The sequence below is a fragment of the Bacillus sp. SRB_8 genome (assembly GCF_003264205.1).
Lineage (GTDB): Bacteria > Bacillota > Bacilli > Bacillales > Bacillaceae_G > Bacillus_A > Bacillus_A mycoides.
In genome coordinates, this window is sequence record NZ_NADT01000038.1 from 1 (window position 1) to 57,671 (window position 57,671).

Below are 57,671 nucleotides of genomic sequence, written 5' to 3' on the forward strand. Positions count from 1 at the left end.
TACCTAAAGGGGATAATACCAGTCTCAACGTTGAGACTGACTCTTTTTTTATGATTCTTACATTCTTTCTTTCTCTTGAAAGTAACTAATATGATCCCGAAGCCATTTTCTCTCTGACATAAATAAGTTCCCTCGTTTTTTATATACTTTATCAAACGTCTTTAAAACCTCTTCTTGATCAGCAAACTTATGTAAGAAACGAAGAGCAATAACAATCTCTGATTCATCGGTAGGTACTACTTCATTTTTACGTCTTCTAGAAACAATCTTATTCACACGTTCACAAATTGGCTTAATCGCCCTTTCGTCTCCATATGCATAAAGAGCTCGAACAGCCTCGTATTTCACCATAATATTTCTATCCTTTAAAGCTTCAATATAAACTATTTGTAAGTCCGCTCCCCCTATTTTTGCTAACACTTCAATAACGGTTGAACGAACATAAGCACTATCGCAATGTAAAAGCTTTGTTAAAGGTAAGATTGATCGCTTTGTTCCAATCTCATATAAAGTGGCACATATATTTACAATATCATCTCGATTCTCTTCCACTGTAAGTAACTTCAATAAAGCATCTTCTGCTTCCAACGATTTACACAACTTTAAAGCGATGACAGCAGAATAACGAACTCCACTATTTATATGATATATGTAAGGAATAATTTTATGTGCATTGCTTGCTTCAGATAATTTACTTAAATCTATGAGCATGCTATCTAACACCATCCTGCTTTCTTCACTTTCTAACCGATCTATCAAATAATCTGCAATATACATCTCTTTAGTATTTATTGCAAGTCGTGTAATTAAAAAATAAAGATTTGTTTTTATATATACTTTTCGTGCTTCCATTACTTTCTCTTGGAAACAAGAAAAAAGCGATACATCATTTAACTGCCTCGCTTCTTCATACGCACATTGCCGAATACCTGCTTCTTCATCCGCCATCCGCCTTAATAAATCATCTATATACTCTTCCATCTCCTTCTCCCCCGTCCAAGTTAAATCTATCCCTTTGAATTCTATATACGATAGACTACTATTTCAACAGAAAAAAGAGGATGCTATAGCATCCTCTCTTACCTTCCCTATTCCACACAAGTAAACTGTGTCCAAGCTCCTACATAATCTAGTAAGAATAACTCTTCTTCTGCAATTGTACCGACAATATTTTTCCGTTCATCTATTGGCATTTCTTTCAGAATGATTTGTAGTTCACCTTTATACTTTCCAAATAGGTTATTACCAATTACAACTTGCCCTCTTTCCTGTCGTACACTTTCGCGCACTGGGAAGTCATAGTCTTTGTACTTTTTACGTACTTCTGTAGAACGTACCATATACTCTGTTATGTCACCTCGTCTTACGTGTAATTCTTGCAGTGTCGCTCTCTTCTCTACTTCAGTCGCTTCGTCTACAAATTGTACCTTTAGCTGTAACATGTAACGATTTAAGTTTCCTAGTTTCTCTAACTCTTCTTCATTCGCATAAGCATTTCCGATAATAACATCATCAATAAGCCCTGTTGCCCATAAATGTTTCGCTTGTACTTCAATTGGTAAGTTACGATGTTGTTCTAACGTACATAATCCATCATTAATATCCCATGGACCGATGTCAGCTGCATGCGATGTAATAAAGGCTGCACTGCGAATACCATGCTTTTTGAAGCGTTCACTACAGCGAATGAAATAATCATACGGAAGACCAGTGAATTTTTGCGGATAAAAATTGTGACAACCAATTAAAGCTGATTTATTCGCTTGATGCGAAAGGATATTTTCTAAATAGGCAATATCATTACTTACATTCAGCTCAATTTTTAAGCCATATGGATTATTCGTCATTTTCGCTTCTGTTAACCCGTCAAACCCTACATCTAAACGAATTCCATCTGCACCTAACTCTGCAAAGAATGATAGATCACTATAACTAATACCAAGTTGATCGAATACAGCCGGAGCTACATCTAAAATAACTTCCATATTATACTCTTTTGCATGCCCAATAATTTCTTTAAATTCAGCTACAATTTCCTCTTTTGGACGATTAACAGACAGTAAACAAGTGAATATTCTTGAAAAACCGTGGCGTGCCGCTGTCGAAATGTATGCCATATCTTGTTCTTTCGTTGAATGCTCTGGATAAAGTGAAATTCCTAATTTACGCTCCATGCTTTTGCATCTCCTTCACACGTTGTATTAATGCCATGCTCGTAAATCTATATTTTGCAGATAAACATGTTGCACATAAAATCGTTGGTACGATGATAAAGTACGGTGATTCTAAACTAAATGCCACATAAGCCCCCATTGAACATCCAATAAATAATATCGACACAAGTAGTAAAACTAATAGCGATTTACTTTGTACCCACTTTGAATAATGTGCAATACACTGCCCCGCCACGAATGTAATTAAGATGATAATTGCTCCGAGCATTCTGTTTTCTCCTCTCCTGCTAATTGTTGCTTCTCATACATTTTGAAGAATGGATAGTAAATAACGAATGAGATAACAAAGTTAACAAGTACAAGTACACCAGCCATAATTGTCCAGTCCGTACTAATAATCGCTGCAATTGGCGCTAACATCGTAAATGGCAGCTTCGCCATCATGAGCGGAATCATACCTGAAACAACTGCGAAATATGATACCGTCGTTGTAACTAACGGTGTAATAACGAACGGAATAATTAAGATTGGATTCATTACAATTGGTGCCCCGAAAATAATTGGCTCGTTAATATTGAATAAACCTGGTACGAATGATAATCTACCTAACTCTTTTAAGAACTTAGATTTAGAGAACATAAACATAATTACTAAAGCTAACGTTGAGCCTGATCCACCAATCCATACGAACCATTGAATAAATTGCTCTGTAAATAAGTTTGGTAACTGATGTGCATTTCCTGTAGCCGTGAATACTTCCATATTTTCAAGAATTGCTGAATCCCACATCGGACGGATGATTGGTCCTAAAATCGCTGGGCCATGTATACCGAACGACCAGAAGAACACGATTAAGAATACTGTTAATAAACCGCCGAATAAATTATTTCCTACTAATACTGATTTTAATGGTGCGATTAAATATGTGATTGTTGTGTTTACATCAAATTTCAAACCGTAACGAATACCCCAGAATAAAAGAATAACTACTAAAGTTGGAATTAATGCTGCAAACGAGTTTGCAACTGCTGGTGGTACACTATCTGGTAATTTAATCGAAATATTATGCTTAATCATAAAGTGATAAATTTCTACTGCAATTAATGCTGTCACAATAGCTCCAAATAAAGACGTAGCACTTAATGTCCCTACTGAAATATATCTTCCTGCATCAATAACACCTGGTACAGCTTTTGTTATTTGAATTGGTTCAACTGATGCTAGTAAAAAGGCGAGTACAGATAATAATCCTGCACTTAATTGATTGAGCTGATAAAAGTTCGCGAGTGAAGCCCCTACCCCAAACGCTGCATATAATGCCATTAATCCTACTGTAAATCGGAATGGAATATCTAAAATATGGCGAAACGGTGCAATCCACTCCATATATGCATCAATTGGTAAATTTAAAAAGATAACGAAAAATGATCCGACAATCGTTAACGGTAACGTAGAAATAACTCCGTTTCGAATTGCTAATAAATGTCGTTGCCCCGCAATCTTTTGCGTTGTCGGCATAATCTTCTGTTCCATAAAGCTCATAAAACCATTCATCGATAACCCTCCCTATGTTCAATGTGGCAAAACTTAAAAGTTATAACATTATAATGTTTATATTTAAAAAAATATAATTACGCTAAAATTAATTGTTCTGCTTGCTTAAGTACTTTCAAACCATCACACATGCCATAATCTCGTTGTTCTATAATTGCAACTGGTATATCGTATGATTTCGCAAGAAACTCTACCGCTGGAAACAAATACTTCACCTGTGGTCCAATTAAAACAACATCAGCATTTTTCATTTCCAGTTTCACAAGTTCTGAATCGACTGCTTTAATTTTATAATCCTTCCCTTGTTTCTTTGCCTCTTCTTGCATTTTTCTTACAACCATACTCGTTGACATACCTGCCGCGCAACATAATAAAATGTACATATTACACTGTCACTTTCTCTTCCACTCGTTTATGAAGAGTAATAAATTCTTCAGCAAGTTCTTTCACTGTAATGGCATTCATTAAATGATCTTGTGCATGCACTAATAATAAACTTATTTCTGCATGATTGCCTCTTGCTTCTTCTTGAATTAAATTCGTTTGAATACGATGAGCGGATGATATTTCCTCACTAGCAAGTGTCATCTTTTCACTCGCATTCTCAAAATCTCCTTGTCTTGCAAAAGCGATTGCTTCAAGTGCCGCGCTTCTCGCGTTGCCACCATGTAAAATTAACGCAAATGGAGTTTGCATATCAGTCATTTAAAATTCCCCCAAGTTATGTTTTTTCTATATTTTTATCTTATTATGAAAACGCATACAATTAAACATAAAAAACTTCCGTTGTGTAACGGAAGTTTTAATATACTTTTTCATAATGATAGTAAGATTTCTTGAAAATCATCAACAGCTTGAGCCTGATGCAATTTTTCTATTATAGTTTGACTAGACATAATATCATATAAAAAATCATAAAGCTTTTGTAAATCTTCATTATTATTGCGCTTCACACTAAATATAATAATAACTTGTACTTTTTTATCTCCCCAGTCAATCGCCTTATCGAGTGTACAAAACATCAAAAATGTCGTATCGCTTAATAATTGCATCGGATGTGGAATTGCCACTAAGTTTCCAACCGCTGTAGGAGATGTGTTCTCTCTCTCCATAACAGAAGCATAAAAGTTTGCGGGTACATAGTTTTTCTCAGCAGCTTTCTCACATAAAAACTGAATAACCTCCTCTTTCGTAGAAGCACTACGATTTAAGAAGATCAAATCTTCCTTAATATATTGCTGCATACTATCATTCACATGTGTAAATAACTGCTTACCAATTGATTTAATCTCTTTATCATCAAATATTGAGTTTACCTTTATAACCGGAACAGGCAAACCACTCGGTATATGAATCGTACTAATAATACAATCTATTTTATCTTTATAAAGATCTTCCACTTTCAATTGATAGTACCCTGTAATACCTACAATCTCTAGTTTATCTCGGAAATGTGATAGAATTTTATATTTCAGTAGTTGTGCACTCCCTTGACCAGTTGCACAAACTAATAAACATCTTTTCTTTTGATTATTTTCCTGCAAGCGGCTCATCGCCCCACCAAAGTGAATGGCAATATAACCAATCTCACTCTCTGGAATGGATTCACCCGTATATTCACCAATTATATCTCCAACGAGAACTGCAATTTCAAAGGCATATGGATAATTCTTTTTCACTTCTGCCAAAAGAGGATTTCTCGTATTTAACTTATATTTCAAACGATTTAATAACGTTTTTAAATGAACACCAAAACCAAATAATAATTCTTCATCGTAATAAAAAGTAAGATTCCGTTCTTCCGCTACTTTGAAAAGAATATGCTGCATGAATGCATATACGTCTTTCCCTAATAGCTCTTCCACATTTTCATAGCGATCTCTCGCTGTAACAGCAGTACTTAATAAATGCATCGTCACATATAAAATTTCTTCTTCTGGAAATTGAAGTTTTAGCTCTTCCCCTAAATTCCCTAAAATCTGTTTCGCAATTTTATATTCTTTCTTTATTATAAGTTCAGATTCCTCTACATGTAGTGCTTGAATGTAATGATCATTCCTGCATCTCTTTAAAGCAATCGCAATATGAATTGATAAATTATCAATTTCTATATCTGATAAATATATCGTTCCTCCCTCGATATACTTTAGTATAACTGAGCGGATGAGAGAAATATGGGGTAACGATAAATATGTGTCCGTCTGCTCATAGTTCTCATGAAACGGAGTATGGTCATAACGTGGCAAACCATATTGTGATAAACAAGAACGAATATTAAATTCTTCTCCTACAATACGTATACCATAATATGGTCTTTTTTCAATTTGTAACTCATAGCGACTACAAATATCCGTAACATCTTTCATAATTAAGTTTACAGTAGATTTACTCACATAAATCTCTTCCGCTAGCTGTGAAAGCTTCACATACCCATCTGTCGTTAAAATACGGTGTAAAATATAAGCTACTCTTTCTTCATAAGAAGTTGGAATCTTTTCTGTCTGTTTTTGAAATACATTTACGCAAAAATCTTCAAACTTCTTAGTTTGTATAATTTCTAGTTCGTACCCATTCCCTCTTTGTGATTCAATTTTCGCTCCGTGTTCTTCCAATATATCATTTAATAATTTTATATCCTTTTGAATCGTCTTCGTTGATACGTGTAAACGGCTCGCTAAAAAAGCTCGATTTAACATCGATTTCTCTTCTAAAAACTCCTCTAAAATGGAAATTAATCGCTGATGCACTTTTGTCATAGCTCTTCCTCTCGCTCTTTATATAAAAGGGAAAAAGCCACTGAAATTAGTAGTTTTTTCCCTTTTATCCCGCGTTCATTATTTCTTTAGCGTAAATCCAAACTTATCCCAAGCTTGTAAATAATCTAATAAGAAGATTTCTTCCTCTATAATTCGGCCAACTACATTTGTTTTTCCTGTATTCACCATATCTTTTAAAGCAATTTGCAATTCACCTTTATATTGGCCATATTGCTCATTATCAATTAAAAGATCGCCACGCTTAATTTCACGCGTATTATGCGGTTTAAACTCTTCTTTTTTATATTTCACACGACTTTGTGTAGAACGAATCATATATTCAGATACATCCCCGCGATAAAAATGAGGTTCTTCTAATACGATAATTCTTTCTAAATCTGTTGTTGTATCGTATAGTTCTATATCAAATGTTTGTTTCTCTTTATTTAACGCACCTAGTGCTTGTAATTCTTCTTCTGAAGCATAAGCATTCGCAATAATAACATCATCAATTAATTCTGTTGCAAACAAATGCTTCGCCTGTGTTGTCATCGGTAATTCGCGATGCTGCTCTAACGTACATAACCCTTCTGTTACTGGCCAAGGTCCATATGTTGCATCGAATGATGAAATAAAAGCAGCTGTTCTCATACCGTAATCTTTAAATTGTTTCGAGCATTTAATAAAATGATCGTATGATAATCCTGAATAACGATGCGGATAGAAATTATGACAGCCAATTAAATTTTCACGATTTGGTCTATGACTCATAATGTTATCTACATACTTCGTACCGTTACTCATATTAATCTCAATTTTTAAACCGTATGGATTGTACGTCATAATCGATTCTTCTAATCCTGAGAAACCAACATCTAAACGAATACCGTAAGCACCTAGTTCATGGAAAAATGATAAATCATTATAAGAAATACCTAGTTGCTCAAAAACAGACGGACTAATATCAACCAATACTTGGAACCCTAATGCATTCGCATGAGAAATTATTTCTTTAAACTCTTCTACAATCTTCTCTTTTTCGCCATCTACAGATAATAAACATGTGAATACACGTGTAAATCCGTATTTACTTGCTAATGTTACATACTCTTTATCTTTCTCTACTGTCGAATGTTCTGGATAAATAGAAATACCTAATCGTCTCATATGTACACGCCTCTTTCTTCATCATATTGTAAACCCTTTCAAATATATGTAGCGAAAAAGTATGTATCCCCTTCTCTTCCACTACAATTTGAATCCGCTTTCTTTAAAGAAAAAACAATTTCTATCATTCATAACAACTACTAGTCTATACATCTATACTTTACATCTTTTTTTCATAGTTGTGTAGTCTTTCCACAAATTTGTCAGTTTTTTTGCCTTGAAAATTGTTATACGTTTTCAAGGCACCTTCCTTGACTGTTACGTTGACCACTACATATACTCGAAAGAACAGAGATAAAGTGAAACTTTTATCAGTGGGGGTATTGTTCATCCCCCACTGATTATTAGTTGAACCAATCGGGCGTTTACGGACAGCAGGGCTCCCACCTAACTTCTTTGCTCCAACCAAAGTTTGAGGTGAGAGTCTTACTGCCCGTTAACGCGGGAAAACTTTTATATAGGGGATGAATATATGGGAGAGGCAGTACTCGTAAAACGAGAACCGTTATGGACAAAAGAGTTTATTGCGCTAATTCTAGCAAACTTATGTATGTTTTTAGGATTTCAAATGTTAATTCCAACTTTACCTGTTTATGTGAAAGAAATTGGGGGCACAAGTTCAAATATCGGATTCGTTGTCGGCATGTTTACCGTTGCAGCACTTTTTATTAGGCCGCTAACTGGAAATGCCTTGCAGAAATTCAACAAAAAAATCATTTTAATGATCGGTACCGCTATTTGTTTACTCGCTATGGGCAGTTATCTTTTCGCTTCAACCGTTTTCCTATTGCTTGCCGTTCGAATTTTACACGGAGCTGGTTTTGGTATTACAACGACTACATACGGAACTGTCGTTTCAGATTTAATTCCGCAAGCTCGCCGCGGTGAAGGCATGGGATATTTCGGTCTTTCTGGAACTATCGCCATGGCGCTCGGTCCGCTTATCGGACTTTGGCTTATGCAAGCATATGACTTCACGATTCTTTTTTTATGTGCACTTTCATGCACAATAGTTTCATTAATATTAACGAAACTACTTCAAATCAAAAAATCGCCGCAACCACCACAGCAAACATCTGGTACCTTTCTCGATGGATTTATTGAGCGTAAAGCTTTACTTCCTTCATTATTAATATTATGTATTACATTAATGTACGGGGGAATTGGGAGCTTTATCACATTATTTGCTACGGAAGTCGGGATTGCTGATATCAGTCTCTTCTTTTTATTTAACGCACTTGCAATCGCTGTAACTCGCCCGTTTTCTGGAAGATTATATGATACGAAAGGCCATACATTCGTCATCATTCCAGGAGTTATTATTACGTTTACAGGTATTATCTTGCTGTCGTATACAACTACAATTCCGAGTTTAATTATTGCCGCAGCGTGCTACGGCAGTGGTTTCGGAGCAATTCAACCGGCACTACAAGCATGGATGATTGACCGAGTAGCACCGCACCGGAGAGGAGTAGCAACAGCAACATTCTTCTCAGCATTTGATCTTGGAATTGGTGCTGGAGCGATTATTTTTGGATTCATTGCACACTTTACCAACTATGCAACTGTATATCGATATTCCTCTCTATTACTTATCGCTTTTCTTTTCATTTACATCACAAGCTTACGGAAGCAAAAACAGGGGGATAAAACAAAAGAAAAAGCCGTTGGGTAATGCTAATTGGTTCTTTTTCGAAGTACTTGGACCAAAAAATCATGTATACACATTTGTAAAAAGCAGTGGATTCCTAAAAAAATCACACTGCTTTTTGCATTGTATTGAAGAGTGAACCGCTGTTCTATTTATTCATGTTGTTCGTATGATATTAATATAGAACGAATTGGAGGAAATATTAATGAAAGCAATAGTGTACACAAAATACGGTCTCCCCGACGTTCTTCAACTGAAAGAGATAGAAAAACCTGCTCCTAAGGACAATGAAATACTAGTAAAAATAAAAGCGACAACCGTAACAGCAGGAGATATTCGCTCACGAAGTTTTACGGTTCCCTCTTCTGTTTGGCTACCCGCTCGAATCGCACTTGGCTTTAAGCAACCGAAAAAACAAATACTCGGAATGGAATTGGCTGGTGAAGTTGAATCGGTAGGAAAAGACGTCACACGATTTAAAAAAGGAGACCAAGTTTTTGCAGCTACCCAAGTAAAATTTGGTTCTTATGCTGAGTATATTTGTCTACCTGAAGGTGGAGCAGTGTGCATGAAGCCCTCCAATATATCCTATGAAGAAGCCGCAGCCATCCCAATTGGAGCACGTACAGCTTTGTTTTTCCTTAGGAAAGCTAACGTTCAAAGCGGTCAAAACATTCTTATTTACGGAGCTTCTGGAAGTGTCGGAAGTTATGCAGTACAAATTTCCAAGTATTTCGGCGCAACAGTTACAGGTGTGTGCAGTAGCTCCAATTTAGAATTGGTCAAATCTCTAGGAGCTGACGAAGTAATTGATTACACCACAAAAAATTTTTCTACTACAGACAAAACTTATGATGTTATCTTTGAAGCGGTAAACAGGAGCTCCTTTTCAGAGTGTATTAAAATGTTAAAGGAAGATGGTACCTATATAAATATCGTTGAACCGTTACCAAGTGCTCAAATGCTCTGGACTAAATTGACAAGTCGCGTGAAACTCATATTAAGTCAAAACGCACCTGAAACTTCCGAAGCATTAAATTTCCTTAAAGAACTTGTTGAGAACGGTAAAATAAAAGTGGTCATTGATAGGCAATACACTTTTGAGGAAATTATTGAAGCTCACATATATGTTGAAAAAGGACATAAGAAGGGCAATGTCGTCATAACTATGGAGCATAATGACGATTCTAAATAAAGAAAAAACACTTTGCATAATTGTTAAAATGCAAAGCACCGAAAGTTTTTAACATAAAAAAGCAGAGCAAATTCATATGCGAATTGCTCTTTTTTTATTGTTGCGAGCATCTCAAAAGAAAACAGTTTAAAATAATTTAATCGTTTTTTACTTTCATTAAATAAATCCGTTTCAAACCTCCCCCGTTTCCCTACATATTTTTCTAACTTTAATCAAAAAATATGCAAAGAACCATCATCATAACAAAATAAAATTCCAATCCGCATACCCAGTTGGGTAGTTTCCCTTCACCTATTTTTACTATCAATAAATAGTGTGACAAATGTGACTTCTTTACAAACCGATTAGATATATCATCTAAAAAACCAATTAAATCCAGGTGTTTCTTTAAAGGTTTGTAAACTTTTTATCACTTTGTAAATTTAGTGTAAATTTTACTGATAAACCGTTTACAGTGCCTCAAGGTTTAGTTAATAATTACATCGTACATGAAATTTAAGGAGTGGAATGCGTGGAATACAATATTCAAGATATGATCTTCCAGTTCATTGGTGGATTAGGTATTTTCTTATTCGGGATTAAATACATGGGCGATGGACTGCAACAAGCAGCTGGAGATCGTCTTCGCGATATTCTAGATCGTTTTACAACAAACCCTCTTATGGGTGTACTAGCAGGTATGTTAGTTACAGTATTAATTCAATCAAGTTCAGGAACAACCGCTTTAACAGTCGGACTTGTAAGTGCCGGATTTATGACATTAAGACAAGCAATTGGTGTTATTATGGGTGCGAACATCGGTACGACAGTTACTGCATTTATTATCGGGATTAAAATCGGAGAATACGCTCTCCCAATTATGGCAGTTGGAGCAATCTTACTATTCTTCTTTAAAAATAAAAAAGTACATTCTGTAGGTCAAGTTGTATTCGGTTTTGGTATGTTATTCTTCGGTTTAGAATTAATGAGCGCAGGTATGAAACCTCTTCGTTCTTTAGAGTCATTCCAAGAGTTAATGGTTAGCATGAGTGATAATCCAATTTTAGGAATTGTTGTTGGTACAGTCTTCACTTTAATTGTACAAAGTTCAAGTGCGACAATCGGTATTTTGCAAGAACTATTCGGTCAAGGTGCAATCGATTTACAAGCTGCTCTTCCTGTATTGTTCGGTGATAACATCGGTACGACAATTACAGCCGTATTAGCAGCAATCGGTACTTCAATTGCAGCAAGACGTGCAGCATTAGTTCACGTTATCTTTAATATTATCGGTACCATTATCTTTACGATTATATTAATACCATTTACAAGTTTAATTCAATATTTCCAAACGTCATTAAACTTAAATCCAGAAATGACAATTGCATTTGCACACGGGACGTTTAACGTAACGAATACAATCATTCAGTTCCCATTCATTGCAGTATTAGCCTGGATTGTAACAAAAATTATTCGTGGTGAAGATGCATCTATTAACTTCAAACCGCAACATTTAAATCCAATCTTTATTGAGCAATCTCCAGCTATCGCTTTAACAGAAGCTCAAAAAGAAATCATTCGTATGGCTGAGTTTTCATTACATGGATTAAAAGAAGCAAACCAATTTTTAAATACACAAGATAAAAAACATGCTGACATGGCTACTCAATTAGAAGGAGCTATTAACAATTTAGATAAAAAAATTATTGAGTATTTAGTTTTACTATCAGAAAAACCACTTTCACCAACAGACTCTGAGAAACATTCTGTTCTAGCAGGTGTTGTTGGTGATATTGAACGTGTCGGTGATCATGTAGAAAACCTTGTAGAACTTGTAGATTTCCAAATTTCAAACCGCGTTTCACTATCAGACGACGCACTAGCTGAATTAAATGAAATGCTTGAATTAACAATTTCAACATTACAAGATGCAATCAATGCTTTAACAAACTTTGACACTGAACTAGCTCAAACTGTTATTGCAAAAGAACGTAAAATTGACCAAATGGAACGTGTTTTACGTAAACGCCATGTGTTACGTCTGAACGAACGTAGCTGTTCAGGTGATGCAAGCATCATCTACGTTGATATGGTAAGTAACTTAGAGCGTATCGGTGATCACGCTGTAAATATCGCTGATGGTGTTTTAGGTGAACAAGGAAAAGTAAATTTAAAACAATCATTATAATAGGAAAGAGACGCTAATTTAAGCGTCTCTTTTTTCATTTCATCTTTACAACCGTTCTTCCTTTTAACTTTCCTTGCAGTATAAGTGTAAACTTCTCATCTAATTCTTTTAATGTACATTCTTCTGTATAAGATAATAGCTCTGAATTTTTCCACTCACCTGCTAGCAATGCCCACACGTCTCTTCTCACATCTACTGGACATTGAACTGAATCTATTCCTAAAAGGCTAATCCCTCGTAATATGAATGGGTATACAGTTGTATTTAATTCATGCCCTGCTACGTTACCACACGTTGTTACACAGCCTCCATACTTAACTACCTTTAAAGAACTTTCTAACATGCTTCCGCCTACGGTATCGACAACCCCAGCGTATATTCCTTTAAGCATCGGTCTTCCTGATTCATCACTCAACTCCGCGCGATGAATCATCTTTTTTGCACCTAAACGTAGCAGCATCTGTTCCTCTTCCATTTTCCCTGTTGCCCCTACTACGCTATATCCTAGCTTTCCTAAAATACTAACTGCTACACTGCCTACTCCGCCCGTAGCACCCGTTACTAAAACATCTCCCATACTAGGCGTAATTCCCGCTCTAATAAGCTTATATACCGATAGGGCAGCTGTAAAACCTGCTGTCCCGTACATCATACTTTCCTTCAAAGTCATTTCTTTTGGTAAAGGAACAACCCAAGATGATGGCACGCGAATATATTCCCCGAAACCACCAGAAGTATTCATACCTAAATCATATCCAGTTACAATAACTTGATCGCCTTCCTGAAAGGCGTTATTTTCACTATTAACTACCTCTCCTGCTGCATCGATACCTGGTGTATGAGGATATGTTCTCGTTACACCTTTATTACCAGTAGCTGAAAGGGCATCTTTATAATTTAATGAAGAATAATAAACACGTATTAATACGTCTCCTTCAGGTAAACTATTAATTTCTCTCTCAACAAGATTTCTTTCAAATTGATTATTTTCTTTTTCGTTCACGACAATTGCTCGGAATGATGTATGATTCATTATGCTCTCTCCTTCATCCGTAAAATCTTTCTTTATTATATAAGAAGTATATATACAGCTAATCACATCTTCTTGGCTATATTTCAACAAATCTTACTTCTCTATCACTTTCTCACATTACATATTTTCATTTCTACTAAAACAACTTATACTTATTCTACATCTCAAAAATAAAATATAGAAAATCTGACTTTTTATAAATAAATTGAATTTTTACGAAATGTAAATGATTTGTAATGTTTTTTTTCGCTAAATTTCATTATAATAAGTGGATATGAGTGTCGTATTTCAATTCAAATGAAGGAGTACAAGAAATGGAGCAAAACCCATCTTTGCAAGAAAATACACGCAATAAACCGAAAAAAAGTAAGAAAAAAACAAAAATTATTATAAGCGTCATTCTATTCTTTTTAATAGTAGGTGGCGGTTATACATGGTTTTTAGTAAATAAAGCATCTTCTGCTGTTCGAAATGCCGCTCACGATTTAGCGCGCGGTGATAAATCTGATTTACGTGATAAAGCTGTAAAACCTATTACAAATAACGTCTCTGTCTTAATAATGGGTGTTGATGAAAGCGATGTCCGTGGGAAAGAATATGGTGAAGCTATAAGAACGGATGCACTATTACTTGCAACGTTTAATAAAGATAGCAAAACTGTAAAACTATTAAGTATTCCACGAGACACATATACTTATATTCCAGTAGAAAAGAAAAAAGATAAAATTACACACGCTCATGCATTTGGTTCTACTAAAAACGGAAAAGATGGTGGACCACAAGCTAGTATTGATGCAGTTGAAAAATTAATGAATGTTCCCGTCGATTACTTTGTAAAATTCAACTTTAAATCATTCATGAAAATCGTTGATGATTTAGGCGGCATTGAAGTTGACGTACCAGTTGAATTTACTGAACAAGATAGTAATGATAACGCCGATGCAATTCACCTGAAAAAAGGTGTTCAAAAGTTAAATAGTGAAGAAGCTCTTGCTCTTGCTAGAACACGACACGTTGATAGTGATGCGATGCGTGGACAACGTCAGCAACTCGTTATTGAAGCAATTTTAAAGAAACTAACAAGCGTTGGATCCGTAACAAAAGTTGGTAACATCATTGATGATATTAACGGACAATTCGTTACAAACTTAACATTCGATGATATGCTTTCATTCTATAAATATGGAGCAGATTCTTCAATTGAGAAATTACAAATTGAAGGTGAAGATTGTTACATGGCAAAAGGTGATGATACATGTAGTAAGTCAGCTGGTGGTGGTCGAACTTACTACTACAATCCAGATAAAAAAGAATTAGCTAATGTTACAAACGAACTTCGTAGTCACCTTGGACTACCTGCCTATACAAAATCTGATTCTGATTCGAAAAAAACAAGCTCAGAGAAAACAAAAGAATCTACGTCTGAAAATACGAGTGAACGCCAATCAAGTAACGATGAAACTCAAAATAAGAATAACAGTGAAGATACAGAAACATCGTCTAATGACAATGAATAAAGTGAAGCAGTGCTCTATGGAGGTAGAGCATTGCTTCTTTTTAATGCTTTCAAAACAAAAAATCAGAACTTTCCAACTATCTTTTTTAATATTTTTAAATTATAATAAATAATAGTAATCTATTCCAATTATCAGGGGGCCCACGCATATGAAAGCTGCAGTAAAACATAACATTTCAGATTTTAAAGAGTACTTAAAATCAAACGATATATACATGGAAGAAAATATAGATGAAAATGATGGTTCGGTACATTTTTCAGTAGGATTAGAAACAGAAGCTGGCGCAAAAATTCAACTTATCGCTGCTTTCCAAAGCGAACATCCTGCTGTGGATATATACTGCTTCAATGTTGCTCTTGTACCTGATTCAACATCAACAAATGATATTTTACATGTCATCAATGAATTAAACACATCTTATCGATTTGCAAAATTCACGCTAAACAAACAAAATGCAATTGATATTTCAACATCTCTTGCATTCTCAGAACCAAACTTTAATCCCGCACTTGTCTTTGAACATACGAGAATGCTATATAAACTGGCAAACGATGAATATAAGAACTTAATGAAAGTTATTTGGGCGTAAATAAAAAGATGGTGCTACAAGAGCACCATCTTTTTATTTCGATATCATATCAACCCACATCTTTATCGCGGTTCCTACAATTAAAGTAGACAATACGTATTGCAAAACTTTTTGATTCACTCTCTTCCCTACTCTCACTCCAAGAGGAGCGGCAAATAAACTTGCTATCGCAACGATAAGAGCCGGAATAACAACTATTTGTCCAGTAATCACTTTCCCAGTAGTAATTCCTATCGAGGAAATAAAAGTAATAGCGATAGATGTTGCTATTGTTGTACGTATCGGTAGTTTTAAAACAACTAGCATAATCGGTACTAAAAGAAATGCACCACCAGCCCCAATAATGCCGGAAACACTTCCTACAATAAACGCTAGCAAACTAGCGAGCCACTTATTGTACGTAATTCCTTCTGTCCCCTTACGATTGCTTCGCTTCGGTATAAACATCATAATAGACGCAATAGTAGCTAGTAATGTGTAAACAACGTTTACAGCATGCTCATTTAATAGATTCGCACTAAAGCTACCTACAAAGCTTCCTATTAATATACTAGCTCCCATATACACAACTAAAGTTTTATCCATATCGTTACTTTTCCTATACGCCCACGCGCCTGCAAAAGTTGCAAAGAATACTTGAATCGCTGTAATACCACTCACTTCATGTGATGTATATCCAGCAAATCCTAGCAATACTGGAATGTATAAGATCATCGGATAATTAATAATTGCACCGCCAATCCCAACCATTCCTGAAATAAATGACCCTATAAAACCAATAATAAAAAGTAGTACTGTTAAACTCATATTGTATCCCCTGCCTTCTAAAAAGAAGGTGATTTAAATAAATAAATTCACATTCCCATCCGAAGCATCTGCTAAATATGCACCTACTCCTGCAAACTCTACCCCTTCCATAATCTCTTCCTCTTTTAACCCTAATAAATCTACTGTCATTTGACAAGCTACAAGTTTAACTCCCTGTTCTTTCGCCAAATCAATTAAATCTGGTAAAGGCATCGCATTATGTTTTTTCATAATACCTTTAATCATCTTTGGTCCCATACCGGCAAAATTCATTTTTGATAATCCCATCTTATCCGCACCACGCGGCATCATTTTTCCAAATACTTTTTCTATGAACGTTTTCTTTACTTTCACATGCTCCTCTTTCCTAAGGGCATTTAAACCCCAGAAAGTATGAAAAATAGTCACCTCATGATCGTACGCCGCTGCACCATTTGCAATAATATAAGCAGCCATCGCTTTATCATAATCTCCGCTAAATAAAACAATTGTTGTTTTCTTCTGTTGTTCCATGTTGTTCTCCTCCTAATTACCTATGGGGGTATTTAAAAAATTGTGAAATGGCTCAAATTATCTAGCTACACCCGATACTAATTTCCCCTTACAAAGCGTTCATACCGCCTGAAACATTTATAATGCGCTGAAACCCTAATTTTTTTAACCCTTTTGCTGCTTGCTTACTTCTCATCCCGCTCTGACAAATAACAATCACTTCCTTATTTTTATCTAATTGATTTGCTCTACTAGCTAACTCATTTAGTGGGATATTCTGAAATCCCTTCATATGATTTCCTCTATATTCACCTACTGTACGAACATCGACAAATTGTTTTCCCTGTTTTCCCACTATACTCTTTAATTCTTTTCCATTTATATTTTGAACACCTTTCACCGGTAAAAAACGCGAAATAACAAACCATGCAGCAAGTACAATGAAAAGCGTACTTAATATTGTATTCATATAACCAACCTCTCCGCCTTTACAAAACTAGTTCTTCACTACGCCTTCTTAATCCAAAACTTCAGTACATCGTCCTCTATATTATGCTTTACTATTTCATGACCGCCTGTTTTTGACCATGCTGGAATATCTTTTACTGATCCTTTATCTGTTACATGTACTTCTAACACTTCTCCAGTTTGTAAAGCATCCATCGCTCTCTTCGTTCTTACAATCGGCATTGGACATGCTAAACCTTTCGCATCTAATACTTGTTTTACATTCATCATCTATTCCTCCAGTTTGTTATTTTATAATGAATCATGAACTGCACAACGATTTGGGCCAATCTCCATTTCACGCTCTTCTTCCACACTCGGATAAATCTTACCCATATTCGTTTGACGAATTTCTTCATAAGCATTCGGCTGAGACGGTAAGTTCTCTGTCACATTTTTACGAAACTCTCCCTCATCAACAATATTTAACCCTACATTCTCCTTAAATAAATCTTGTAAATGCGCACTCACAATGCCTCTGTCGTCCATTTCACTTATTTTTGAATAATGAGCCGGTAAAACAATTAAATCTTGAGACAGTTCCTTATAAAGTTTATATAACGTATTTCGTAAATCACTCACCCAATCTTCAGCCTTCCCAGCAAGATCTGGACGGCCAATTGAATCTACAAATAAAATATCACCTGATAATAAATAGGAATCATCTACAATAAATGATGTACTTCCAATCGTATGCCCCGGTGAGTATAATGCGTCAATTTCAATTTTGGTACCCCCCACCGTAATAACAGATCCTTCAACAAGCGGTTTATATGAGAAAACGACTTCCTCCGCATCTTTTGGAGGTAACCAATACGTACCACCTACTTTTTCAGCTAACCTACGTCCTCCAGAAATATGGTCTGCATGTAAATGTGTATCCATGACATTCGTAATAGTAACACCATGCTCTTCCGCAAAATCTTCATATGCTTCAACCGTTCTGACTGCATCAATAACTGCTGCTTCACCGTTTGAGACGATCATATAAGATAAACAGCCTTTTCCAAGACGGTTAAATTGATATACACTTCCTCCGCCCTGTACATCTCCTACTTTTAACGGCTTTACATATTCACTCCAAGCTTTCATACCACCAGCTAAATAATAAACATCATTGAATCCGGCATGTAACAATTGCTCTGCGACAAACTGCGAAGAACCTTCTTTCGCACATACGACTAAAATTTCTTTCTCCCTCGGCAATTCATCTACAATATGATCTACACCATCTAATAAGTCAAAATACGGTTTATTTATAGAAGAAACTTGTTTCCCTTCAATTTTCCAATCTTCATAGTCCGTTTCATTACGAACATCTAAAATAAACAATTCTCCGAATAAAACTTTCTCTACGACATCTTTTGCTTGTAACAGTTTAACACTCATTCAATTACCCCCTGAGGTATATTTATATTTAAAAAATTTTATTTTTCTATATTTCCTTGCCACTCTAACATACCTGGAATGACATTTTTCACATTTGAAAAACCTCTCTCTTTCAACACTTGGCAAGCTACATCACTACGGTTACCAGTTCGGCAAACAACATAAATTGGTTTCGCACTGTCTAACATAGCACTATCTATTTCACCTAATGGAACCGAAATGGCAGATGGAATATGACCAAAGACGAATTCCGCTTCTTCACGAACATCTAATACAGTGCACTCTTCACCACTTAATAATATATTTTGCAATTCCCCATTCGTAATTGTATGAGTATACTTCACAACTTCATTTACTTCATGTTCATGGGATTTTCGTACATAATGCTTTAATATATCTCCCTCTTGTTTCGTTCCAATATATTGATGCCCTACTTTATTTGACCAACTTTGTATATCTAACGTCGATCCTTTATCCGTCGCCTCTATTTCAATAACTTGTCCTGATGCCAATCCTTCCATCGCCTTTTTTGTCTTCACAATTGGCATCGGACAAGCCAAGCCTTTACAGTCTAAATTCATATCAACTTTTATACTCATAATCATTTCCTCCCTAATCAGCATACTTATACCTGTAGGGGTATATTAAAATGTTTTTGAAAATCTGTCAACACATATGTTTGACAGATTATCGGCTTTTTACAAGTAATTGAACAGCTTCTTTAATTAACTCTTCATTTGAACCATTACCTGTTTCAAACTGCTCGCGCAAACATTGCTCTAAATTTGTTCCAACAACGAGTCCAATTGTACGATCAAGTGCAGAACGGGATGCAGTTAACTGTGTAATAACATCTCGGCAATCTTTTCCCTCTTCCATCATGCGAAGCACACCACGAACTTGACCTTCAATACGTTTCAATCTATTTTTCATATCTTGATTATATTCCACTGTAGACCACCTCCGTAATTATACCTATATTATACATTACTTTGTAACTTTGTATAACATCATATACCCTTAAGGGTATATTGTAAAGTGGTTTATTTTTTTGAAATCTCCTAGAGTATAGTAAAAATGCAAAAGCCACTGATTTCATTGGCTTTTGCATTTCTCAACTACACTGCTTGGTAGTCCAACTAATTCATTTCATTTACGAATCAAGGAATCAACCGTTTTATTATCCTACTTCTTATAATCTCTTTGTAAAACTATAATCCATTTCTCCACCTAACGCTTCAGGTGTATCACCAGTTTCTCTAAAATCATGTGTATAAATTTGTTCAAATGAACCGAAATCTACTTGCTTATAAAATTCGAAACAAGGGAATCCATCATGTTCTCCTTGAATATCGATACTACCATCCTTGTTCACACATACAGTTAATAAATAGTCTACAGGAGGGGCATACACATTTAACGGATTACTAGCGCTTGCACTCATTTTGAATTGCACACCATCAGAATTCCATGAAATATCCGTACACACAATATTTTCAGTACTCGCTTTTCCTGTTCTTTTATTCACAGAACCATCTGGATTTGTGACCTTCTCTGTCGTAATACCCGTGTTTGCATATGAAAACACTTCTTCTTTATAAAAGTCCACTACTACCTCTTGCTCAACTCTAGAGCGCATAGTATTTACCGCATGTGGTGTAAACTCACGTGAATCACCTTCGAATTGGATTACTTTCCCTGTTTGTACATCCTTCCGCGGTTCTGTCCAAGACATTGGAATAAATACACTGGCTCTAATTTTAACTATATTCGTCATAAGAAACACCCCTATAATTCTAATTTTATATACTGCATAACTATTGAATAAAATAGACCACAATTTCAATCCTAGAACCAATAGCTTTCTCTTTTACGTTTGCTACTTCCTTCTAAAAAATAGCGCTATATTTATATCTAGATTTTCGTTTTAAAGCTATATTCCATTTCTCCAGCTAGTGCTGCTGGGGTATCATCCGTTTTCCTGAAATCATGCGTATATACTAATTCAAATGAACCAAAGTCGATTTGTTTATAAAATTCATAGCAAGGAAAACCATCATGTAAACCTTCAACATGCACAGTACCACTTTCATTAACTCGTATAGTCAAAAAATAATCAGCTGCAGGTGCTGCCGCGTTTAACGGATTACTTGCACTTGCTCTCATTTCAAATGAAACCTCATCTTCACTCCATACAATATTTGTACATGCAATGTTTTCTGTACTTGTTTCTCCTTTTTGATACTCAATTGAGCCATCTGGATTTGTAATTTTCACAGTAACGATACAAGCATCTGCATATGTGAAAATTTCTCTTTTATAAAAATCAACAACCACTTCTTGTTCTAATCTTGAACGCTTTGTGTTCACAGCGTATGGTGTAAATTCACGTGCATCTCCGGCATATTCAAACACTCTTCCCGTCGCAGGATCCTGAATAGGTTTCAGCAAAGCATACGGTGCAAATACACTCCCTCTAATTTTAACGATATTAACCATGTGAAACCTCCATAATTCATTGATTTTATTTAGATAAATCATTATTTGTTCTATTACCATTATATAGTCAATTTGATTGACTATATCCTGTATAGTACAATAGATTCTACTTATAGTCAATTTAATTGACTATAAGTAAGGAGGTTATATACATGACTCATCAAACACTTAACGAACTAGATCTTACTTCACTTTTATCACTATCCTTCAGTACATTAATTACTGAACTACACGACAAATTAAGTGAATTGGGATTTGAAGATATTAGGCCCGCACACGGTTTTATGTTCAAACGTATCCTTCCTAATGGAGCAACCGGTATAGAACTAGCTGAATATTTAGGGGTTTCAAAACAAGCCATAAGTAAAATGGTAGATTCTCTTGAGAACAGTGGTTATGTCACGCGCCAAACGCATCCTACTGATAAAAGAGGTAAAATTATTGTTTTAACCGAGCGTGGTTTAGCAGTAATGAAAGCAAAAGAAGAAATAGTAGCTGAAATAGAACAACGATGGATTGCAAACATAGGTGCAGAACGAATGCAAATGCTTAAAGAGGATTTAACAACATTCGTTACTAAAGAAAATACAGGAAAATTATCATCGAGCATACGACCTGTTTGGTAAACAAAAACTCCATATAATAAAAAAGAACGGACATAGCATTTCTATGTCCGTTCTTTCCATCACACATACTTCCGATGCACCATCTTCCCATCATAAGAAAACACAACGCCCTTACTCTCCACAATCGATTCCATATGCACTGTTCTTCCCCATAGCTGATGAAGATACGGTAATACTTTTTCTAAGTATTTTAAATCTAACTCAATTCCTTCATAGCTATGTTTAATGTACAATTCCCCATTCTTTAAGTAGTCTCCATCTTCTACTACTAAGTACGGGAAACCTCCATTTGTGCGCATATTTACGAGTTGATCGCGTACATGCTCCCATTCTTTATCAATTACTTTATATTCTTTTCCTTGGCGCTGGAATAAGTACATATCTTCTCTCATTACGAGTTTTTTATTTAAGTAGTTTCTTAGGAACGATACATCCCATTCAATTTCCCGTACTTCAAAGATTTTGTCACGACCAGAACCAGGTTTCACACCGCGTCGTTTCATTTCTTCTGTCGGGTTGTTATACCGCTCTTCAATATCTTCGAACATTTTAATACCGAGGTAGTATGGATTAATACTTGTTTTTGATGGCTGTACGACACCTGCATTTAATTTCGCAAATTCAATTGCTTCACCAGATGTTAAGTCCATTTCACGAAGTATGCGTTGATGCCAGAAGGAAGCCCAACCTTCATTCATAATCTTCGTTTCAAGCTGTGGCCAGAAGTATAACATTTCTTCACGCATCATCGTTAATATGTCGCGCTGCCACTCTTCTAGCTCACGGCTATATTCTTCAATAAAGAGGAGTAAATCTTTTTCTGGCTGCGGTGGGATTTTCTTCTTTTTATGCATATTAGGTCGTTCTCTCTTTTTGTTTCGATCATCTAAATTCCATAAATCATCGTACTGTGATATCTTTTTCTTTTCTACATCCTCTTCTAAATCTTCAATACTCCATGCAAGTTTCGGACGCATAAGCGATGGATCAATATGTTCTTGAATGGCAAGTACGGCATCTAAAAATGTTTCTACCTCTTCTCTTCCATACTTATGTTCATACGCCTTCACACGATCTGCTGTCGCTGCCATACTCTCCACCATATCGCGCTTCGTATTAGAAAAACGAATATTATTTTTGAAGAAATCACAATGTGCTAAAACGTGCGCCACGATTAATTTATTTTGAATTAAAGAATTCGTATCTAATAAAAAGGCGTAACATGGATTAGAGTTAATAACGAGTTCATAAATTTTACTAAGTCCTAAATCGTATTGTAATTTCATTCTGAAAAATTGCTTTCCAAAACTCCAATGCGAAAACCTCGTCGGCATCCCATATGCACCAAATGTATAGATAATTTCCGCTGGACATACTTCATAGCGCATCGGATAAAAATCAAGACCAAATCCAGTCGCAATTTCCGTAATTTCAGCAATCGCATATTGTAGTGCTTTATCATCACTTGCTCTCATTATTTTCCCTCCTTACACTTTCCCTTAAGAAAGTGTATGATGAGGAACAAGCTTTCATGAGGATTGATTGCATAATAAAAAGGCACCCCCGAAAAAACGAGAATGCCTCTTTCTAATTAACCTTCAATAATCTCCATCTTCTCCGTAATCGGCGTACGCGCTTTTCCTTCTGGTGCTTTATCGAAATAGCCGATATGAAGAATTCCAATGATGCGTTGACCTCTTGTTAAACCAATTCCTTCTATAAATAGTGGATTGTAGTTTAATCCACCTGATTTCCAAACGCACCCTAAGCCGCGTTCCCAAGCAAGTAATTGGAAGTTTTGCATAAATGCACATGTTGCAGCGTAATCTTCGTCACGTTGAATTTGACGCGGATCTTCATTAATGTAAACAACGATTTGTGCAGGTGTGCTTAAGAAACGATCAGATAAAGTTTTGCCACGTTTTGCTCTTTCTTCTTCTGTGAAAGAGTTTAGTACTGCGTCTACTAATTTCTGACGGCCTTCTCCAATGTATAATTTACAATTCCATGGTTCACGGTGTTTATGATTCGGTGCCCATGTTGCGTCGTTCAATAGTTCAATTAATAGCTCTTTTTCTACTGCTTTATTTGTAAATGTACGAACAGAACGTCTTTCTTTAATAACGTTTGCGATGGAAGTATATGTAGTCATATTTTTCTCTCCCTTATTTTTATCTATATGTATAAATCCGTCATTGATATTGATTTTCAATTTCGATTATAACCTAGTTTTTCACTATTAATCAATGTTTTATGTTGGAAAACCATGAAAAACTTCTTTTTATACTGTGAATAAAAAAACTTAACTTGTTCACAAGTTTTTCACATTTTATGGAAATGATATGTGTAAGTTTTCCACATTACCCATCTAGGAGGAGTTTATATGTACAAGAAAATCGCAGTAAGTATGACTATGGCAGCATTATTGTGCGGAATATCTGTCTTTCCTACTTCCGCTGCCACGCCAAAAGAAGTAACAATGCACCATCATAAGCCTATTTCAGAAGAAGAAATGCAGTCGCTCGAAAAACTCGGCTATAATAAACATGAAATTTGGAAAGCTGCCCACATTGCAAGAATAAGTAAAAAAGAAATTAAGGACGTTTTAGCTTACTATAAGCAAAATAAATCTTGGGAGAAAACAGCCGAGCATTTCGGTGTAGACCCAAGTAAATTGAAAAAGCATCATATGAATAAAGAAACGAAAAAAGCACTACTGCAAAAATTAGCAAATATGCAAAAGTCCACACCAGATGGACTGAAACAAAAAATGAAAGAATATAACATCGGCTTACGCCAACTTACCGTGTTAACAATCATCTCTCAAAAAAGTAATACCCCACTTGACGATGTACTAAAAATGAAAAAAGATGGGATGGATATTAAACAAATTGCGGAAAAATTAAATGTTAAAAAAGAAGATATACGGGCAGAAATGATTAAATTAGTGAAGTCTATTAAAGAAAAGAAAACAAATTAGCCTGTCAAAAAGGAAGAGATATTCAATACTCTTCCTTTTCTTTATCCCGCTATTTCTGGGTAGTAAAACTCCCACCTCAAAATTCGGCTGGAGCAAAGAAGTTAGGTGGGAGTCGTGCTGCCCGTAAAATCCCGATTATTAGCCTTCACTTTATGAACTTTCAATTTTCAAGTATAAATTCCCGTCTTTCCCAAAAACTAACACAAATAAATGATGTGTGTAAGGGGTGAGGAAATGTTCCGTGTATCATCTAAAAAGAAGAAAAAAGCACTCTGTTCTATTCCAGAGTTTATCCACACTACGAAAGAATCCAGTGATTTCGTGTCTTATAACGTAGTAGACGATGGAACATTGTGTTTGTTTTATTATAAATCTACAGCTGAATCACTCCTCATTAATCGATTCATTTTAACACCTATAAAAAGAGAATTAGATCACATTGAAAATATAAGTGATATAGCAAATATCGTCACACTTGAGGAGATTATCACTGGCCCTACTATTGATGACATTCGTGAAAAATTATTAAGTGGGTATGTACTTATACAACTAAAAAATGATTCTCAAATCGCAGAATATGCACTTATTCGTGCTGAAAGTTCCGTTTTAGGTACACGGCTATATAACGATACTGAAAATGAATATAGTGTCATCGGTCCAAAAGTCGGATTTGTTGAGAATATCGATACAAATATACACTTACTTCGGCGAAATATCGTCACAGAACAATTAGTTTTCAAAGAAGTTATAGTTGGTTCTATATCAAAAACAAAAGTCGTAGTTGCTTACATCGAAGATATTACGAATGAGCAGCACGTTAATACTGCGATGCAGCGCCTACAAGACATTGACTTTGATGTTCCTTTCGATGCAACTATGATTGAACAGTTTATTAGTGATAACAGCAACTCTCCCTTCCCTGTTTTACTCCCTACAGAGCGTTTAGATCGCTCCGTTTATGCATTATTGAATGGAGGAGTCGTCATTTTAACAGACGGTTCACCTTACGCATTAGCTGGACCAGCGACATTACTCGATTTCTTCGTCTCTCCAGAAGATTATTATTTACCATGGATAGCAGGCTCATTTCTTCGAATGGTTCGCTTTTTCGGAGCAGCATTCTCGCTATTTTCATCAGCTATTTATACAGCTGTATTAACGTATCACTATCAAATGATTCCTGCGGATTTACTAGGTCCGATTATTTTTTCAAGAGCTAATGTACCCTTTCCGCCCATTTTAGAAGCACTTTTTTTAGAAATCACAATCGAATTGCTCCGTGAAGCTGGAGCACGATTACCTACAAAAGTTGGACAAACAATCGGCATCGTTGGCGGGATTGTAATTGGCCAAGCATCTGTTCAGGCTGCTTTAACGAGTACCATTTTATTAATTGCAGTTGCTTTATCAGCACTCGCTTCTTTTACAACACCAACTGTAAAAATGTCTTCTACTATCCGGATACTACGATTTCCACTTATTCTTTTAGCTGGTGCATTTGGGGGCTTAGGTCTCATTGTAGGATTCGTACTCATATTAGCTCATTTAATTCGCTTAAAATCACTTGGATCACCTTATTTATTACCTCTATATCCATTTCGCGGTTTAGGAACGGCAGAAGGTCTCTTTCGCTTGCCATTTAGTCAAACTGCAGGACGTGCCTCTTTTCTAAGACCAAAAAAGAAATGGCGCTATGATCCAAACAAAGCGAAAGAAAAACATGATGGTGAAGAGAAATGAAAAATACTTTATTATGCTTTTCCATTATCATTTTAATTTTCCAATCCGGCTGTACACAACCGAATATAGTAGACACACAGCGAATGATTCATATAGGTGGATTTGATATAACGAAAGATAAAAAATTTCGCGGGACAATCTTATATCCCGATTACACAAAAGGCGTTCAATCAAAACCAGAAACTCAGTCAACTACCGCAGATACAATTGAAACAATTTCTTCACTTCTAAACGCCAAATCACCACATACGATCGCTGTAGGTCAAATGCGTGTTGTCCTATTTGGAAAATCATTTGGTGAACGTGGAATTGGGGATGTTATTAACAACTTACAACGTGATCCTAATATTGGCCGAGATGTGCAACTAGCGCTTGTAGATGGTTCAACAGAAGAATTACTTAAACATGTCAAAACGAATGGATCGCTATATCTATCTGATTTACTGGAGCAAAATATAGAAACCGAGACAATCCCTCGGACAGCTTTAAATATTTTTTTATATAACTTTTATTCATCTGGATGCGATCCATTTCTTCCTTATATTAAAGTTGATGAAGACAAGTCTGCTTCCATTAAAGGAATTGCTTTTTTAAAAAAGGATAAAGTGGTTATGTACACAGATAAAAAAGGATCTTTTTTATTAAAACTACTCATTAATCCAACTAAAAATGGTCGTTACGAAGTTCCGATACGTCAAGGTAAGCATAAAGGATTGATCGCTACTCAAAACTTATCCGGGAAAAGTTTTTGTTCTCTTTCCCAAAACGGTGACATTCCGAAAGTTAACATCCACTTAAAGTTAAACGGACTTATAAAAAATGCTCCCGACTGGCTCGATTTAGCAAAGCACGAAAATATAACTTACGTAAAAAAACATGTAGAAAAAACGCTTGAGAAGCATTTAAACGAATTAATAAAACAATTCCAAGAAAAAGAAATCGATCCGATAGGTATACAAGAAGAAATTCGTAGTCATTCAAGAAAATGGACTATAAAACAAATTCAAGAAATGTACCCTAATGTAGACGTTGCTGTTCATGTGCAAATCAATGTCGTGCAATCTGGTATCGGAGAATAGTGAGGTGCTGTAATGGCTGGACAAGATAAAACACATACTGTTTCCCCTTATTTCACATTTCTTCTATTACACTCCCTTCAAATTGGAGTAGGTGTGTTAGGATACCAAAGGATTATTGCGCAATATGCCGGTTATGATTCTTGGATTTCTCTTATTGTTGCGGGCATTGCAACTCATATCGTGCTATTTTGCATGCTTAAAATGTTAGAAAAAGATAATGATTTAATGAATATTCATACGACATGTTTCGGAAAGTGGATTGGAACATTTTTGTCCGTATGCTTTGCTGCATACCTTCTATTATTTTGCCTTACTGTCCTTCGTACATATATTGAAGTCATTCAAGTTTGGGTCTTCCCTACAATTAAACCGTGGAAATTAACTTTATTATTTTTACTTGTGACTTACTACGTAATTAAAGGTGGTTTTCGCTCTGTAACAGGAATATGTTTTTGGGGCGTCGTAATACCGATTTTCGTCCTATTTTTCTTAGTTTTCCCAATGAAATACGCGCATGTCCGTAACATTCTCCCAATTCTAACTCATTCACCTTTAGAAATTCTAACTGCAGCGAAATCATCTGCATTAGAATTTCTTGGATTTGAAGCAATTCTTGTTTTTTATCCATTTATAAAAAAAGAAAAATCATTAAATAAATGGGCGCACGGTGGTATTGCTTTTACAACAATTCTATACGTAATACTAGCCATTGTTTCCCTTATGTACTATAGCCAAGGACAACTACATCATACAATTTGGCCAACATTAACAATGCTAAAAATCATAAAGATTCCTTTTATCCAAAGGTTTGAGTACATCATTATTTTCATGTGGTATCTTATTATTTTACCCAATCTTTGTTTAACAATTTGGTCTTCTTGTTGCATTAGTAAAAGGTCTTTTCACGTACCATTTAAAATTACACTTCCATTTTTTATTGCAGCTATATTTATTTCATCCTTATTTTTCACAAACCGTGAAAGTATCAATACATTAAATACAGTACTGTCTCAAGCTGGTTTATATATTGTATACGCTTATATCCCAATTTTATTTCTATTCCATTCACTACGATGGCGCTTCAAAAATCAGTCGAAAAAATCTTCACCCGACACACCATGATATTTGATACAATTTGGTTAATACATTTGTAAAGGGGACAAGCGAATGAAAAAGTATGTATTTTCTTTACTTGTAGTACTAAGCTTAATTCTTGCTGGATGCGGGAGTACTAGTACAAATGAAAAAAAATCTTCTGAATCAAAAGAAGAGCATGACCACGCATCACATACTCAGCAAGCTGATATTCAAGAAAAGACAAAAGGAGTCGACACACTCCCTACCTTCCTAGACAAGCTTGATCCGCAAATGAAAGATATCTACACTGTCGCTGGACAAAATGCAGAGCTATTAGATTGGATTCCATGTTACTGCGGTTGCGGTGAGAGTGTAGGACATAAAAACAATAAAAACTGCTTTATTCGTGAAATTAAAAAGAATGGTGAAGTTGTTTGGGATTCCCACGCAACAACTTGTGTCAACTGCCTAGAAATCGCGGTTGAATCGGCTTCCATGAAACAAAAAGGAAAATCAACGCTCGAAATTCGTAACTATATCGACAATAAATACAAAGAAGGGTATGGCAAGCCAACACCTACGCCAATGCCAAAAGCATAAAAACGAGGAAATCCCTCGTTTTTCTCTTTTCATTCACCTTTTTTCTTAACAAATTCTTTCAAGTGTATTTCTCCTTACTTGTCACACACTATATATAACTCCTCGGTAAGGAGGGTACACAGTGCAAACATATAACGACTATGATAAAGCTCTCTATTACACGTATTGCTGTAATTGGGATAAATTACTCGTTCTCATGGTTCAAACGAACGATCAATTATTTTCTAAGCGTATTGAGCATTTTTTACACGCTTATCAATACAGTAAAGAACTACCAGAAGTTGATAAACAATTGCAGCTCCTATTTCAATATATTGACCACGCATCCCAAAAGTCACATGTAGAAGAAGTAGAGCAAATTCAAATGTAAAATATAGCGCTATTCTCTTTATGAGAATAGCGCTTTTTTAAAATGTTTATATCAATAAAAGTTTCTCCTTATAAAACTTTTATTGATAAACATATTTTTTCTTTCTTTTCCCTACCACTTCATACTATAATTTAGTATGTAACTATTATAAGTGAGGTATAAAATATGGGACGAGAAAAAAAGCAAGAGTATGCTTTATTTGCTGCATGGGGAGCTTCGTTTATTGCTACATTAGGAAGTCTATACTTTTCCGAAATTATGAAATTTGAGCCTTGTGTCCTTTGTTGGTATCAACGTATTTTTATGTATCCATTTGTTTTATGGCTCGGTATCGCTGTAGTAAAGAAAGACTATCGCATTGCAAGTTATTCTTTACCAATCGCAAGTATTGGTGCTTGTATTTCTTTATATCACTATGCAATTCAAAAAATCGCAGCATTTTCAGCTGCTGGGGCAGCTTGCGGCCGCGTACCTTGTACGGGAGAATACATAAACTGGTTCGGCTTTGTGACAATCCCGTTTTTAGCACTTATCGGCTTTATCACAATCGCTGTTTGTAGCTTCATTGTAATTAAAAACAAATAAGGAGATGAAAGAATGAAAAAAATGCTTATATTTGGCGGTATTATTATCGCCTTGTTTGCAGCAATTTTCGCTGTAACACAAATGGAAGAAAAAAATGCTTCAACAAGCCAAAAAATTGATAATGCTACTAGTCAAACAGATGGTTCTGACTACTACACAAATAAAATCTCTCTTTCAGATCTCCAAAAGAATTTAAAAGAGAAAAAAGAAGAAACAGTATACTTTTATCAAACATCTTGCGTTCATTGCCAAAAATTATCTCCTATCGTAGTACCAATGGCTAAAGACTTGAATGTTGATATGAAAGTTATGGATATTGAAAAATTAGATGCTCCTTGGGATGAATATAAAATTAAAGGAACTCCAACAATCATTCATTTTAAAGACGGTAAAGAAGTGAGCCGTATTAGCGGCGAACAACCGGAAGACAAATTAAAAGAGTGGCTTGAGCAAACGAAAAAATAATAAGAAAAGGAAACTCCTTCTATACATGAAATGGGCGTAAAATCCCACACTAATGTATGAGGAGGGGGTTTTATGCCAGAAGTGAAATGCTCTGTTTCCAATTGCTCATTTTGGGGACAAGGTAACCTTTGTCAAGCAAGTGCAATCGTTGTTCAACCTGATGCACAAGAAGCAGGTCAAATTGAAAACAGTTCATATACAAACGCTACTTTAACAAACGAGACGCTTGAAAGTTCTGTAACAACGAGTGTAGAAACGTGTTGTCATACATTTAAACCGAAATATTAAACGTAAAAGCATACGATTAGTCGTATGCTTTTTTACATTCCTCTCCAAACATCATGCATCATAAAAAAGTACAAAATAACGAGAAGGACCGTCCCGCATAAAGTAATGCGCCGATATACACTCTTCTCCCCTTCCCTCGCTTTAACAAATGCCCAAATAAATCCAACGAACAATATTAAATCAATATATGGAACATAAAAGGAGAAGACGAGTAACGCATATAAATACACGATAAATAAACAAGTCGTGATTAAGAAAATTTTAAATGCAAATTCACTTTTCATAATGTGACCGCCCCCCAGTCTGTACTGTATTATATTCAGCAAAACATAATAGTTGCTGTTTCAATTTTTTTATCTCACTATTTACAGGCGCGCGATTGGTATGAAATCATTAAAACCAACTAAACTTCATCACAAATAAGCTACCGCCTATACACGGTAGCTATTATGGAACATTATATTTCCTTTTATATATGTTACTTAAAATCGAATAAGGTAATTGCTCATAACGAATTTTTTCTCCCGTTACATCTACAATATACAAATTGTTTCCTATATAATAGGTTCCATCTTTTCGTTTGGAATACACTGTATATTTTTCATTTGGCAATACCGTTTTTACTTTCGTCAATTGTCCATTTGGTTCTTGCCAATATATATTTACACGATCTACTAACGTAAGCATTCCAATTTGTTCTTCTTCTACTTTACGCCCATTCCAACTCACAACCCGATAACCAAGCTTATACGCTTCATATTCGGGACTCGTATGAAAACGAGAAATAATTACTTTCGTCTGTAATTGTACCCGGTCGTATAACCATTGTATGTCCCGATCGTGCATGCGAATACAACCATTCGACTCCCTGCTTCCAATCGTCCATTCCCGATTTGTTCCATGAATTGCATATTCCTTTTTATCTAGACCTAACCACCTCGTACCGAGAGGGTTATTCGGAGCACCCCCAGCTATTTTTTTACGATGGTATTCTTTATTTTTATATTTAGTTATAATACAAAAATTACCCTCAGGCGTCGGGGTCCTGTCTTTTCCTGTCGTTATCGGAAATGTCTTAGTATAGTTTCCATCTTCAAAAAAAGACAGCTGATTCGTCGTAAGGTTAACTAATATTAAATGATCTGTATTAGCAAAAACGCTAGCTGGCAGGCAGAAAAATAGGATTACGATAAACCATACTTTCTTCATCTAAATCCTCCCTAGCACTAACATCATAATAAAGTGAAACTTTACTCGTTGGGGGATTTTGTCCATCCCCACTGAGGATTAGCCTTCACCAATCGAGCATTTACGGACATTTATCTCCCACCTAACTTCCTTGTATTCACCGAATTGTTAGGTAGGAGTCTTACTGCCCGCAAATAGCGGGATAAATACAATTAACTTTACTTTGCTCTTATAAATGAAAACTATCCATTCACAATTACTCCACCATTTACATGCATCATCTGTCCCGTTACATATGCCGAATCACTAGACGCTAAATATACATATGCAGGCGCTAATTCATACGGCTGACCAGGCCTTTGCATAGGAACATTACTCCCAAACTGTGATACTTTTTTCTCATCAAAACTGGATGGAATAAGCGGTGTCCAAATTGGGCCTGGTGCAACACCATTTACACGAATTCCCTTTTGTACTAACGACTGAGATAGCGATCTTGTAAAAGCGACAATCGCTCCTTTCGTTGCAGAATAATCAATCAACGTTTCATTTCCTTCATACGCAACGATAGATGCCGTGTTTATAATTACATCCCCTTGCTTTAAATGAGAGAGGGCTGCTTTTGTAACATGAAAATAAGAAAAAATATTAATACGGAACGTTTTTTCTAACTGTTCCGCTGTAATATACTCTAGCCCTTGCTGCGGATATTGCTGTGCGACGTTATTCACAAGAACATTTAGCCCCCCTAGCTGCTGGGCGGTCTCTTCTACAATCTCTTTACAATGTTGTTCATTACTCAAATCTCCCGGCAATAATACACAATTCACGCCTTCTTTTTCCACAAGTTGTTTCGTCTCAGTTGCATCTTCGTCCTCATCTAAATAAGCAATCGCAATATTTGCTCCCTCTTTTGCAAAAGCGATAGAAACAGCTCTTCCAATCCCGCTATCTCCTCCTGTAATTAATACATTCTTTCCTTTTAACTTTTCACTTCCTTTATAATTTAGATCTTCAAACTTTGGAAGAGGATTCATTAACGATTCAATACCAGGTTGTTTATTTTGATGTTGTGCTGGCATTGTTAAAAAGTTTTTTTGCTGCGGCATAACTTCCTTCAACTCCTTTCCCCTTATAATGCGCACAATAAAAAAAACTACTTACACATTAAAGAACCGCAATTCACACACAGTTTTACGATTAATATTCGAATTTACGACATAAAATATGAGTTGTTCTAAAGTTTTTATGCAAAACTATTGCAAAATAGTTAAAAAACGAATATTATATATAACTGTTGTGAAAATTATTCGTAAAAAGAAAGGATGTTTATATGTTTAACCTTTCAAAACATAAAACTTCTATTAAAACTGAAATTATGGCAGGTATTATTACCTTTTTAACAATGGCATATATCATTGTCGTAAACCCTGTCATCCTTGGGGATGCAGGTGTTCCGTTTGAACAAGCATTTACAGCTACAATTATCGCTGCTGTTGTCGGAACATTATTTATGGCGATCTTTACTAATTTACCAATCGCAATTGCACCAGGTATGGGATTAAATGCTTACTTCTCTTATTCTGTTGTAAAAGCCCATGAAGGCATGACTTTCGCAATTGCATTCTCTGCTGTATTCGTAGCAGGTATGATTTTAATTTTGTTATCATTCACATCTTTCCGTACGAAATTAATGGAAGTAATTCCTGAGAACTTAAAACATGCACTTACTGCTGGTATCGGTCTTTTTATTGCTTTTATCGGTTTGCGCTTAACGGGAATTGTTACAAAAAATGATGCAAACCTAGTTGGGCTTGGCGATCTTCACTCTGCTCCAGTTCTACTAGCATTAGCTGGCCTTGGAATTACAATTATCCTTATGTCTTTAAATATAAACGGGGCACTATTTATCGGAATGTTATTAACTGGTATTATCGCTTACTTCACAGGTCAATTAACATTCTCAAGCGGCGTTACATCAATGCCTGGATTACCAGAAGGAATTATCGTTTCAAATCCAATTACTGCTGTATCTGATGTAATTAACTACGGATTATACGGCGTTGTGTTCTCATTCTTCCTTGTTACACTATTTGATACAACAGGTACACTACTTGGCGTTGCACAACAAGGTGGATTTATGAAAGGTGGAAAGCTTCCAAAAGCAGGACGAGCTCTTCTATCTGACTCATTCTCAGCAACAATTGGAGCTATGTTCGGAACAACACCATCAACAGCTTACATTGAATCATCTGCTGGTGTTGCAGCTGGTGGTCGTACTGGTTTAACAACTGTTACAGTAGCTGTTCTATTTGCATTAGCAGCATTCTTCGGACCGTTAGTGAGCGCTGTTTCTGGCGTTTCAGCTATTACAGCACCATCACTAATTATCGTTGGTAGTCTTATGATGGGCTCAGTTCGCCACATCGATTGGGATACATTCGATGAAGCATTCCCAGCATTTTTAGTAATCTTAAGTATGCCACTTACATCAAGTATCTCAACAGGTATTGCACTTGGATTTATTTCATACCCACTTATGAAAGTGGCAAAAGGACAATTCCGTGCTGTTCACCCACTTGTGTATTTATTCGGGATCTTGTTCGCTTATCAATTAGTTTTCTTACCACATTAAAATCCCTCGTAAAGAGGGATTTTTTCATAAATAAAAAAGGCTGCAGAGAACTCCTTCTCCACAGCCTAATTATTATTTTTGCAAAAACGTCTGCAAATCTGCAAATTGTCTCTTTGCATCTTCATAGCCTTGCTCATATAAACTTTGTAATTTAGCCGTATCCTTTTCCATACGATCTACTTGAAGCGGCACTTCTGGGCGAATAACAAATAAATTACCTGCTTGCTCTTCTTTTTCAATGTAGTGAAGTGTTTCATTATACACTTCATAACGATTCAGCATCGTATTTACAAGGTTTGGATACTTCTTATAAGCCTTTGCTGCAATCCAACCAAATTTTGATTTTTTCTTCGCGTAACCATGATTTCTCGTCAAAATAACGACTGATTTTTTAAATCCATCTTCCTGTGCTTTACGAACTGGAATCGGATCTGAAATCCCGCCATCTAACAATTGCTTACCTCGGTAGTTTACTGCCGGTGCAATGAAAGGTAATGAACTAGATGCTTGCAATAAATTTAGTGCATCATCATTCGTTCCCTCTTTTTCAAAATAAACAGACTGTCCTGTTTCACAATCAGTTGTTCCTACAAGGAAACGCTCTGGACTATTAAAGTATGTTTCAAAATCAAACGGTACATGCTTTTCTGGAATTTCATGAAAAATGAATTCCATATCAAATAGCTGACGTTTTTTCCACAAGTTTTTATACGATAAATACTGCGGATGTGATGCATAATCAATATTTACTGTTTTATTTCTATTTCTTTGTCTGGAAAGATACGACGCTGCATGACAAGCACCAGCTGATACACCAATTACATATGGAAAATATAAATCTTGTTCCATAAAATATTCTAATATCCCGCCCGTATATACACCACGCATACCGCCGCCTTCTAATACTAACCCCGTATTTTCAAGCATGTTATTCTCTCCTCTTTATATATATTGACTCTTTAATTATTCACTATGTTAAGTATCTTTTTCTATTATATATGAGTTCTTTCAGAAATTATATTGAAAAGGCTTGAAATGGAGGGGTTTTTTCTTCCAATTATATTTCCAAATGACCAGAGACATCCTTTATAAACCTTTGAATAAAATCTTGCTCTTCTTTCGTATATCCATCTAAAAGTAACAGCCACTTTTCTTCAGCTTGTTTATGCAATTTTTCATGAGCTTTATATATTTCATTTCCTCTTTCCGTTAAGCGGAAGAAAATTTCTTTTTGATTATCTAACATTTGCATTTTCTCAACGAATTGCTTTTGAAACAACTTTGTACAAATTTTAGAGATTGCGCCTTTCGTCATTCCCATTTCTGTTGCAATAGCAGTTACATTCATCAGACCATTTTTTCCGATACACTCGATAACATGTAACTCAGATAAAGACATGCCACTTACACCTGTCTCACGAAGAAACTTCTCATTATTTTCTTTCAAATGCTCTTCTTTTTTATGAAAAAGTGTACGAATATCCGAAAGTATTTCCATTTGTTTCGCTGTACGTTCCAATCCATTCGCCTCCTAAGTTTCCAAAGAAACAAATTAACTATATACCATTTTAAAATCATTTTTTCATCTTTACAAGTGAGAAAATCATGTTAAAATTAATTTAGTTTCCAAGGAAACCAAATGACAAGGAGGTTAACATTATGGAAAAAACCAAACTGAATTTCATTTTATATGTTGTCTGTATGAGTGCCTTACTCGGTTGCTTCGCTCAAAATATTTATACACCTATCTTGCCGATGATTCAAAATTCGTTTCATACTTCTCTTTATCTTGTAAATTTAACCGTTTCACTTTTCACATTCGTTCTTGCGGTTATGCAGCTCATATACGGACCTTTAATTGATACAAAGGGAAGAAAATCTGTCCTTATCCCTAGTTTAATCATTAGTACAATCGGCTCAATTGGTTGTGCTTTCTCACCAAACATTTACTTATTTCTATTTTTTAGAGCTGTTCAAGCTATAGGAATAGCGGCTATACCTGTAGTTGCAGCAACGATTATCGGTGATTTATTTGAAGGAAAAGAACGCGGAGAAGCGATGAGCCTTTATCAAATGTTACTTGCTCTCGCACCTGCAATCGGTCCTCTCATAGGTGGCTATCTCGGCAGTATAAATGGCCACTTATCTGTATTTCTTTTTTTATCTACAATTGGCATCATCTTATTAATTATAAACATTTCACTACTTCCAGAAACAAAACCAAATGTAATTGAGAAACCTAAAGCAAAAAAGAATTACTGGCTTATCTTAAAAAATAAAACTGGATTTTCCATTACACTTATTGGCTTTATTCAATTTTGTATATATTTCTGTTTCCTCGTTTTTTTACCTAGCATATTAACAAATATATTTCATCTAAGCGCAAGCGAAATTGGTCTTATGTTTGTACCGATGTCCCTTTCTCTTATGTTAGGAAGCTATTGCTACAAATTTTTGCAAAAACATTTCACAACAAGGCAGGCTTTATTCATCACTAGTTTCTTCAACATTATATGTGTCACTTTATTCTCTTTCACATATAGCATCAATATCCCATCCGTAATTATCGTTACCTCTTTATACGGTTTTAGTATGGGACTTTCTATGCCGACTCACACTACTTTATTAACGGAAGAATTCGTACAAGAACGCGCAACTGCCATCGGTATGTACAACTTCATTCGCTATCTTGGTATGGGTACAGGGCCTATTGTAGGTGGGTTTCTTTTATTTAATCAAAATTACTTTTGGATTTTCTTCCTAGGGGCAATTATATTTCTACTTATAGTTTTACACGCAATGAAAATGCTACATTCCCATGCTGCACAAAGAGCTTAAGAGACCTATAGATGGTCTCTTAAGCTCTTTGATCAGCAACGATATGAATATCAATATACTTCGTTTGTCTCATAATTTCATTTACAATAGAACCTTTTCGTATTTCTTCCCACCGTGTTCTCGCCGATTGCCCAAGTAAAACTTGTGTCACCTGTAGTCTTTTTGCAACTTCAATAATAACATCAGCGGGCTTTCTTCCCTTTGCTTCTTCTAATACAAAGCTCGCATCAAATTGATTCGTTAGCGATTTCCATTCTTCAATCGTCTGCTTTTTGCCTGCTGAAATAGAATCTATATTTTCTCTTTCAACGTTTAACACATACAATTCAGCATTTAGCCGATCAGCCATGCGCCAACCTCTCCGTATTAATTTCTCTGCTGTTGAACTGTATTGTACACAAACGAGAATTTTTTCTTTCACACCTATCGGTTCTATTACTGTTTGGCTAATTTTCTCATCCATATCATCTGCAACTTCTCGAAGTGATAACTCTCTTAATGCCCCTAAATTATTTATCGTAAAGAAGTTTTGTAAGCTTTGTTGAATTTTTTCTTCCTTATATATCTTTCCATCTATTAATCTCTTTCGGAGTACCTCAGGTGTTGCATCAACCAGCTGAATTTCATTTGCTTTTTGTAAAATAAAGTCTGGAATACGCTCTCGTACTTTGACATTCGTAATTTGAGCTACAATATCATGAACGCTTTCTAAATGTTGAATATTAAACGCTGATAATACAGATATACCGGCATCTAACAATTCCTGCACATCCATGTAACGTTTCTTATTTTTCGACCCGGGAATATTACTATGCGCAAGTTCATCCACAACAACAATTTGTGGTGCCCGCTTTATAATTCCTTCTACATCAAGTTCATAAAATACTTTCCCTTTATAATCTATTTCTTTTAAAGGAACTTTTTCTAAATCAGCAATTGCTTCTTCCGTCTCTTTTCTACCGTGTGTTTCAATTAAACCAACTACAATATCAATACCGTCTTTTTTCATCTCTCTTGCATCAAATAGCATTTTATAACTTTTCCCAACTCCAGGTGCAGCCCCTACGTATAGCTTTAGCTTTCCGCGATTTTGCTGCCGAATATATTCTAAATACTCTTCTGGCGTTCGCCTTTGAAACGTCGGTTTATAGTCATTCGCATACAAAACACTCACAACCTTTCTTTCGAAACAACGCTACCTCAATCCGTTAGATTGAGGTAGCACTGTTACTATTTCATTAATTTCTGCAATTCTAAATTTAGCTTTAAGGCGTTTACACGATCCTCTCCAAATAAACCGAGTGCAGCTCCTTCTGTTTGATCCTTAATCAATTGATCTAGCTTTTCTTTCGGAATATTCGTTAATTTTGAGATGCGATCTACCTGCACAGAAGCCGCCTTCGGACTAATGTCAGGATCAAGCCCTGAACCTGAATTCGTCACTAAATCTATCGGTACTTCTGTAACTGGAATGGTTGGATTTTGTTCCTTCCACTCTGCAATACTTTTCTCAACTCGTTTTGCTAAATCTGGATTAGACGGTGCATAGTTATTTGAACCAGATGCTTCTGCTTTATATTCTATACTAGAGACACGTCCATGAAAATAACGTGGATCTGTGAAATTTTGACCGATTAATTTTGAACCAACTACTTCATCTTTATCATTATATATAAGACTTCCATCCGCATTATCCTTCATTACCGCTTGCGCAATACCAGTTACAATAAGCGGGTATACGAGGCCGCACAAAACTAGAAATGTAAAAGTAATACGAATAATTGGTGAAAGTATACTTTGTTTTTTCGCCATCTTTTTTTCCCCTCTTCCTTATATGAACAAGCCGACAATCATATCAATTACTTTAATTCCAATGAATGGAACGATAACTCCACCAAGCCCATAAATGAGTAAGTTTCGGCTAAGTAGTGCATTCGAACTCATCGGTTTATATGCGATACCTTTCATCGCTAGAGGAATAAGTAACGGAATAATAACCGCATTAAATATTAATGCTGATAAGATTGCTGAAAGCGGTGATGTTAATTTCATAATGTTTAATGCTTCCATTTGCGGAATTGCTAATGTAAACATCGCTGGAATGATTGCAAAGTATTTTGCTATATCGTTTGCAATACTAAACGTTGTTAACGCACCTCGTGTCATTAACAATTGCTTACCAATTCCTACAACCTCAATGATTTTTGTTGGATTCGAATCTAAATCGATCATATTTGCTGCTTCTTTCGCAGCTGTCGTACCACTATTCATCGCTAACCCAACGTCAGCTTGCGCTAATGCCGGGGCATCATTTGTACCATCACCTGTCATCGCTACAAGTTTCCCTTTATCTTGCTCTGCTTTAATAACCGCAATTTTATCTTCTGGTTTACACTCAGCAACGAATTCATCTACTCCTGCTTCCTTTGCAATTGTTGCTGCTGTTAACGGATTATCACCTGTACACATAACCGTTTTAATCCCCATTTGGCGCAATTGTTCAAAACGTTCACGCATACCAGGTTTTACTGTATCCTTTAAATAAATTAAACCGTAAATACGATTGTCTACTGCAACTACAAGTGGTGTTCCGCCTTCTTTTGAAATTAAATCTGCTTTTTGATTCACATCTTTTGGAATCATCCCGCCTTGCGATTGAACCCATTCAATCACGGCACCAACAGCACCTTTTCTCACTTTCGTTCCATCCTGTAAATCAACACCACTCATTCTCGTTTCTGCTTTAAACGGAACAAATTCACCTTGTTCTGCAAGTTCTCTATTATATGATATAGATTTCGTTTGTACATATTCTATAACTGATCGACCTTCTGGTGTTTCGTCTAAAACTGAGCTAATCGCCGCCCATTTTCCTACTTGCTCAATCGTTTCATTTCCTACTGGTAGCAGTGTATGTGCCATCCGGTTCCCGAAAGTAATCGTACCTGTTTTATCTAAAATAATCGTATTAATATCGCCCGCAGCTTCTACTGCTTTCCCTGACATCGCTAATACATTAAACTTTGTTACGCGGTCCATCCCAGCAATACCAATCGCTGATAATAACCCACCAATTGTCGTTGGAATTAAACAAACTAACAATGCTACAAGTACAGCTGTATCAATTTGAAACCCTAAATAGTTTGTAAAAATCGGCAACGTCACAACGACGATTAAGAAAATTAGAGTTAAACTCGTTAATACTGTATTTAAGGCAATTTCATTCGGCGTTTTTTGACGCGCAGCTCCTTCTACTAAAGAAATCATTTTATCAATAAATGATTCGCCAGGGTTACTCGTAATTACAATCGTAATCTCATCACTTACGACCATCGTACCGCCTGTTACTGAACAAAAATCGCCACCCGCCTCTTTTATTACAGGAGCTGATTCCCCTGTAATTGCAGATTCATCGACAGACGCTAAACCTTTAATTACTTCACCATCATTTGGAATCATTTCTCCTTGTTTTACAATAACAACGTCACCTTTTCTCAGATCAGTTGCTGAAACTTGAACAATATCTCCATTTTCTTTTACAACATTTGCAAACACATCTTTCTTCGATTGTTTTAAAGAATCGGCTTGCGCTTTTCCACGCCCTTCAGCTAAAGCTTCTGCAAAGTTAGCAAATAAAACTGTAAATAATAGAATGAGAGAAACTGTTATATTAAACCACCCTGGTACACTACTAGAACTACTTGGAAGAAAGGATAAAATTAACGTAATGATAAATCCAATTTCCACAACGAACATAATCGGATTCTTTATCATTACTTTCGGATTCAATTTCGCAAAGGATTGTTTCATCGCATGTGTCACGATATCACGATCCATCGTTTTTGCTTGTCTAACCTCATCTTCTACAGCATGTATTTGTGATTCATTTACTCTTTTTTCTTTTACTACTACCGGTCTCATCATTTACCCTCCATTACTTCAATGTAAGAAATTCTGCAATTGGGCCAAGTACTAACATCGGGAAGAATGTTAACGCACCAACAATTACAATTGTTCCGATAAAGATCCCTCCAAATAAACCATTATCCGTACGGAATGTCCCGACTGTTTCTGGTACTACCGTCTTCTCTTTCAGTGAAGCTGCAACAGCTAGCATCGTAATTAAACTGAAATAGCGTCCTAAAAACATAACTAAACCAGTCGTAATATTCCAAAACGGTGCATTGTCTGCTAAACCTTCAAATCCAGATCCGTTATTCGCAGCTGACGATGTGTACTCATATACAACTTGCGTTAAACCGTGGAAACCTGAATGAGAAATTGCATCCGTTCCTAAGCTTGTTGAAAGAGCTAATGCTGAAAACCCTAAAATAAGCAATGGATGAAATAAAATCGTTACCGCAATCAATTTCATTTCCTTACCTTCAATTTTCTTACCTAAAAACTCCGGTGTCCGTCCAACCATTAAACCAGATATAAAGACTGCAATAATTGCATACATAATAATGTTCACAAAACCTGCTCCAACACCGCCGTATACTGTATTTAACATCATATTTACGAGTGGAACTAGACCACCAATTGGTGTTAACGTATCATGCATCGTATTAACGGCCCCTGTTTCCGCAGCTGTCGTTACTGTCGCATAAAGGGAAGAAAATACTGTTCCAAATCGGACTTCTTTTCCTTCTGTACTTCCTTGTACATGTTCGATACCCATTCCATTTAACGCTGGATTCCCATGTAATTCAGATGTAGTAATTGTTATAAATCCTAGTAAAAATACCATGAATAGTGAAACGAAAAGGATACGACCTTGTTTTTTATTTCCTACCATTCGTCCGTACGTAAATGGAAGTGCTGTTGGCAATAACATCATAAGCATCATTTGCAAAATATTACTCATTTGCCCTGGATTTTCGAAAGGATGTGTAGAGTTTGCTCCGAAAAATCCACCGCCGTTATTTCCGAGTTCCTTAATGGACACGAATGATGCAACTGGACCACGTAAAATACTTTGTTTTGCCCCATCAATTGTCTGTGCTGTAACCGCCCCATCTAACGTTTGTGGTACACCAAGTGCGACAAAGATTAGCGCTGCAACAAACGCAATAGGAAGAAATACTCTCGTTAAAGCTCTCGTAAAATCAACGAAAAAGTTACCAAGTTCTTTTCCAGCGAGCCCTCTTATAAATGCCATAACGAGCGCTAACGTCGTTGCTGGTGCTGCAAACATTAAAAATGTAATCCCGATTAATTGTGATAAATAAGACAAACCATTTTCACCGCTATAATGCTGTAAATTTGTATCAGCCATAAAACTAATTGCTGTATTAAAAGCAAGCGTAGGCTCCATTCCCTCGATATGCGCTGGATTTAGCGGCAGCACACCTTGTAATCTGAAAATGAAATATACAACAACAATCATAAATCCGTTGAGTAAAACGAGTGATAATGCGTACTGTTTCCACGTTTGATTGTATTCTTTTACACCCGTAATTTTAAAAATAAGTTTTTCAAAAGGCCCGAATACTTTATCTAGCGTTTTGCTACCTTGAAAAGCTTTTTCTAAATAAATCCCCGTTGGCTTTGCTACTAGAATAAACAAGAGCATTGTAATAACGACTGCAACCCAAATCATAATGAATGATTCCCCCTAATTAAAACTTCTCTGGATTTAATAATGCGTACACTAAGTACACCGTAATCGCTGCAACAATAACCGATAAGGCAATCATCATGATTGCTTCCCTTCTTTCACAACTTTATCTGACCAACTTGCAAGACTTGCCATCGATGCGACTAACCCAACAAAAATACCGATCATTACAACATCTAACATAACTACCCCTCACTTTTTTGTTAAATTTTACCATCTAGTTATCAAAAAAAGAACACTAAGCTCTACTTAGTGTTCGAAACGAACAACACAAAGTAAACCTCCTCTCTAAACGCTTACGAGGTTAGCTGTCGGATTCGGGCCTAAAGAGTAGCCCTACTTTCAAAATTGAAAGATTCACCCCAAGTGACAATGCACAAAATTGGTTCCCCCGCTCCATTTCTGGAACTCAGCGATTTTAGGTTTTTTTTGGAAATTTTATGAATGATTTATGAGAGTAAATATACTCCTCTAAATTTAACTTGTAAAGGGGTAAATTACTGAAAATAAGAAAATATCCATCTATTTAAGCGTTTACATTAGTTGTTATTAATATTTTTTCATCTGTTTTCTCGTCTTTCCTTTCTTTTTCACAGAAATGATCTTTTAAATACGAAATAAAAAGAGCGAATTACATGAAGTGCATAGCTTGTTGCACTCAGCATTCGCTCTTTTTTCATTCAACCTTTATTCTCCACGCAAAAAAGCACGCAAATTTCTCCCTCGAATATAAACTTGTGATAATTCCGCATGTAACTGCTCATATTCGGTAATATCCGCCTCTAAATACAAAACATCTTTTGATGGTAATATAATATATGGACCTGGAAAAAGAGGATCGAGCACTACCAATTCGTGAACTCTCTCTACCGATATCGCCCAACGATTCGCTATATCTCCTAGTAACAACACTTTCATCTTCATTTCCCCCACCTTATTCAAAAAATAAAAAAGAAATATTATCACAGTTCGTAAACACTACAAATTTAGCTCCAATTGTTTCATAGAGCCTGGCCGGATAGCGTTTATTCTTTGTAACAACAGTAATAGGCGCTTGAAAAGAAAAACGAATGTGTTCTGTGAAGAAACTAACTATCGGAAGCTCATCCCCTAGTAAAATCACCTTCTTAATACGTGTGCAAATACTAGTAAAATCCTTCTCCTTATTACAGCTATAAGCTGATTCAAACCCATACTCTCTAACTTCATCCGCTATCTCTTCATTGGCTGTAAAAATAATTAACTCATGCTGAAATGCTACTAGCTCTCTTAAACTCTTTACCTTGTTTTTTTCTCCAACACAAATAAGTGTTAGTTCCATGTACCTCATCCTCCTTAGCATAAAAGAACTCAAACATAGATTGATATTCTCCTATACTAATCAGACCGATGAAGTGATGTATCCATCATGGCACCGTCCTCTCTCAAGACGCTTACGAAGTTAGCTGTCGGATTCGGACTTTGAGAGTAGCCCTACTTTCAACATTGAAAGATTCACCCCTAGTGAAGACGCACAAATTGGTTCCTCCGCTCCATACATTTGGACTCAGCGTATTACAAAAAATGTATTCCGGCTGATATATTACTCCTGTATTTGGAAAAAGTAAACACAAAAAAAGCCAGTTAACAAACTGGCTTCTCGTATCTTTATACATGCGTCTTATTCAATTTATATGCAAAATGATTCGTCGGCCCATGACCACTTCCAATATTCAATGGCTCTTCAATTGCTATACTAATAAATCGTTTTGCTTCTTGAACCGCCTCTTTCATCAAGTAGCCTTTCGCAAGTCCTGCTGTAACCGCTGAAGCAAATGTACACCCACTTCCGTGCGTTTGCTTCGAAGGAATTCGTTCACTTCTAAATTCAATAAACTGCTCACCATCAAAGAGTAAATCAATTACTTCATTACCTTGATATTCTGCATGTCCGCCCTTCATAAGCACATATTTAGCCCCTAATTCATGCAATACTTTTGCAGCTTCCTTACTATCTTCTACATTATGAATCTCCATTCCAGTTAACACTTCTGCTTCAGGAACATTCGGTGTGACAACAGTTGCTACTGGCAATAAATATTCTTTCAATGCTTGTACTGCTTCTTGTTGTAATAATGACGCACCGCCTTTAGCAATCATAACAGGATCTAGCACAATATTATTCCAGCCAAATTTCTTAATATGCTCTGCCACAATTTGAATAATTTCACTACTAAATAACATTCCCAGTTTCACAGCATCTGGCGTTAAATCCGTACCAATTGAATTCAGCTGCTCCGTAATCCCTTCTAAAGAAACAGGATATACCCCTTGAACGCCAAGCGTATTTTGAGCAGTAATTGCTGTAATAGCCGTCATTCCGTACACACCAAGCTCTTGGAAAGTTTTTAAATCTGCTTGAATTCCAGCGCCGCCTCCGCTATCAGATCCTGCAATCGTTAAAGCTTTATTTACTTTCATCTCACTCATCCTTTTCTATCCAAAATAGCGATGATAAATTGTTTTCGCTTCACTTATATCTTTCGTTCCATGCACAAGTACACGACCATCTTTGAAGGCAACTAATCTCTTTTCTCCAACAGAAAAGGATAATAAATATGGATTTACATTCAAATCAGTCACACGATCATTCAGCAATCTTTTATATTGTTCAAAATCCATTTTCTCTTTATGAGGTGGTCTAATTTGAACTGTATTTCTCCCGCATAACACCGCTGTCTTTGAAGTATTTTCCTTATTTAAATACGGATATAATGCTTGCTCACCACACGATAGACAATTATGTTTACGAAGCTTTTGCACATTCATACATGAATACTCATTTTTCCATACATCAAATGACACAAGCCCATCTCGAAGCGAGTCATAATCTTCTACTAACAGTTTAAGCGTTTCCGTTACTTGATGAGAAACGACGAGAGATACAGCAGGTGATATAATCCCCGCTGTGTCACATGTCGCTCCGCCAAGTGGAATCGATTGTAATAAACAAGATAAACATGGCGTTTTTCCTGGAAGAATAGTATAAGAAAGACCGTAACTCCCTACACATGCCCCATAAACCCATGGAATAGAATATTTTTGCGATATATCATTCACAATGAAACGTGTTTCAAAATTGTCAGTCGCATCGATGATTACATCAACATTTGTAACGAGTTCTTCCAACTCTTCAGCCGTTACATCCTGAACGAGAGCTTCTACTCTTACTTCACTATTAACCTCTTCTAGACGTTTTTTTGCCGCTACAGCCTTCGGAAGATTATTCTCTACATCACTCTCTGCATACAATTGTTGTCTTTGCAAATTACTCCAATCGACATAATCACGGTCAACAATTGTTACTTGACCAACGCCTGCTCTTACAAACATCTCTGCATTTGCACTACCTAATGCACCTGCACCGATAATAAGTACATGCTTTTCTCCTAGCTTTTGTTGCCCTTCTTCCCCAATTGGAGAAAATAGTTCTTGGCGAGAATATCGATTATTCAACTACGCTCATTCCTTCTAAAGGACTACTTGCTGTCGCGCAGCGCTTACGTGCAATACGACCTGCTTCAAACCCTAATCGTCCTGCCTCAATACCTAATTTCATTGCGTATGCCATTTTAATAGGATCGTTCGCTCCAGATACTGCAGTATTTAATAACACACCATCTGCTCCTAATTCCATTGCAAATGCTGCATCAGCTGGACTACCAATACCAGCGTCAACGATAACTGGTACTGTCGCTTGTTCAATAATGAAACTTAAATTTAATGGATTTACAATACCAAGCCCTGAACCAATCGGTGATGCTCCTGGCATAATCGCGTGTACACCAAGTTCTTGTAATTTACGAGCTAATACAACATCATCAGATGTGTATGGTAGAACGATAAATCCTTCTTCTAGTAACATTTCAGATGCCTTTAACGTTTCTACTGGATCAGGTAATAACGTTCTATCATCACCAATAACTTCTACTTTTATCATGTCACAAAGTCCAGAAGCTTTTGCTAATTTTGCAATACGAACAGCTTCTTCAGCATTTTTTGCTCCTGCTGTATTCGGTAATAACGTATATTTTTTCACATCAAGTTTCTCTAATAAATTAGGCTGCTTCGCATCGAATATATCCATACGACGTACTGCGAATGTTAAAATCTCAGCCTCAGAAACATCAATTGCCTTTTGCTGCACATCAAAATCAGGGAATTTCCCTGTTCCTAATAAAAGTCTAGAATGAAATGAAAATTGTCCAATGTTTAACATAATCAACCGCCTCCTACGAAAGTTACAATCTCAATTTGGTCCCCATCAAAAACAGATGTATCGTTATGATCATCTTTTTGTAAAATATCTTTATTACGTTCTACTACAACAATTCTGTTATCTAACTCTAAATGTGTAAGTAGCCCAGCTACTGTTTTCACACTCTCTGGTACTTCAATTTGGTTACCATTAATTTTTAAATTCAAACTTCCATCCCCTTTCTAAACCGTTTTAGAAAGCAATGAATCTAGCAAGTGATTCTCCTGCTTTCCTTCTATTAAATCAGCCATATACTGACCAGAAACAGGACTTAATAAAATGCCGTTTCGATAATGTCCAGTACAAGCATATAAACCTTTTATTTCTTCATGCTCTCCCATATAAGGAGCTTCATGATTAGACTGCGGTCTTAACCCAGCCCACGTACTTTCCCATTCTGCTTCTTTTAAAGCAGGCAATATTGTATACGCACGCTCTAATATGGAAGTAATACTTTCTGGTTGTACAGATTTATTAAATGTATGAGGCTTCATCGTTGCCCCAATCACATAACGGCCACCGCGCTTCGGCGTAATATAAAACCTCTCCTGGAAAATAGGAGCTTTCAACAGAGGTTTCCTGCTTCTTACTGCAACAACCTCCCCCTTAACAGGATATGTACCCCAATCACTCTGAAAATAATGTAGCAATTTCGTACTCCATGATCCTCCGGCGATAACGACTTTTTCACATGTGATTACACCTTCGCTTGTCACAATTCCAGTCACTTTATTATTTTCAATACGAATATCAAACACTTCTGTTTGTTCATATATATCAGCTCCGGAAATTGCTGCAGAATGTGCGAATGCTTTCGTAAGCTCTGGTGCAATAACTTGACCATCTTTCGGATAATACACCGCCCCTATAATTGACTCGGAAAGAAACGGCTCTTTTTCCCGTAAATGGTCCCCCGTTAGAAATCGGGAATCTTCACCTGTTTTCTGCTGCCAATCCATAATATGAAGAATTCTTTTCTTCTCATCTTCATTTTGAGCGATGCGATAAATGCCCTTTTCTTCATACCCAATATCGATGCCTGTTTTTTCACGTAAAACTGCTGCAAGTTGTGGAAATATAGCACGGCTTTCTCTAGCAAGCTCAAACAACGGATCATATGCATCCCATTCTGCCTGAACACCGAGCAAACCAGCAGCTGCTTTCGAAGCTTCAGATGCGATTCTTTGCTTCTCTACAATCGCTACTTTATGCCCTCTTTCTGCTAGAAAGTGTGCAACTGAACTACCAATTACACCTCCGCCAATAATCGCTACATCATACTTCTTACACATGTTTTTCCGCCCACTTTCTTATTGATTCCTTATAAGATTTCGCCTTGCTATACGGATTACTACTGCTTATAATCCCGGACATAACAGCAATGCCACTTACACCATTTGCAAGAACATCACCTGTATTTTCAGGGGTAATCCCACCAATTGCAGTTATTGGTATGGATAAACAACTTGCCATATGAGCAATTTCTTCTAATCCTCTCGCTGGCACACCTTTTTTACAATCTGTCGGAAATACATGACCATAAACGAGTGAATCTGCTCCATTTTTAAATGCTACTATCGCTTCATCTAGCGAATGTACTGAATAACCGACATGCAAATAAGAAAACTTTTCTTTTACTAACCTTACATCTGCGCTTCGATATCCTAGCTGAACACGCGGAATATTTAATAGAATAGCAATATCAATTCGATCATTTATCACTATCTTCGATGCTGGAAAGCCTTTCCCCAAAAGACTTTCCACACCTTCATACAATTCCTTCGTACTTTTCTCACGCTCACGAATATGCAAATAATCGATCTCACTCTCAATTTGCATCGCTACATTCACTAACTCTTCGAATGGCATATGGCCATTTGAGATTACATGGAGCTCATTTTTCATATTCATTCGCCTACTTTAAAATGTTTTCAAATAATTCATCGGCTGGAACGATTTCTTTCGTCATTCCTTTGTCTTTCAACCATTTGTTTTGTTTCTCCCATGACTCTTTTGAATCCGATAAGAATGGCTCATCTTTCGTTTCCATCTTCTCTAATAAAATTTTCATACTTTCTTTTTCAACTTCTGGTACAAGCGGGAAGTTTTCTTTTTCTTGATGATTTAATAAAATATTTAATGCTTCATCGGGTTTTTTCTTCATAAAGTCATACCCTTTTTGTGCCCCACGTAAAAAGGCTTGCAATGCTTCTTTATCTTTTTTCAACGTTTTATCACCCGTTACAAACACAAGCTCATGATAGTTCGGTACACCATAATCTGCTGGATTAAAGTATGCTGGTTCATGACCTTCATGACGCATAACAGGTACTTCATGGTTAATGTATGCCCCTGTTACCGCATCCACTTTTTTCGTAATTAATGCTGGTACTAAATCAAAGCCAACATCGACTACTTTCACTGTATCTGGATTACCACCAGCTTCTTTTACCATCGTTTTTAAATACATCTCACTTAAAGGTGTTCCAGAATATCCAACTGTTTTCCCCTCTAAATCTTTTGGCGATTGAATGCCTGCTGATTTCAGTGATACAACATGATTTAACGGTGAACGTACGACAGCTCCAATTGATTTCACTGGAATTTGTTCATTTGCTTTTGCCATGACAACATCTGGTTGATAATACAAACCAACTGTCACTTTCCCTGCTGCCGCTAGCGTTAATGGATCAGTCGGATTAGAAGGGAATTTAATATTCACCTTGACTCCTTCTTCTTTAAAGTATCCTTTTTCAATTGCCGTATAAATAAAGCTATGTACCGCATTCGGGTACCAATCAAGCATTACTGTTATTTCTTTTTCTGATTTATTCTTATCTGATGCCGAGTTACTCGAACATCCTGCAATCATTGCAACTAATAATGTAAACACAAAGATGCGTTTTAATAATTTCATGAATGTTTCCTCCAACTAATAAATTTCTTTTCCAATATGGAAATAAGTATGACGAAAAAAATAGCTAATAATGATAACAATACAATTGGTGCAAATACACCAGCTCCGTCTAACTGCGTCATCATTCTTTTACTGAAATATCCAAGCCCAGCTTGTGCACCGAGCCATTCACCAATCGCTGCCCCAATAACGCTAAGTGGTACCGCAATTTTTAACGCTGAAAAAAAGTAAGGAAGAGCAGATGGCAACTTTAACTTTAGAAAAACATCTTTTTTCGTTGCACCATATGTAACTAATAGCTCCTCCCATTCTTTTTTCGTACTGCGCAGTCCATCATACGTATTGACCGCAATTGGGAAAAACGTAATTAAAACGGTAACAACAACCTTACTCCAGATGGTATATCCAAACCATAAAACGAAGAGCGGCGCAAGCGCAGTAATCGGGATGGTTTGTGAAGCAACTAATAACGGATAAAATGCTCTTTCCATCCACGTACTCGCATTCATTAACATTGCTAGCCCTACGCCCAGTACGATAGAAATAACAACGCCTATTAAAACGACGTACAACGTTGCAGGTAAATGAACCGTAAATAATATATCTTTCAGCGCCCATATCTTCATTACAATTGCAGAAGGTGATGGCAAAATGTACATCTCATCTACAATTCTTGCTCCTACTTCCCACAGAGCAAGTAAAATTCCACTTAATATTAGGGCAGGTAATAACTCCTTCAAGCGATTCATCATACGAGTACCTGCCTTTGTAACATACTAAGGAGCTCTTCTTTAAGCGCTAACACTTCAGGCTTATATAAATCTTTTCTTGTTCGGTTACGATCAAGCGGCACAATTCGCTCAGTTAAAGTTGCTATCGGTTGATTTTCTACAACCAAAATTCGATTAGAAAGAAACAATGCTTCTTCAACATCATGAGTGATAAATAAAATTGTTTTTTCCCACTCTTTCCATTGTTCAAACAACCATTCTTGCAAAGATGCCTTCGTTAAAGCGTCCAATGCGCTAAACGGTTCATCTAACAATAATATCTCCCCGCCTGTTAATAAAGTTCGGATAAAAGATACGCGTTGCCTCATACCACCAGATAAATCTTTCGGATATTTTTTCTCGTACCCTTGTAAACCAAATTTATGTAACAGTTCTTTCGCTTTTACTTGCGCTTCTTTCTTCTGCACACCTTGGCACTCTAGCGGCAGGGCAGCATTCTCAATAATCGTCCTCCACGGCAAGAGCATATCTTTTTGGGGCATATACCCTACAGGATGACTCTTTGTTTTTGTCAGCTCTATCTGTCCAGTACTTGCCTCTTCTAAGCCTGTAATAAGGCGAAATAAAGTACTTTTCCCGCATCCACTCGGCCCGATAATACTTACAAACTCTTTATCTTGTATAGAAGCATTTAATTCATTGATGATTGGTTTCTCATCATAATGAAAGGAAACATTATGAAACTGTAGTATGTTCTTGCTCCTCAAAACCCCACATCTCCTTACGATAAGCCATATCCCAGAATAAATATTCAAATCGGCTGGAATATAAGAAAATCTCCTCTAATCGGTCTAGCTCTTTCTTTGACTTTCCAACTGCCATTTCATTTAATAAATCTATTAACCAAATACAAAGGTTACCGTATTCTTCAGAACTATATCCTTGAATCCACTCTCCAAAGAACTCATGATCGCTTGCTCCAGGAATATCATTTAAACGCTTTCCGATCTCCCAATAGCTCCACATACATGGAAGTAAAGCTGATATTAATTCTGCAAGTGTGCCATTTTGAGATACAGACATCATGTAATTTGTATAGGCTAAATTTTTAGCAGATGGTTTCGCAGATTCTATCTCCTCTACAGTAATGCCAAGTTTGTTTGCATACTGTTTATGGATCGTCATTTCTCCATTTAAAATCCCATCAATTTGCTCTGCAAATTTTGCCATAACTTGTGGATTCGTTGCCTTTACAACCCCAATTGCATATAGCTTTGCATAATCTAACAAATATAAATAATCTTGAATAATATAGTACTGGAATTTGTCTTTTTCCAACGTACCATCCCCCATACCTACTACAAACGGATGATTATGACTTTTCTCCCAAACAGGCTGCACCGTATCAAATAATCTTTCACAAAATTTCATTAATAATTCCCCTTCCTATATATCTATTTATCTCAATAAAAAAACCACTTCTGTATATAAGAAGTGGTTACAGCAAATAAAATTATAATTTATTCGTTGTTCCACTTCCCTTCGCTAGTATTATCTAGATCAGGTGTTGTAAGGGTTAAGGATTATTCCTCTCTCAGCACGAAAAGCACCCCTAGTGGTGTTAATATGAAATTTTCAAATAAAAAAGCCCCGTTTCTATACGCAAAGAAACGGGGACTCATTGTTAATGTCCGAATTGCTTCCCTACGCTAGCATAATCTAGATCAGGTAATAAAAAGGATCAAAGGCTTATGGCCCTACTCTCAGCTGGCAACACCAGCCCTCCTAGCAAACTATAAAATTATCACTGTCAGTATAACACCGCCATAAGACATCATCAACTGTTTTAATTTTCTTAATTGTGGATCAAATCTTAACGTGTTAAACAAATATAAATGCGACCTCACAAATGATATATACAATATTTATATACGAATCTCTCTTCTGACATTATTTTTATTGATTTCATATTACATTTATGTGAATACGACCAATATATTATATCTTTATACTATAATAAAATTACAACTATACAACTAGAGGAGGTCTTTATTACATGAATATGAAAGCTACAGCTTTAACAGCAACTACTATCGCAATTGCTTCTTTACTTCCTTCTATGGGAGAATCCGATATACAAACAGCGGCTGCTAAGCAACCATCTACAGTAAAAACTGGATATGTAAAAATTGACAACGTTGCACTACATCAAAATAGCCATACAGACAGTGCAATAGTTGATACCATTCGATTTAATAGCCCGGTTACTATTCTTGAAACAGTTCAAGATTGGTATAAAGTATCTGTTAACAACAAAACAGGCTATATGAAAAAAGATGCAATTCTATTCAAAAAAAATGTTCAACCAAAGTCTCAATATATCGTAAATGCAAACGCATTAAACGTTCGTTCTGAACCTAATACAGAGTCTTCTATTCTAGATATATTACCAAATGGTCAATTCATTACCATTCAAGGTGAACAAGGAGATTGGTACAAAATATTACATAACGGTCAAATTGGTTACGTACAAAAAACATTTGTATCTAATGGATCCACACCTCTAGTAAAAGGTGTAACAGTACAAGGTTCTCCTTCTTATACTGTTGCAACACCAAAATTAAATGTGCGTAGCAATGCTAGCACAAGTGGCACTCTACTTGGCTCATTACAAAATGGTACACAAGTACAAGTAGTAGAAACGGTAGGTACTTGGTATAAAATTCGTTTTGGCACAGGATACGGATATGTAGCAAAACACTATGTAGTGCAAAATCAACCACAAGCTAAAACAGCTCAACCTGCATCAATTCCAGCAGTTTTCAAATTCCCTACTCAAGGGAAAATCAGCTCCACTTTTGATATGCGCTGGGAGCAAATGCATTATGGTATAGATATAGCAGCACAAGGAAATGTCTCTATTCAAGCTGCTGCTGCAGGTAAGGTTGTGAAATCTTATTATTCGGCTAGCTACGGCAATGTCGTGTTCATCGCCCATCAAATAAATGGGAAATTATATACAACAGTTTATGCTCATATGAAGGATCGCACTGTACAAGCTGGTGATCAAGTACAAACTGGACAATTAGTAGGTCATATGGGAAACACAGGTCATTCATACGGGCAACATCTCCATTTTGAATTACATAATGGGGAATGGAATTTTGAAAAAACAAATGCAGTAAACCCACTGCCATATTTAGTTAGGTAAATTATATGCCACGCAATATACCTCTCTTTATTGAATACCTGGCCTTTTTAGGTTTAATCTGTTGTTTAATCATTTATAATACGAACACTGTATTTTTATCTATTATTATTGCTTTTGTTGCTTTAGAAATCATTATGGAAGCATTACAAATGCGGCTAAAACAAAAAATTGCCCATATTTATAATGTGATTTTTCTTTTAAGTGCTCTTATAACAAATATAATTAGTAATGGTTTTTATTTATCTACCGTACTTCCTGTATTCTTTATAGGTATTTTATTATTCATAGCTAGATACGTTCATATTCCTAATAACCAAAAACATGAACAAGAAGCTTAGAAAGAGGAGACACTGTGTACCAATCTTTCAAAGATAATCCAATGAAATATATATTGAATTTATATGAAAAAACGAATACTTTTTTTGGTATACAAGGAAGTTATACTGCACAATTTCTCCTTTATGGAATGTTATTTCTTATCTTAGTTACTTTCTCCTTGCTTTACTAACAAAAAAAGGATCTCACATAAACTTGAGATCCTTTTTAATTTATATTAATTTTTAATATGTAAAATATGGTTTATCCACAAGCATATTTTTCATAAATGAAACTAAGATTATATTTTTTCTCTAAGCTCATTCTTTGTTCATCGTCGCACCAATAGAAAAGAATATCATGAATCGTTGCATAACGCTTATTTTTAAGAAATAGTTTAAAGAATGATGGTAAACAATCATGTAATTGTATAAATATATAATTGCGTAGTATTTCTTCTTTGTATTCAATTCCCTTACAAATATACAGTAATTCTTCACAGTAATATGCATGCTGTGGAACTTGGATCATTTCGAAAAATGGTACATATGATAGTAGCTTTCCAATAAAATGACCATACCAATCCATTACCCCTATCGTCATATGCTCCATCATTTCTTTCATCACATATAAATAATCATCTACATGAGTTGTCTTTAAAGGGTCTAATCGATCGGAAATTTGTGAAAGTACAGCTCTTTGACAAGCTAAAACCGCTTGACTAGGTCCATAATATGATAGGAAGTCTGTACACTTACGATACTTTCGTAATAAGTCATGTGTATATAAATCATACACAAAAGTATTACAATACATTGCCAGACTCATCATATCACTATTTAATTGCTCTTTTGACAGTAGCTTAGCTCGCTTACACATATAAAAGAATGTAAATTCCAATACTTCTTTATGAGATAATAGATGTTTGCAATCTGTTATACATTTCTCATTAAATTTAACTCGATCCCAAATTTCTACATCCTCAGCTGTTAATTCACCAATACGATATTTAATAATTAAATAGTTTAAAGCAACTGCCTTCGTCAAAAGATCCCATGTTTCATACTCCAATGAAGTTCGGACAAATTCATCTAGCCCTTGGATTATCATAAAAGCATTTGCCTCTTCATACCAACCAATCTCTTGACATAAACGAAGAATACGTACTAGAGTTGGAATTTCATCTTTATGAAACTGCGGTAAATTCTTTACTTTATTCATGCCATATACGATAAATGGCGCTAAATTTTCTTCTTTATAAAATTCTTTTTCTTTCCATACTAATATAGTTCGCTCTTTCCCTTCACCTTTTGGATGACAAGGTACAAGCAAAGAAAATAACTCAGCGAAATCATTTGGTTCTATATATGTATCTGTAACCAAATTCCAATTTGGATCGCCCTGTACAGCCCTCATATAATTCCCCTTCCCTTTTTATCCCGCTATTTGCGGGCAGTAAGACTCCCACCTCAAAATTCTGCGAATGCGAGGAAGTTAGGTAGGAGATAAAACTGCCCATAAAAGCCCGATTGGTTCAACTAATAATTATTTTGGGATGGACACCCCCCAATAATTAAAGTTTCACTTTATCTATGTAGGAAATATTAATTCATTATTACATCATTAACAATGAATATTGTTATATTCAAATTCTATCATAATACTTATATCTCTCAGTATATCATTTTTTCTCTTATTAAAAATCAGGAATGACAAATTTAAAAAAACTGTCAAAAATATTGACGCTATACTTATTATATAATGTCTCAGATACATCACGCTAACATATTAGTTTAATCCGTATATACTAGAATAATGTATCTGATCTTTATAAATAGTTTATTCCGTATGCTCTGAGATTTCACTTAAAGCAAACCCTGCTTGATCATCTGCTGATTTTCTTATAGCTAAATCACCTAGTGCTAGCATCCCAACAAGTTGACCGCTCTCAACAACCGGTAACCGTCTAATTTGATATTGTGCCATTAATTCTGTAGCTTTTTCAATAGAATCATCTGGAGAAACTGAAACAATGTTTGTTGTCATTACATTTGTAATTTGATTAGATCCAGGATGTTTTTCAGCAATCCCACGAACAACTAAGTCTCGATCAGTAACAAGCCCAACAACTTGTTTATTTTCAATAACAGGAATCAATCCAACCGATTCTTCCTTCATTTTTACAGCTGCCTCATATACATTGTCTAATGGTGTACAATGTACGATATGAGTACTCATAAGTTCTCTAACTTGCGTCATTTTTCATCTCCTCCTTTTAATACATACCATAGCTTTTCCTAAATCCCTTTATTTATTTCAGAAAAATAAGGTGATAAAAAGAGGCTTATACATAATAAAAAAAGAGTCAGCAATATGCTGACTCTTTTTTTATGACCCGTACGGGATTCGAACCCGTGTTACCGCCGTGAAAGGGCGGTGTCTTAACCACTTGACCAACGGGCCATGGCTCCGCAGGTAGGACTCGAACCTACGACCGATCGGTTAACAGCCGATAGCTCTACCACTGAGCTACTGCGGAATATATATGGTGGGCCTAAATGGACTCGAACCATCGACCTCACGCTTATCAGGCGTGCGCTCTAACCAGCTGA

At 36.0% G+C, this 57,671-nt stretch carries 64 protein-coding genes, 3 tRNA genes and 4 riboswitches (1 of these 71 running past the window's edge); of the genes, 19 read left to right on the forward strand and 48 right to left on the reverse strand.

The window, feature by feature from the left end:
• Nucleotides 1-57: 57 nt before the first annotated feature.
• The 8 genes from B5P40_RS25750 to B5P40_RS25785 all read right to left on the reverse strand — a co-directional run bounded on the left by B5P40_RS25750 (nt 58) and on the right by B5P40_RS25785 (nt 7,651).
• A complete protein-coding gene (locus B5P40_RS25750) occupies nt 58-981 on the reverse strand; it encodes a HEAT repeat domain-containing protein (RefSeq protein WP_113710137.1) in 924 nt (307 codons plus the stop codon).
• A 107-nt stretch (nt 982-1,088) separates the two neighbouring features.
• Nucleotides 1,089-2,174 (reverse strand): DUF871 domain-containing protein, encoded by a 1,086-nt coding sequence (locus B5P40_RS25755; RefSeq protein ID WP_002125417.1) that lies wholly within the window; start codon nt 2,172-2,174, stop codon nt 1,089-1,091.
• A complete protein-coding gene (locus tag B5P40_RS25760) occupies nt 2,164-2,442 on the reverse strand; it encodes a hypothetical protein (RefSeq protein WP_002087437.1) in 279 nt (92 codons plus the stop codon). The genes B5P40_RS25755 and B5P40_RS25760 overlap by 11 nt, the downstream gene beginning before the upstream one ends.
• Entirely contained in the window at nt 2,418-3,728 is a 1,311-nt protein-coding gene (locus B5P40_RS25765) for a PTS sugar transporter subunit IIC (protein ID WP_001013048.1), read from the reverse strand. Before B5P40_RS25765 ends, B5P40_RS25760 begins: the two co-directional genes overlap by 25 nt.
• A gap of 77 nt (nt 3,729-3,805) precedes the next feature.
• Entirely contained in the window at nt 3,806-4,111 is a 306-nt protein-coding gene (locus B5P40_RS25770; RefSeq protein WP_002188397.1) for a PTS sugar transporter subunit IIB, read from the reverse strand.
• A 1-nt stretch (nt 4,112) separates the two neighbouring features.
• Nucleotides 4,113-4,433 carry a PTS lactose/cellobiose transporter subunit IIA gene (locus tag B5P40_RS25775; RefSeq protein ID WP_002188396.1) on the reverse strand — a complete coding sequence of 107 codons (321 nt, stop codon included), beginning with the start codon at nt 4,431-4,433 and terminating at the stop codon, nt 4,113-4,115.
• Nucleotides 4,434-4,543: 110 nt separating this feature from the next.
• Nucleotides 4,544-6,484, reverse strand: coding sequence for a BglG family transcription antiterminator (locus B5P40_RS25780; protein WP_113710138.1), 1,941 nt, complete (start codon nt 6,482-6,484; stop codon nt 4,544-4,546).
• A 78-nt stretch (nt 6,485-6,562) separates the two neighbouring features.
• Nucleotides 6,563-7,651 (reverse strand): DUF871 domain-containing protein, encoded by a 1,089-nt coding sequence (locus tag B5P40_RS25785; protein ID WP_002125409.1) that lies wholly within the window; start codon nt 7,649-7,651, stop codon nt 6,563-6,565.
• Between the two features lie 472 nt (nt 7,652-8,123).
• Here B5P40_RS25785 and B5P40_RS25800 point away from each other — a divergent pair, with 472 nt between their 5' ends.
• From B5P40_RS25800 to B5P40_RS25810, 3 genes are all read left to right on the forward strand, one after another.
• The gene (locus B5P40_RS25800) at nt 8,124-9,326 is read left to right on the forward strand and encodes an MFS transporter (RefSeq protein WP_002188394.1); all 1,203 of its coding nucleotides are present in this window, start codon (nt 8,124-8,126) and stop codon (nt 9,324-9,326) included.
• 181 nt (nt 9,327-9,507) lie between these two features.
• Entirely contained in the window at nt 9,508-10,497 is a 990-nt protein-coding gene (locus tag B5P40_RS25805) for an NAD(P)-dependent alcohol dehydrogenase (RefSeq protein ID WP_078176290.1), read from the forward strand.
• Between the two features lie 511 nt (nt 10,498-11,008).
• Nucleotides 11,009-12,664 (forward strand): Na/Pi cotransporter family protein, encoded by a 1,656-nt coding sequence (locus tag B5P40_RS25810; RefSeq protein WP_078176289.1) that lies wholly within the window; start codon nt 11,009-11,011, stop codon nt 12,662-12,664.
• 34 nt (nt 12,665-12,698) lie between these two features.
• On the opposite strand, the gene B5P40_RS25815 is transcribed toward B5P40_RS25810, so the two are convergent.
• Nucleotides 12,699-13,697: a YhdH/YhfP family quinone oxidoreductase gene (locus B5P40_RS25815; RefSeq protein ID WP_113710140.1), complete on the reverse strand. Its 999-nt coding sequence runs from the start codon at nt 13,695-13,697 to the stop codon at nt 12,699-12,701.
• Nucleotides 13,698-14,011: 314 nt separating this feature from the next.
• On the opposite strand from B5P40_RS25815, the gene B5P40_RS25820 reads away from it, so the two are divergent.
• Both B5P40_RS25820 and B5P40_RS25825 read left to right on the forward strand, forming a co-directional pair.
• Nucleotides 14,012-15,214, forward strand: coding sequence for an LCP family protein (locus B5P40_RS25820; RefSeq protein WP_078176287.1), 1,203 nt, complete (start codon nt 14,012-14,014; stop codon nt 15,212-15,214).
• 148 nt (nt 15,215-15,362) lie between these two features.
• Nucleotides 15,363-15,803, forward strand: a complete 441-nt coding sequence (locus B5P40_RS25825) for a hypothetical protein (RefSeq protein WP_002029912.1) — start codon at nt 15,363-15,365, stop codon at nt 15,801-15,803.
• Nucleotides 15,804-15,836: 33 nt separating this feature from the next.
• Here B5P40_RS25825 and B5P40_RS25830 read toward each other — a convergent pair whose 3' ends face one another.
• The 9 genes from B5P40_RS25830 to B5P40_RS25870 form a co-directional block, all read right to left on the reverse strand.
• Complete coding sequence (locus B5P40_RS25830) at nt 15,837-16,610, reverse strand: sulfite exporter TauE/SafE family protein (protein ID WP_002169110.1); 774 nt, start codon at nt 16,608-16,610, stop codon at nt 15,837-15,839.
• 33 nt (nt 16,611-16,643) lie between these two features.
• The gene (locus B5P40_RS25835) at nt 16,644-17,123 is read right to left on the reverse strand and encodes a DsrE/DsrF/DrsH-like family protein (RefSeq protein ID WP_002125394.1); all 480 of its coding nucleotides are present in this window, start codon (nt 17,121-17,123) and stop codon (nt 16,644-16,646) included.
• Between the two features lie 88 nt (nt 17,124-17,211).
• Nucleotides 17,212-17,571: a rhodanese-like domain-containing protein gene (locus B5P40_RS25840; protein ID WP_113710141.1), complete on the reverse strand. Its 360-nt coding sequence runs from the start codon at nt 17,569-17,571 to the stop codon at nt 17,212-17,214.
• 38 nt (nt 17,572-17,609) lie between these two features.
• Nucleotides 17,610-17,840: a sulfurtransferase TusA family protein gene (locus tag B5P40_RS25845; RefSeq protein ID WP_002125390.1), complete on the reverse strand. Its 231-nt coding sequence runs from the start codon at nt 17,838-17,840 to the stop codon at nt 17,610-17,612.
• A 21-nt stretch (nt 17,841-17,861) separates the two neighbouring features.
• Nucleotides 17,862-18,998, reverse strand: a complete 1,137-nt coding sequence (locus tag B5P40_RS25850) for an MBL fold metallo-hydrolase (RefSeq protein ID WP_002188384.1) — start codon at nt 18,996-18,998, stop codon at nt 17,862-17,864.
• A 38-nt stretch (nt 18,999-19,036) separates the two neighbouring features.
• Nucleotides 19,037-19,597 carry a sulfurtransferase TusA family protein gene (locus tag B5P40_RS25855; protein ID WP_016093284.1) on the reverse strand — a complete coding sequence of 187 codons (561 nt, stop codon included), beginning with the start codon at nt 19,595-19,597 and terminating at the stop codon, nt 19,037-19,039.
• A gap of 88 nt (nt 19,598-19,685) precedes the next feature.
• The gene (locus B5P40_RS25860; protein ID WP_000456201.1) at nt 19,686-19,949 is read right to left on the reverse strand and encodes a metal-sensitive transcriptional regulator; all 264 of its coding nucleotides are present in this window, start codon (nt 19,947-19,949) and stop codon (nt 19,686-19,688) included.
• 241 nt (nt 19,950-20,190) lie between these two features.
• Complete coding sequence (locus B5P40_RS25865; protein WP_070138774.1) at nt 20,191-20,775, reverse strand: DUF3238 domain-containing protein; 585 nt, start codon at nt 20,773-20,775, stop codon at nt 20,191-20,193.
• Nucleotides 20,776-20,912: 137 nt separating this feature from the next.
• Nucleotides 20,913-21,497 (reverse strand): DUF3238 domain-containing protein, encoded by a 585-nt coding sequence (locus tag B5P40_RS25870; protein ID WP_113710142.1) that lies wholly within the window; start codon nt 21,495-21,497, stop codon nt 20,913-20,915.
• Between the two features lie 152 nt (nt 21,498-21,649).
• Between B5P40_RS25870 and B5P40_RS25875 the strand changes: the two genes are divergently transcribed.
• Nucleotides 21,650-22,123, forward strand: coding sequence for a MarR family winged helix-turn-helix transcriptional regulator (locus B5P40_RS25875; protein WP_002087475.1), 474 nt, complete (start codon nt 21,650-21,652; stop codon nt 22,121-22,123).
• A gap of 59 nt (nt 22,124-22,182) precedes the next feature.
• Here B5P40_RS25875 and spoVR read toward each other — a convergent pair whose 3' ends face one another.
• Both spoVR and B5P40_RS25885 read right to left on the reverse strand, forming a co-directional pair.
• The gene (spoVR, locus tag B5P40_RS25880) at nt 22,183-23,598 is read right to left on the reverse strand and encodes a stage V sporulation protein SpoVR (RefSeq protein ID WP_002029894.1); all 1,416 of its coding nucleotides are present in this window, start codon (nt 23,596-23,598) and stop codon (nt 22,183-22,185) included.
• Nucleotides 23,599-23,714: 116 nt separating this feature from the next.
• Entirely contained in the window at nt 23,715-24,275 is a 561-nt protein-coding gene (locus tag B5P40_RS25885; protein WP_002125380.1) for a nitroreductase family protein, read from the reverse strand.
• Nucleotides 24,276-24,506: 231 nt separating this feature from the next.
• On the opposite strand from B5P40_RS25885, the gene B5P40_RS25890 reads away from it, so the two are divergent.
• The 9 genes from B5P40_RS25890 (at nt 24,507) to B5P40_RS25930 (ending at nt 31,307) form a co-directional block, all read left to right on the forward strand.
• On the forward strand, nt 24,507-25,103 hold the full coding sequence (locus B5P40_RS25890) for a hypothetical protein (RefSeq protein ID WP_078176285.1): 597 nt from the start codon (nt 24,507-24,509) through the stop codon (nt 25,101-25,103).
• A gap of 234 nt (nt 25,104-25,337) precedes the next feature.
• Nucleotides 25,338-26,843 carry a spore germination protein gene (locus B5P40_RS25895; protein WP_113710143.1) on the forward strand — a complete coding sequence of 502 codons (1,506 nt, stop codon included), beginning with the start codon at nt 25,338-25,340 and terminating at the stop codon, nt 26,841-26,843.
• Complete coding sequence (gene gerYC, locus B5P40_RS25900) at nt 26,840-27,922, forward strand: spore germination protein GerYC (RefSeq protein ID WP_002140451.1); 1,083 nt, start codon at nt 26,840-26,842, stop codon at nt 27,920-27,922. The genes B5P40_RS25895 and gerYC overlap by 4 nt, the downstream gene beginning before the upstream one ends.
• Nucleotides 27,923-27,934: 12 nt before the next feature.
• Nucleotides 27,935-29,044, forward strand: a complete 1,110-nt coding sequence (locus B5P40_RS25905) for a GerAB/ArcD/ProY family transporter (protein WP_002029888.1) — start codon at nt 27,935-27,937, stop codon at nt 29,042-29,044.
• 45 nt (nt 29,045-29,089) lie between these two features.
• On the forward strand, nt 29,090-29,599 hold the full coding sequence (locus B5P40_RS25910; RefSeq protein WP_078176283.1) for a PCYCGC motif-containing (lipo)protein: 510 nt from the start codon (nt 29,090-29,092) through the stop codon (nt 29,597-29,599).
• Nucleotides 29,600-29,720: 121 nt separating this feature from the next.
• A complete protein-coding gene (locus tag B5P40_RS25915; RefSeq protein ID WP_001195459.1) occupies nt 29,721-29,969 on the forward strand; it encodes a YhdB family protein in 249 nt (82 codons plus the stop codon).
• Between the two features lie 165 nt (nt 29,970-30,134).
• A complete protein-coding gene (locus tag B5P40_RS25920) occupies nt 30,135-30,554 on the forward strand; it encodes a disulfide formation protein C (protein ID WP_002125372.1) in 420 nt (139 codons plus the stop codon).
• Between the two features lie 12 nt (nt 30,555-30,566).
• Nucleotides 30,567-31,019: a thioredoxin family protein gene (locus B5P40_RS25925; protein ID WP_002029885.1), complete on the forward strand. Its 453-nt coding sequence runs from the start codon at nt 30,567-30,569 to the stop codon at nt 31,017-31,019.
• A 72-nt stretch (nt 31,020-31,091) separates the two neighbouring features.
• A complete protein-coding gene (locus tag B5P40_RS25930; RefSeq protein ID WP_002029883.1) occupies nt 31,092-31,307 on the forward strand; it encodes a DUF1540 domain-containing protein in 216 nt (71 codons plus the stop codon).
• Between the two features lie 32 nt (nt 31,308-31,339).
• On the opposite strand, the gene B5P40_RS25935 is transcribed toward B5P40_RS25930, so the two are convergent.
• From B5P40_RS25935 to B5P40_RS25945, 3 genes are all read right to left on the reverse strand, one after another.
• Complete coding sequence (locus B5P40_RS25935; protein ID WP_002029881.1) at nt 31,340-31,591, reverse strand: hypothetical protein; 252 nt, start codon at nt 31,589-31,591, stop codon at nt 31,340-31,342.
• Nucleotides 31,592-31,754: 163 nt separating this feature from the next.
• Entirely contained in the window at nt 31,755-32,516 is a 762-nt protein-coding gene (locus tag B5P40_RS25940; RefSeq protein WP_002029880.1) for a L,D-transpeptidase, read from the reverse strand.
• 221 nt (nt 32,517-32,737) lie between these two features.
• Nucleotides 32,738-33,604 carry an SDR family oxidoreductase gene (locus B5P40_RS25945; protein WP_078176318.1) on the reverse strand — a complete coding sequence of 289 codons (867 nt, stop codon included), beginning with the start codon at nt 33,602-33,604 and terminating at the stop codon, nt 32,738-32,740.
• 224 nt (nt 33,605-33,828) lie between these two features.
• On the opposite strand from B5P40_RS25945, the gene B5P40_RS25950 reads away from it, so the two are divergent.
• Nucleotides 33,829-35,130: an NCS2 family permease gene (locus B5P40_RS25950; protein ID WP_113710144.1), complete on the forward strand. Its 1,302-nt coding sequence runs from the start codon at nt 33,829-33,831 to the stop codon at nt 35,128-35,130.
• Nucleotides 35,131-35,202: 72 nt separating this feature from the next.
• Here B5P40_RS25950 and B5P40_RS25955 read toward each other — a convergent pair whose 3' ends face one another.
• Entirely contained in the window at nt 35,203-36,057 is an 855-nt protein-coding gene (locus B5P40_RS25955; RefSeq protein ID WP_002029877.1) for a patatin-like phospholipase family protein, read from the reverse strand.
• Nucleotides 36,058-36,187: 130 nt separating this feature from the next.
• On the reverse strand, nt 36,188-36,649 hold the full coding sequence (locus B5P40_RS25960; RefSeq protein WP_002125351.1) for a MarR family transcriptional regulator: 462 nt from the start codon (nt 36,647-36,649) through the stop codon (nt 36,188-36,190).
• A gap of 140 nt (nt 36,650-36,789) precedes the next feature.
• Between B5P40_RS25960 and B5P40_RS25965 the strand changes: the two genes are divergently transcribed.
• Nucleotides 36,790-37,968, forward strand: coding sequence for an MFS transporter (locus B5P40_RS25965; protein WP_113710145.1), 1,179 nt, complete (start codon nt 36,790-36,792; stop codon nt 37,966-37,968).
• Between the two features lie 19 nt (nt 37,969-37,987).
• Here the strand turns inward: B5P40_RS25965 and kdpDN are convergent, their stop codons facing one another.
• The 18 genes from kdpDN to tenA form a co-directional block, all read right to left on the reverse strand.
• A complete protein-coding gene (kdpDN, locus tag B5P40_RS25970) occupies nt 37,988-39,142 on the reverse strand; it encodes a KdpD-like non-kinase potassium sensor (RefSeq protein ID WP_142936372.1) in 1,155 nt (384 codons plus the stop codon).
• A gap of 56 nt (nt 39,143-39,198) precedes the next feature.
• On the reverse strand, nt 39,199-39,780 hold the full coding sequence (gene kdpC, locus B5P40_RS25975; RefSeq protein WP_113710147.1) for a K(+)-transporting ATPase subunit C: 582 nt from the start codon (nt 39,778-39,780) through the stop codon (nt 39,199-39,201).
• Between the two features lie 18 nt (nt 39,781-39,798).
• The gene (kdpB, locus tag B5P40_RS25980) at nt 39,799-41,889 is read right to left on the reverse strand and encodes a potassium-transporting ATPase subunit KdpB (RefSeq protein WP_061675210.1); all 2,091 of its coding nucleotides are present in this window, start codon (nt 41,887-41,889) and stop codon (nt 39,799-39,801) included.
• A gap of 13 nt (nt 41,890-41,902) precedes the next feature.
• Complete coding sequence (kdpA, locus tag B5P40_RS25985) at nt 41,903-43,570, reverse strand: potassium-transporting ATPase subunit KdpA (RefSeq protein WP_078176277.1); 1,668 nt, start codon at nt 43,568-43,570, stop codon at nt 41,903-41,905.
• 19 nt (nt 43,571-43,589) lie between these two features.
• Nucleotides 43,590-43,670: a K(+)-transporting ATPase subunit F gene (kdpF, locus tag B5P40_RS25990; RefSeq protein WP_000972378.1), complete on the reverse strand. Its 81-nt coding sequence runs from the start codon at nt 43,668-43,670 to the stop codon at nt 43,590-43,592.
• Nucleotides 43,667-43,771, reverse strand: a complete 105-nt coding sequence (locus B5P40_RS25995) for a SipW-dependent-type signal peptide-containing protein (RefSeq protein WP_000887888.1) — start codon at nt 43,769-43,771, stop codon at nt 43,667-43,669. Before B5P40_RS25995 ends, kdpF begins: the two co-directional genes overlap by 4 nt.
• A 96-nt stretch (nt 43,772-43,867) precedes the next feature.
• A riboswitch (cyclic di-AMP (ydaO/yuaA leader) is annotated at nt 43,868-44,013 on the reverse strand.
• 262 nt (nt 44,014-44,275) lie between these two features.
• Nucleotides 44,276-44,506, reverse strand: coding sequence for a hypothetical protein (locus B5P40_RS26000; protein WP_016101779.1), 231 nt, complete (start codon nt 44,504-44,506; stop codon nt 44,276-44,278).
• Between the two features lie 16 nt (nt 44,507-44,522).
• Nucleotides 44,523-44,909, reverse strand: a complete 387-nt coding sequence (locus B5P40_RS26005; RefSeq protein ID WP_002029867.1) for a hypothetical protein — start codon at nt 44,907-44,909, stop codon at nt 44,523-44,525.
• A 93-nt stretch (nt 44,910-45,002) separates the two neighbouring features.
• A riboswitch (cyclic di-AMP (ydaO/yuaA leader) is annotated at nt 45,003-45,150 on the reverse strand.
• 85 nt (nt 45,151-45,235) lie between these two features.
• Nucleotides 45,236-46,048, reverse strand: coding sequence for a bifunctional hydroxymethylpyrimidine kinase/phosphomethylpyrimidine kinase (thiD, locus tag B5P40_RS26010; RefSeq protein ID WP_113710148.1), 813 nt, complete (start codon nt 46,046-46,048; stop codon nt 45,236-45,238).
• A gap of 15 nt (nt 46,049-46,063) precedes the next feature.
• On the reverse strand, nt 46,064-47,083 hold the full coding sequence (locus B5P40_RS26015; RefSeq protein ID WP_113710149.1) for a thiazole biosynthesis adenylyltransferase ThiF: 1,020 nt from the start codon (nt 47,081-47,083) through the stop codon (nt 46,064-46,066).
• Nucleotides 47,076-47,846, reverse strand: coding sequence for a thiazole synthase (gene thiG / locus B5P40_RS26020; protein ID WP_002186754.1), 771 nt, complete (start codon nt 47,844-47,846; stop codon nt 47,076-47,078). The genes B5P40_RS26015 and thiG overlap by 8 nt, the downstream gene beginning before the upstream one ends.
• A 2-nt stretch (nt 47,847-47,848) precedes the next feature.
• Complete coding sequence (thiS, locus tag B5P40_RS26025) at nt 47,849-48,052, reverse strand: sulfur carrier protein ThiS (RefSeq protein WP_001049509.1); 204 nt, start codon at nt 48,050-48,052, stop codon at nt 47,849-47,851.
• Between the two features lie 15 nt (nt 48,053-48,067).
• On the reverse strand, nt 48,068-49,177 hold the full coding sequence (gene thiO, locus B5P40_RS26030; RefSeq protein WP_002186756.1) for a glycine oxidase ThiO: 1,110 nt from the start codon (nt 49,175-49,177) through the stop codon (nt 48,068-48,070).
• Nucleotides 49,170-49,790: a thiazole tautomerase TenI gene (gene tenI / locus B5P40_RS26035; RefSeq protein WP_016101785.1), complete on the reverse strand. Its 621-nt coding sequence runs from the start codon at nt 49,788-49,790 to the stop codon at nt 49,170-49,172. The genes thiO and tenI overlap by 8 nt, the downstream gene beginning before the upstream one ends.
• 10 nt (nt 49,791-49,800) lie before the next feature.
• The gene (locus B5P40_RS26040) at nt 49,801-50,802 is read right to left on the reverse strand and encodes an ABC transporter substrate-binding protein (RefSeq protein WP_002125329.1); all 1,002 of its coding nucleotides are present in this window, start codon (nt 50,800-50,802) and stop codon (nt 49,801-49,803) included.
• Nucleotides 50,799-51,551, reverse strand: coding sequence for an ABC transporter permease (locus B5P40_RS26045; RefSeq protein ID WP_033708231.1), 753 nt, complete (start codon nt 51,549-51,551; stop codon nt 50,799-50,801). The genes B5P40_RS26040 and B5P40_RS26045 overlap by 4 nt, the downstream gene beginning before the upstream one ends.
• Nucleotides 51,551-52,300, reverse strand: a complete 750-nt coding sequence (locus tag B5P40_RS26050; protein ID WP_002125326.1) for an ABC transporter ATP-binding protein — start codon at nt 52,298-52,300, stop codon at nt 51,551-51,553. The genes B5P40_RS26045 and B5P40_RS26050 overlap by 1 nt, the downstream gene beginning before the upstream one ends.
• On the reverse strand, nt 52,269-52,964 hold the full coding sequence (gene tenA, locus B5P40_RS26055; RefSeq protein WP_113710150.1) for a thiaminase II: 696 nt from the start codon (nt 52,962-52,964) through the stop codon (nt 52,269-52,271). The genes B5P40_RS26050 and tenA overlap by 32 nt, the downstream gene beginning before the upstream one ends.
• A gap of 89 nt (nt 52,965-53,053) precedes the next feature.
• Nucleotides 53,054-53,157: riboswitch (TPP riboswitch) on the reverse strand.
• A 60-nt stretch (nt 53,158-53,217) separates the two neighbouring features.
• A riboswitch (TPP riboswitch) is annotated at nt 53,218-53,330 on the reverse strand.
• A 259-nt stretch (nt 53,331-53,589) separates the two neighbouring features.
• Here tenA and B5P40_RS26060 point away from each other — a divergent pair.
• Entirely contained in the window at nt 53,590-54,744 is a 1,155-nt protein-coding gene (locus B5P40_RS26060; protein ID WP_002125323.1) for an SH3 domain-containing protein, read from the forward strand.
• A 5-nt stretch (nt 54,745-54,749) separates the two neighbouring features.
• Entirely contained in the window at nt 54,750-55,082 is a 333-nt protein-coding gene (locus B5P40_RS26065; protein WP_113710151.1) for a hypothetical protein, read from the forward strand.
• A 241-nt stretch (nt 55,083-55,323) separates the two neighbouring features.
• Here B5P40_RS26065 and B5P40_RS26070 read toward each other — a convergent pair whose 3' ends face one another.
• The 5 genes from B5P40_RS26070 to B5P40_RS26090 all read right to left on the reverse strand — a co-directional run.
• Nucleotides 55,324-56,475 carry a DUF3965 domain-containing protein gene (locus B5P40_RS26070; RefSeq protein ID WP_113710152.1) on the reverse strand — a complete coding sequence of 384 codons (1,152 nt, stop codon included), beginning with the start codon at nt 56,473-56,475 and terminating at the stop codon, nt 55,324-55,326.
• A 423-nt stretch (nt 56,476-56,898) separates the two neighbouring features.
• Nucleotides 56,899-57,318, reverse strand: coding sequence for a CBS domain-containing protein (locus B5P40_RS26075; protein ID WP_002125317.1), 420 nt, complete (start codon nt 57,316-57,318; stop codon nt 56,899-56,901).
• A 132-nt stretch (nt 57,319-57,450) separates the two neighbouring features.
• A tRNA-Glu gene (locus B5P40_RS26080) sits at nt 57,451-57,522 on the reverse strand.
• A gap of 1 nt (nt 57,523) precedes the next feature.
• Nucleotides 57,524-57,598 (reverse strand) — tRNA-Asn (locus B5P40_RS26085).
• 7 nt (nt 57,599-57,605) lie between these two features.
• Nucleotides 57,606-57,671 (reverse strand) — tRNA-Ile (locus B5P40_RS26090) (it continues 11 nt past the right edge of the window).

Bases quoted from the DNA above. Each gene is read 5' to 3' on its own strand.
- B5P40_RS25750 (WP_113710137.1), bottom strand. From the start codon at position 981: ATGGAAGAGTATATAGATGATTTATTAAGGCGGATGGCGGATGAAGAA.
- B5P40_RS25755 (WP_002125417.1), bottom strand. From the start codon at position 2,174: ATGGAGCGTAAATTAGGAATTTCACTTTATCCAGAGCATTCAACGAAA.
- B5P40_RS25760 (WP_002087437.1), bottom strand. From the start codon at position 2,442: ATGCTCGGAGCAATTATCATCTTAATTACATTCGTGGCGGGGCAGTGT.
- B5P40_RS25765 (WP_001013048.1), bottom strand. From the start codon at position 3,728: ATGAATGGTTTTATGAGCTTTATGGAACAGAAGATTATGCCGACAACG.
- B5P40_RS25770 (WP_002188397.1), bottom strand. From the start codon at position 4,111: ATGTACATTTTATTATGTTGCGCGGCAGGTATGTCAACGAGTATGGTT.
- B5P40_RS25775 (WP_002188396.1), bottom strand. From the start codon at position 4,433: ATGACTGATATGCAAACTCCATTTGCGTTAATTTTACATGGTGGCAAC.
- B5P40_RS25780 (WP_113710138.1), bottom strand. From the start codon at position 6,484: ATGACAAAAGTGCATCAGCGATTAATTTCCATTTTAGAGGAGTTTTTA.
- B5P40_RS25785 (WP_002125409.1), bottom strand. From the start codon at position 7,651: ATGAGACGATTAGGTATTTCTATTTATCCAGAACATTCGACAGTAGAG.
- B5P40_RS25800 (WP_002188394.1), top strand. From the start codon at position 8,124: ATGGGAGAGGCAGTACTCGTAAAACGAGAACCGTTATGGACAAAAGAG.
- B5P40_RS25805 (WP_078176290.1), top strand. From the start codon at position 9,508: ATGAAAGCAATAGTGTACACAAAATACGGTCTCCCCGACGTTCTTCAA.
- B5P40_RS25815 (WP_113710140.1), bottom strand. From the start codon at position 13,697: ATGAATCATACATCATTCCGAGCAATTGTCGTGAACGAAAAAGAAAAT.
- B5P40_RS25820 (WP_078176287.1), top strand. From the start codon at position 14,012: ATGGAGCAAAACCCATCTTTGCAAGAAAATACACGCAATAAACCGAAA.
- B5P40_RS25825 (WP_002029912.1), top strand. From the start codon at position 15,363: ATGAAAGCTGCAGTAAAACATAACATTTCAGATTTTAAAGAGTACTTA.
- B5P40_RS25830 (WP_002169110.1), bottom strand. From the start codon at position 16,610: ATGAGTTTAACAGTACTACTTTTTATTATTGGTTTTATAGGGTCATTT.
- B5P40_RS25835 (WP_002125394.1), bottom strand. From the start codon at position 17,123: ATGGAACAACAGAAGAAAACAACAATTGTTTTATTTAGCGGAGATTAT.
- B5P40_RS25840 (WP_113710141.1), bottom strand. From the start codon at position 17,571: ATGAATACAATATTAAGTACGCTTTTCATTGTACTTGCTGCATGGTTT.
- B5P40_RS25845 (WP_002125390.1), bottom strand. From the start codon at position 17,840: ATGATGAATGTAAAACAAGTATTAGATGCGAAAGGTTTAGCATGTCCA.
- B5P40_RS25850 (WP_002188384.1), bottom strand. From the start codon at position 18,998: ATGAGTGTTAAACTGTTACAAGCAAAAGATGTCGTAGAGAAAGTTTTA.
- B5P40_RS25855 (WP_016093284.1), bottom strand. From the start codon at position 19,597: ATGAGTATAAAAGTTGATATGAATTTAGACTGTAAAGGCTTGGCTTGT.
- B5P40_RS25865 (WP_070138774.1), bottom strand. From the start codon at position 20,775: ATGACGAATATAGTTAAAATTAGAGCCAGTGTATTTATTCCAATGTCT.
- B5P40_RS25870 (WP_113710142.1), bottom strand. From the start codon at position 21,497: ATGGTTAATATCGTTAAAATTAGAGGGAGTGTATTTGCACCGTATGCT.
- B5P40_RS25875 (WP_002087475.1), top strand. From the start codon at position 21,650: ATGACTCATCAAACACTTAACGAACTAGATCTTACTTCACTTTTATCA.
- spoVR (WP_002029894.1), bottom strand. From the start codon at position 23,598: ATGAGAGCAAGTGATGATAAAGCACTACAATATGCGATTGCTGAAATT.
- B5P40_RS25885 (WP_002125380.1), bottom strand. From the start codon at position 24,275: ATGACTACATATACTTCCATCGCAAACGTTATTAAAGAAAGACGTTCT.
- B5P40_RS25890 (WP_078176285.1), top strand. From the start codon at position 24,507: ATGTACAAGAAAATCGCAGTAAGTATGACTATGGCAGCATTATTGTGC.
- B5P40_RS25895 (WP_113710143.1), top strand. From the start codon at position 25,338: ATGTTCCGTGTATCATCTAAAAAGAAGAAAAAAGCACTCTGTTCTATT.
- gerYC (WP_002140451.1), top strand. From the start codon at position 26,840: ATGAAAAATACTTTATTATGCTTTTCCATTATCATTTTAATTTTCCAA.
- B5P40_RS25905 (WP_002029888.1), top strand. From the start codon at position 27,935: ATGGCTGGACAAGATAAAACACATACTGTTTCCCCTTATTTCACATTT.
- B5P40_RS25910 (WP_078176283.1), top strand. From the start codon at position 29,090: ATGAAAAAGTATGTATTTTCTTTACTTGTAGTACTAAGCTTAATTCTT.
- B5P40_RS25920 (WP_002125372.1), top strand. From the start codon at position 30,135: ATGGGACGAGAAAAAAAGCAAGAGTATGCTTTATTTGCTGCATGGGGA.
- B5P40_RS25925 (WP_002029885.1), top strand. From the start codon at position 30,567: ATGAAAAAAATGCTTATATTTGGCGGTATTATTATCGCCTTGTTTGCA.
- B5P40_RS25930 (WP_002029883.1), top strand. From the start codon at position 31,092: ATGCCAGAAGTGAAATGCTCTGTTTCCAATTGCTCATTTTGGGGACAA.
- B5P40_RS25935 (WP_002029881.1), bottom strand. From the start codon at position 31,591: ATGAAAAGTGAATTTGCATTTAAAATTTTCTTAATCACGACTTGTTTA.
- B5P40_RS25940 (WP_002029880.1), bottom strand. From the start codon at position 32,516: ATGAAGAAAGTATGGTTTATCGTAATCCTATTTTTCTGCCTGCCAGCT.
- B5P40_RS25945 (WP_078176318.1), bottom strand. From the start codon at position 33,604: ATGCCGCAGCAAAAAAACTTTTTAACAATGCCAGCACAACATCAAAAT.
- B5P40_RS25950 (WP_113710144.1), top strand. From the start codon at position 33,829: ATGTTTAACCTTTCAAAACATAAAACTTCTATTAAAACTGAAATTATG.
- B5P40_RS25955 (WP_002029877.1), bottom strand. From the start codon at position 36,057: ATGCTTGAAAATACGGGGTTAGTATTAGAAGGCGGCGGTATGCGTGGT.
- B5P40_RS25965 (WP_113710145.1), top strand. From the start codon at position 36,790: ATGGAAAAAACCAAACTGAATTTCATTTTATATGTTGTCTGTATGAGT.
- kdpC (WP_113710147.1), bottom strand. From the start codon at position 39,780: ATGGCGAAAAAACAAAGTATACTTTCACCAATTATTCGTATTACTTTT.
- kdpB (WP_061675210.1), bottom strand. From the start codon at position 41,889: ATGAGACCGGTAGTAGTAAAAGAAAAAAGAGTAAATGAATCACAAATA.
- kdpA (WP_078176277.1), bottom strand. From the start codon at position 43,570: ATGATTTGGGTTGCAGTCGTTATTACAATGCTCTTGTTTATTCTAGTA.
- kdpF (WP_000972378.1), bottom strand. From the start codon at position 43,670: ATGATGATTGCCTTATCGGTTATTGTTGCAGCGATTACGGTGTACTTA.
- B5P40_RS25995 (WP_000887888.1), bottom strand. From the start codon at position 43,771: ATGTTAGATGTTGTAATGATCGGTATTTTTGTTGGGTTAGTCGCATCG.
- B5P40_RS26000 (WP_016101779.1), bottom strand. From the start codon at position 44,506: ATGAAAGTGTTGTTACTAGGAGATATAGCGAATCGTTGGGCGATATCG.
- B5P40_RS26005 (WP_002029867.1), bottom strand. From the start codon at position 44,909: ATGGAACTAACACTTATTTGTGTTGGAGAAAAAAACAAGGTAAAGAGT.
- thiD (WP_113710148.1), bottom strand. From the start codon at position 46,048: ATGAAAGTAAATAAAGCTTTAACGATTGCAGGATCTGATAGCGGAGGC.
- thiG (WP_002186754.1), bottom strand. From the start codon at position 47,846: ATGTTAAACATTGGACAATTTTCATTTCATTCTAGACTTTTATTAGGA.
- thiO (WP_002186756.1), bottom strand. From the start codon at position 49,177: ATGTGTAAGAAGTATGATGTAGCGATTATTGGCGGAGGTGTAATTGGT.
- tenI (WP_016101785.1), bottom strand. From the start codon at position 49,790: ATGAAAAATGAGCTCCATGTAATCTCAAATGGCCATATGCCATTCGAA.
- B5P40_RS26040 (WP_002125329.1), bottom strand. From the start codon at position 50,802: ATGAAATTATTAAAACGCATCTTTGTGTTTACATTATTAGTTGCAATG.
- B5P40_RS26045 (WP_033708231.1), bottom strand. From the start codon at position 51,551: ATGAATCGCTTGAAGGAGTTATTACCTGCCCTAATATTAAGTGGAATT.
- tenA (WP_113710150.1), bottom strand. From the start codon at position 52,964: ATGAAATTTTGTGAAAGATTATTTGATACGGTGCAGCCTGTTTGGGAG.
- B5P40_RS26060 (WP_002125323.1), top strand. From the start codon at position 53,590: ATGAATATGAAAGCTACAGCTTTAACAGCAACTACTATCGCAATTGCT.
- B5P40_RS26065 (WP_113710151.1), top strand. From the start codon at position 54,750: ATGCCACGCAATATACCTCTCTTTATTGAATACCTGGCCTTTTTAGGT.
- B5P40_RS26070 (WP_113710152.1), bottom strand. From the start codon at position 56,475: ATGAGGGCTGTACAGGGCGATCCAAATTGGAATTTGGTTACAGATACA.
- B5P40_RS26075 (WP_002125317.1), bottom strand. From the start codon at position 57,318: ATGACGCAAGTTAGAGAACTTATGAGTACTCATATCGTACATTGTACA.